This is a genomic window from Caballeronia hypogeia, from assembly GCF_001544875.2.
Lineage (GTDB): Bacteria > Pseudomonadota > Gammaproteobacteria > Burkholderiales > Burkholderiaceae > Caballeronia > Caballeronia hypogeia.
Window position 1 is genome coordinate 1 of record NZ_FCOA02000016.1, and the last position, 57,671, is coordinate 57,671.

General features: G+C 64.3%; 48 protein-coding genes and 1 tRNA gene (1 of these 49 running past the window's edge). 33 read left to right on the forward strand and 16 right to left on the reverse strand.

Features of this window, described 5'->3' with window-relative positions; translation table 11 throughout:
* Window positions 1-239: 239 nt before the first annotated feature.
* The 4 genes from AWB79_RS22050 to xylB all read left to right on the forward strand — a co-directional run bounded on the left by AWB79_RS22050 (window position 240) and on the right by xylB (window position 4,632).
* Window positions 240-884, forward strand: coding sequence for an SEN1982 family lipoprotein (locus AWB79_RS22050; protein ID WP_061169568.1), 645 nt, complete (start codon window positions 240-242; stop codon window positions 882-884).
* Between the two features lie 27 nt (window positions 885-911).
* On the forward strand, window positions 912-1,952 hold the full coding sequence (locus AWB79_RS22055) for a LacI family DNA-binding transcriptional regulator (RefSeq protein ID WP_061169569.1): 1,041 nt from the start codon (window positions 912-914) through the stop codon (window positions 1,950-1,952).
* Between the two features lie 117 nt (window positions 1,953-2,069).
* Window positions 2,070-3,854 (forward strand): IlvD/Edd family dehydratase, encoded by a 1,785-nt coding sequence (locus AWB79_RS22060; protein WP_061169570.1) that lies wholly within the window; start codon window positions 2,070-2,072, stop codon window positions 3,852-3,854.
* Window positions 3,855-3,864: 10 nt separating this feature from the next.
* Window positions 3,865-4,632 (forward strand): D-xylose 1-dehydrogenase, encoded by a 768-nt coding sequence (xylB, locus tag AWB79_RS22065; RefSeq protein ID WP_061169571.1) that lies wholly within the window; start codon window positions 3,865-3,867, stop codon window positions 4,630-4,632.
* 15 nt (window positions 4,633-4,647) lie between these two features.
* Here xylB and AWB79_RS22070 read toward each other — a convergent pair whose 3' ends face one another.
* Window positions 4,648-4,980: a hypothetical protein gene (locus AWB79_RS22070; RefSeq protein ID WP_061169572.1), complete on the reverse strand. Its 333-nt coding sequence runs from the start codon at window positions 4,978-4,980 to the stop codon at window positions 4,648-4,650.
* A gap of 292 nt (window positions 4,981-5,272) precedes the next feature.
* Between AWB79_RS22070 and AWB79_RS22075 the strand changes: the two genes are divergently transcribed.
* The 8 genes from AWB79_RS22075 to AWB79_RS22110 all read left to right on the forward strand — a co-directional run bounded on the left by AWB79_RS22075 (window position 5,273) and on the right by AWB79_RS22110 (window position 15,224).
* Complete coding sequence (locus AWB79_RS22075) at window positions 5,273-6,439, forward strand: MBL fold metallo-hydrolase (protein ID WP_061169696.1); 1,167 nt, start codon at window positions 5,273-5,275, stop codon at window positions 6,437-6,439.
* 161 nt (window positions 6,440-6,600) lie between these two features.
* Window positions 6,601-8,166, forward strand: a complete 1,566-nt coding sequence (locus tag AWB79_RS22080) for a methyl-accepting chemotaxis protein (protein WP_374728559.1) — start codon at window positions 6,601-6,603, stop codon at window positions 8,164-8,166.
* A gap of 12 nt (window positions 8,167-8,178) precedes the next feature.
* Complete coding sequence (locus tag AWB79_RS22085; RefSeq protein ID WP_061169574.1) at window positions 8,179-8,649, forward strand: chemotaxis protein CheW; 471 nt, start codon at window positions 8,179-8,181, stop codon at window positions 8,647-8,649.
* Window positions 8,646-9,980: a CheR family methyltransferase gene (locus tag AWB79_RS22090; RefSeq protein ID WP_061169575.1), complete on the forward strand. Its 1,335-nt coding sequence runs from the start codon at window positions 8,646-8,648 to the stop codon at window positions 9,978-9,980. Before AWB79_RS22085 ends, AWB79_RS22090 begins: the two co-directional genes overlap by 4 nt.
* The gene (locus tag AWB79_RS22095) at window positions 9,977-10,768 is read left to right on the forward strand and encodes a chemotaxis protein CheW (protein WP_061169576.1); all 792 of its coding nucleotides are present in this window, start codon (window positions 9,977-9,979) and stop codon (window positions 10,766-10,768) included. Before AWB79_RS22090 ends, AWB79_RS22095 begins: the two co-directional genes overlap by 4 nt.
* Window positions 10,765-13,062 (forward strand): hybrid sensor histidine kinase/response regulator, encoded by a 2,298-nt coding sequence (locus AWB79_RS22100; RefSeq protein ID WP_061169577.1) that lies wholly within the window; start codon window positions 10,765-10,767, stop codon window positions 13,060-13,062. The genes AWB79_RS22095 and AWB79_RS22100 overlap by 4 nt, the downstream gene beginning before the upstream one ends.
* Window positions 13,059-14,054 (forward strand): chemotaxis-specific protein-glutamate methyltransferase CheB, encoded by a 996-nt coding sequence (gene cheB, locus AWB79_RS22105; RefSeq protein ID WP_061169578.1) that lies wholly within the window; start codon window positions 13,059-13,061, stop codon window positions 14,052-14,054. The genes AWB79_RS22100 and cheB overlap by 4 nt, the downstream gene beginning before the upstream one ends.
* Window positions 14,055-14,105: 51 nt before the next feature.
* Complete coding sequence (locus AWB79_RS22110) at window positions 14,106-15,224, forward strand: diguanylate cyclase (protein ID WP_269767990.1); 1,119 nt, start codon at window positions 14,106-14,108, stop codon at window positions 15,222-15,224.
* Window positions 15,225-15,311: 87 nt separating this feature from the next.
* Here AWB79_RS22110 and AWB79_RS38000 read toward each other — a convergent pair whose 3' ends face one another.
* From AWB79_RS38000 to clcA, 5 genes are all read right to left on the reverse strand, one after another.
* Window positions 15,312-15,473 carry a DUF1328 family protein gene (locus AWB79_RS38000; RefSeq protein WP_008352793.1) on the reverse strand — a complete coding sequence of 54 codons (162 nt, stop codon included), beginning with the start codon at window positions 15,471-15,473 and terminating at the stop codon, window positions 15,312-15,314.
* 277 nt (window positions 15,474-15,750) lie between these two features.
* Window positions 15,751-15,921, reverse strand: coding sequence for a hypothetical protein (locus AWB79_RS39620; protein WP_157695824.1), 171 nt, complete (start codon window positions 15,919-15,921; stop codon window positions 15,751-15,753).
* Window positions 15,922-16,218: 297 nt separating this feature from the next.
* Window positions 16,219-16,833 carry a LysE family translocator gene (locus tag AWB79_RS22120; protein ID WP_061169580.1) on the reverse strand — a complete coding sequence of 205 codons (615 nt, stop codon included), beginning with the start codon at window positions 16,831-16,833 and terminating at the stop codon, window positions 16,219-16,221.
* A 139-nt stretch (window positions 16,834-16,972) separates the two neighbouring features.
* A complete protein-coding gene (locus tag AWB79_RS22125) occupies window positions 16,973-18,001 on the reverse strand; it encodes an aldo/keto reductase (RefSeq protein ID WP_061169581.1) in 1,029 nt (342 codons plus the stop codon).
* A gap of 114 nt (window positions 18,002-18,115) precedes the next feature.
* Window positions 18,116-19,453: a H(+)/Cl(-) exchange transporter ClcA gene (gene clcA, locus AWB79_RS22130; protein ID WP_061169582.1), complete on the reverse strand. Its 1,338-nt coding sequence runs from the start codon at window positions 19,451-19,453 to the stop codon at window positions 18,116-18,118.
* Window positions 19,454-19,568: 115 nt separating this feature from the next.
* Between clcA and AWB79_RS22135 the strand changes: the two genes are divergently transcribed.
* The 3 genes from AWB79_RS22135 to AWB79_RS22145 all read left to right on the forward strand — a co-directional run bounded on the left by AWB79_RS22135 (window position 19,569) and on the right by AWB79_RS22145 (window position 23,293).
* The gene (locus AWB79_RS22135; RefSeq protein WP_061169583.1) at window positions 19,569-21,857 is read left to right on the forward strand and encodes a VTT domain-containing protein; all 2,289 of its coding nucleotides are present in this window, start codon (window positions 19,569-19,571) and stop codon (window positions 21,855-21,857) included.
* Complete coding sequence (locus AWB79_RS22140) at window positions 21,854-22,606, forward strand: endonuclease/exonuclease/phosphatase family protein (RefSeq protein ID WP_061169584.1); 753 nt, start codon at window positions 21,854-21,856, stop codon at window positions 22,604-22,606. Before AWB79_RS22135 ends, AWB79_RS22140 begins: the two co-directional genes overlap by 4 nt.
* 225 nt (window positions 22,607-22,831) lie before the next feature.
* Complete coding sequence (locus tag AWB79_RS22145; RefSeq protein ID WP_061169585.1) at window positions 22,832-23,293, forward strand: HU family DNA-binding protein; 462 nt, start codon at window positions 22,832-22,834, stop codon at window positions 23,291-23,293.
* Between the two features lie 482 nt (window positions 23,294-23,775).
* Here the strand turns inward: AWB79_RS22145 and AWB79_RS39625 are convergent, their stop codons facing one another.
* Window positions 23,776-24,021, reverse strand: a complete 246-nt coding sequence (locus tag AWB79_RS39625; protein ID WP_157695825.1) for a hypothetical protein — start codon at window positions 24,019-24,021, stop codon at window positions 23,776-23,778.
* A gap of 55 nt (window positions 24,022-24,076) precedes the next feature.
* Between AWB79_RS39625 and AWB79_RS40130 the strand changes: the two genes are divergently transcribed.
* Window positions 24,077-24,487, forward strand: coding sequence for a homocysteine S-methyltransferase family protein (locus AWB79_RS40130; RefSeq protein WP_198399075.1), 411 nt, complete (start codon window positions 24,077-24,079; stop codon window positions 24,485-24,487).
* On the opposite strand, the gene AWB79_RS22150 is transcribed toward AWB79_RS40130, so the two are convergent.
* Window positions 24,441-26,075: a hypothetical protein gene (locus AWB79_RS22150; protein ID WP_061169586.1), complete on the reverse strand. Its 1,635-nt coding sequence runs from the start codon at window positions 26,073-26,075 to the stop codon at window positions 24,441-24,443. The two genes, AWB79_RS40130 and AWB79_RS22150, sit on opposite strands and share 47 nt — an antisense overlap.
* 1,088 nt (window positions 26,076-27,163) lie before the next feature.
* Between AWB79_RS22150 and AWB79_RS22155 the strand changes: the two genes are divergently transcribed.
* Entirely contained in the window at window positions 27,164-27,907 is a 744-nt protein-coding gene (locus tag AWB79_RS22155; RefSeq protein ID WP_061169587.1) for an SDR family oxidoreductase, read from the forward strand.
* Window positions 27,908-27,914: 7 nt separating this feature from the next.
* Here AWB79_RS22155 and AWB79_RS22160 read toward each other — a convergent pair whose 3' ends face one another.
* On the reverse strand, window positions 27,915-29,483 hold the full coding sequence (locus AWB79_RS22160; protein ID WP_061169588.1) for a 3'-5' exonuclease family protein: 1,569 nt from the start codon (window positions 29,481-29,483) through the stop codon (window positions 27,915-27,917).
* 138 nt (window positions 29,484-29,621) lie between these two features.
* Between AWB79_RS22160 and AWB79_RS22165 the strand changes: the two genes are divergently transcribed.
* From AWB79_RS22165 to AWB79_RS22180, 4 genes are all read left to right on the forward strand, one after another.
* Window positions 29,622-31,028, forward strand: coding sequence for a circularly permuted type 2 ATP-grasp protein (locus AWB79_RS22165; protein ID WP_061169698.1), 1,407 nt, complete (start codon window positions 29,622-29,624; stop codon window positions 31,026-31,028).
* 1 nt (window position 31,029) lies between these two features.
* Complete coding sequence (locus tag AWB79_RS22170; RefSeq protein ID WP_061169589.1) at window positions 31,030-31,983, forward strand: alpha-E domain-containing protein; 954 nt, start codon at window positions 31,030-31,032, stop codon at window positions 31,981-31,983.
* A gap of 14 nt (window positions 31,984-31,997) precedes the next feature.
* Entirely contained in the window at window positions 31,998-32,795 is a 798-nt protein-coding gene (locus AWB79_RS22175; RefSeq protein WP_061169590.1) for a transglutaminase family protein, read from the forward strand.
* A gap of 78 nt (window positions 32,796-32,873) precedes the next feature.
* On the forward strand, window positions 32,874-33,740 hold the full coding sequence (locus AWB79_RS22180; protein ID WP_061169591.1) for a proteasome-type protease: 867 nt from the start codon (window positions 32,874-32,876) through the stop codon (window positions 33,738-33,740).
* A gap of 6 nt (window positions 33,741-33,746) precedes the next feature.
* On the opposite strand, the gene AWB79_RS22185 is transcribed toward AWB79_RS22180, so the two are convergent.
* The 3 genes from AWB79_RS22185 to AWB79_RS22195 all read right to left on the reverse strand — a co-directional run bounded on the left by AWB79_RS22185 (window position 33,747) and on the right by AWB79_RS22195 (window position 37,772).
* On the reverse strand, window positions 33,747-34,724 hold the full coding sequence (locus AWB79_RS22185) for a glycerophosphodiester phosphodiesterase family protein (protein ID WP_061169592.1): 978 nt from the start codon (window positions 34,722-34,724) through the stop codon (window positions 33,747-33,749).
* A 208-nt stretch (window positions 34,725-34,932) separates the two neighbouring features.
* Complete coding sequence (locus AWB79_RS22190) at window positions 34,933-36,099, reverse strand: porin (protein ID WP_061169593.1); 1,167 nt, start codon at window positions 36,097-36,099, stop codon at window positions 34,933-34,935.
* Between the two features lie 329 nt (window positions 36,100-36,428).
* Window positions 36,429-37,772, reverse strand: a complete 1,344-nt coding sequence (locus AWB79_RS22195; RefSeq protein WP_061169594.1) for a YhjD/YihY/BrkB family envelope integrity protein — start codon at window positions 37,770-37,772, stop codon at window positions 36,429-36,431.
* 210 nt (window positions 37,773-37,982) lie between these two features.
* On the opposite strand from AWB79_RS22195, the gene fdnG reads away from it, so the two are divergent.
* The 9 genes from fdnG to AWB79_RS22245 all read left to right on the forward strand — a co-directional run bounded on the left by fdnG (window position 37,983) and on the right by AWB79_RS22245 (window position 49,957).
* Window positions 37,983-41,051, forward strand: coding sequence for a formate dehydrogenase-N subunit alpha (gene fdnG / locus AWB79_RS22205; protein ID WP_157695826.1), 3,069 nt, complete (start codon window positions 37,983-37,985; stop codon window positions 41,049-41,051).
* A gap of 9 nt (window positions 41,052-41,060) precedes the next feature.
* A complete protein-coding gene (gene fdxH, locus AWB79_RS22210) occupies window positions 41,061-42,005 on the forward strand; it encodes a formate dehydrogenase subunit beta (protein ID WP_061169597.1) in 945 nt (314 codons plus the stop codon).
* Entirely contained in the window at window positions 41,992-42,642 is a 651-nt protein-coding gene (locus AWB79_RS22215; RefSeq protein ID WP_061169598.1) for a formate dehydrogenase subunit gamma, read from the forward strand. Before fdxH ends, AWB79_RS22215 begins: the two co-directional genes overlap by 14 nt.
* A 109-nt stretch (window positions 42,643-42,751) precedes the next feature.
* Entirely contained in the window at window positions 42,752-43,726 is a 975-nt protein-coding gene (gene fdhE, locus AWB79_RS22220; protein ID WP_061169599.1) for a formate dehydrogenase accessory protein FdhE, read from the forward strand.
* Window positions 43,723-45,159, forward strand: coding sequence for an L-seryl-tRNA(Sec) selenium transferase (gene selA / locus AWB79_RS22225; RefSeq protein ID WP_061169600.1), 1,437 nt, complete (start codon window positions 43,723-43,725; stop codon window positions 45,157-45,159). The genes fdhE and selA overlap by 4 nt, the downstream gene beginning before the upstream one ends.
* On the forward strand, window positions 45,156-47,075 hold the full coding sequence (gene selB, locus AWB79_RS22230; RefSeq protein ID WP_061169601.1) for a selenocysteine-specific translation elongation factor: 1,920 nt from the start codon (window positions 45,156-45,158) through the stop codon (window positions 47,073-47,075). The genes selA and selB overlap by 4 nt, the downstream gene beginning before the upstream one ends.
* A 35-nt stretch (window positions 47,076-47,110) precedes the next feature.
* Window positions 47,111-49,114 (forward strand): bifunctional DedA family/phosphatase PAP2 family protein, encoded by a 2,004-nt coding sequence (locus AWB79_RS22235; protein WP_061169602.1) that lies wholly within the window; start codon window positions 47,111-47,113, stop codon window positions 49,112-49,114.
* Between the two features lie 31 nt (window positions 49,115-49,145).
* Window positions 49,146-49,769 (forward strand): DedA family protein, encoded by a 624-nt coding sequence (locus AWB79_RS22240; RefSeq protein WP_061169603.1) that lies wholly within the window; start codon window positions 49,146-49,148, stop codon window positions 49,767-49,769.
* A 92-nt stretch (window positions 49,770-49,861) separates the two neighbouring features.
* Window positions 49,862-49,957, forward strand: a tRNA-Sec gene (locus AWB79_RS22245).
* A 52-nt stretch (window positions 49,958-50,009) separates the two neighbouring features.
* Here the strand turns inward: AWB79_RS22245 and AWB79_RS22250 are convergent.
* Both AWB79_RS22250 and AWB79_RS22255 read right to left on the reverse strand, forming a co-directional pair.
* Window positions 50,010-51,167 carry a branched-chain amino acid ABC transporter substrate-binding protein gene (locus AWB79_RS22250; protein ID WP_061169604.1) on the reverse strand — a complete coding sequence of 386 codons (1,158 nt, stop codon included), beginning with the start codon at window positions 51,165-51,167 and terminating at the stop codon, window positions 50,010-50,012.
* A 64-nt stretch (window positions 51,168-51,231) separates the two neighbouring features.
* Window positions 51,232-51,966 (reverse strand): GntR family transcriptional regulator, encoded by a 735-nt coding sequence (locus tag AWB79_RS22255; RefSeq protein ID WP_232470966.1) that lies wholly within the window; start codon window positions 51,964-51,966, stop codon window positions 51,232-51,234.
* A 260-nt stretch (window positions 51,967-52,226) separates the two neighbouring features.
* On the opposite strand from AWB79_RS22255, the gene AWB79_RS22260 reads away from it, so the two are divergent.
* Window positions 52,227-52,970, forward strand: a complete 744-nt coding sequence (locus AWB79_RS22260) for a GntR family transcriptional regulator (RefSeq protein WP_061169606.1) — start codon at window positions 52,227-52,229, stop codon at window positions 52,968-52,970.
* A gap of 124 nt (window positions 52,971-53,094) precedes the next feature.
* Here the strand turns inward: AWB79_RS22260 and AWB79_RS22265 are convergent, their stop codons facing one another.
* Both AWB79_RS22265 and AWB79_RS22270 read right to left on the reverse strand, forming a co-directional pair.
* Window positions 53,095-53,382: a tautomerase family protein gene (locus AWB79_RS22265; RefSeq protein WP_157695827.1), complete on the reverse strand. Its 288-nt coding sequence runs from the start codon at window positions 53,380-53,382 to the stop codon at window positions 53,095-53,097.
* Window positions 53,334-54,119: an SDR family NAD(P)-dependent oxidoreductase gene (locus tag AWB79_RS22270; RefSeq protein ID WP_061169608.1), complete on the reverse strand. Its 786-nt coding sequence runs from the start codon at window positions 54,117-54,119 to the stop codon at window positions 53,334-53,336. Before AWB79_RS22270 ends, AWB79_RS22265 begins: the two co-directional genes overlap by 49 nt.
* 407 nt (window positions 54,120-54,526) lie before the next feature.
* Between AWB79_RS22270 and AWB79_RS22275 the strand changes: the two genes are divergently transcribed.
* Both AWB79_RS22275 and AWB79_RS22280 read left to right on the forward strand, forming a co-directional pair.
* The gene (locus AWB79_RS22275) at window positions 54,527-56,608 is read left to right on the forward strand and encodes a hydantoinase/oxoprolinase family protein (protein WP_061169609.1); all 2,082 of its coding nucleotides are present in this window, start codon (window positions 54,527-54,529) and stop codon (window positions 56,606-56,608) included.
* Between the two features lie 16 nt (window positions 56,609-56,624).
* Window positions 56,625-57,671, forward strand: the 5' portion of a protein-coding gene (locus AWB79_RS22280; protein ID WP_061169610.1) for a hydantoinase B/oxoprolinase family protein. Its footprint extends 672 nt past the window's final position; only the first 1,047 of its 1,719 coding nucleotides appear in the window; the start codon lies at window positions 56,625-56,627; its stop codon lies beyond the right edge, outside the window.

Here is a 57,671-nt window from a genome sequence, read left to right on the forward strand (position 1 = left end):
GACCGTGAAACGACTCCACGCCGATGATAGTGCGGATTCCCGTGTGAAAGTAGGTAATCGTCAGGCTCCTCATGCCGCAAACAAAAACCCCACCCCATAAAGGTGGGGTTTTTGCGTTCGGGCGCCGATTCTGGTCAACAGAGTTCGTTCCGACACCATCCCGCCTTCGAACGCGCAGTTTCTGTCGGTAGAATGGCATCGCAAGGTTGTACCCATGTTGCCGACTTCCCGGAGCGCATATGAGAACGAGCCTGTTGATTGCCGCCGTCAGCGCCGCGCTGCTTGTTGCAGCATGTGGCAAGAAGAACGACGCGAGCGAGTCCCATCTGGGCGACGCCATTTCCGCCGACATGAAGACCAGCCGCGGCCTTCTGTGCCTGAACCGCAGCGGACGCGGCCCGTACGCATTCCCATCGGTCTACAGCAACCGGGATCTCAACGAATACTCATCGTCGGTTTTGCGCGAGCAACTCGCGGCGCTCGAGAAGAGCGGGCTCATCGCGCGGGCGGCCACCACTCCGGCAAACGCCGGTGCGAAACAGAACGGCGTTGCGTATAGCCTGACGGGCGAGGGACAGAAGTACGCCGTCGAGACCGCACGCCCCGCCAACGATCCGAACGCGACCAGCGACCCGCACGCGTGGATGCTTTGTTATGCCCATGTCAAGCTGGACAAGGTCGTCGGCTGGACCGAGCCCGATCCCACCGCGCATCGTTCCGACGTCACCTACACCTACAAGCTCGACAAGGTCGCTCCGTGGGTCGACGACCGCGACATCAAGCGCGCATTCCCCGAAGTGACCGCCGCCGACCGCGAATCCGGCGAAACGAAGCTGCACATGATTCTGGAGCAGCGCGAGGACGGCTGGGTGCGGGTGGACTGAGGCCGCGACTCAATCGACTATCCACGCATGCCTGAGGCTCTCTTCGATCCATCCGCCGGCCCGCCGCGCATGTCCGATGTCGCGCGCCTCGCCGGCGTGTCGAAGATGACCGTGTCGCGCGTGCTCGCCGGTCACAGCGTGGCGCAGGCCACGCGCGAGCGCGTGCAAAAGGCGATCGACGAACTCGGCTATGTTGCCGATGCCGCGGCCGGCGCGCTATCGTCCGGGCGCTCGGAATTCGCCGCCGTGCTCGTGCCGTCGCTGGCCAGTTCCAACTTTTCGGATACGGTGCGGGGCCTTTCGGCATCGCTCGAACCGCACGGATTGCAGTTGCTGATCGGTGACACGGACTATCACCTCGATCGCGAGGAACGGCTCGTGCGCTCGATGCTGCGTCATCAGCCGCGCTGCATCGCGCTGACGGGATCGCGCCACACCGACGCCACACGCACGCTGCTGCGCCGCTCGGGCGTTCCCGTCGTGGAAATGTGGGATTCGCCCGCCGATCCGATCGATGCGGCCGTCGGCTTTTCGAATGTCAGCGCCGCGAAGGAGATGGTTCGCTATCTGGCCAGCAAGGGTTACGAGCGCATCGGCTTTCTGGGCGGCGCGAGCGAACTGGACCGTCGAGGGCTGGATCGACTGAAGGGATTTCGCGCGCAGTTGAAGGCGCTCGGTCTCGATGACGAGCGCATCATTCGCCTGGGCGACTCGCCGATCACGATGAGCCACGGCGGCCCCGCGATGGCCGCGCTGCTCGACACCTGGCCCGACACGCAGGCGGTGATGTGCGTGAGCGACATGTCCGCGTTCGGCGCGATAATGGAATGTCACCGGCGCGGCCTCAAGGTGCCGGACGATATCGCCGTCGCGGGCTTTGGCAATTTCGAGGTCGCCGCGTGCTGCACGCCATCGATCACGACGGTTTCCGTCGATGCATACGGCATCGGCCTGCGCACCGGCGCAACCTTGCTTGCGGCGCTGGAGGCGCGCGAGCAGGACATCGTCAACAGGGCGGGGAAACGCGTGCGCGTGGCCTATTCCGTGGTGCAGCGCGACAGCGCCTGAGCCGGAGCACACCGTCAAACGCGTGCTAACATTGACTGAAATGTTACCGGTAACGCAAATACAGACAATCAGCGTCGGCGACCATGCCGGACGACTGTGAATCACGGAGAGACACCCATGCCCCAACAGAATCCGAAACGCCTGCGCAGTCAGGAATGGTTCGATGACCCGTCGCACGCCGACATGACCGCACTCTACGTCGAGCGCTTCATGAACTATGGCCTGACGCGCGAAGAGCTGCAGTCGGGCCGTCCGATCATCGGCATCGCGCAGACGGGCAGCGATCTTGCGCCATGCAACCGGCATCACATCGAACTGGCCGCGCGCACGAAGGCGGGCATTCGGGACGCCGGCGGCATTCCGATGGAGTTTCCCGTGCATCCGCTCGCGGAGCAGAGCCGCCGCCCGACCGCCGCGCTCGACCGCAATCTCGCGTATCTCGGCCTGGTCGAAATCCTGCACGGTTTTCCGCTCGATGGCGTCGTGCTCACCACCGGCTGCGACAAGACCACGCCCGCCTGTCTGATGGCCGCGGCGACCGTCGACATGCCCGCCATCGTCCTATCGGGCGGACCGATGCTCGACGGCTGGTACGAAGGCAAGCGCGTCGGTTCGGGCACCGTGATCTGGCACGCGCGCAATCTGCTCGCGGCGGGCGAGATCGACTATGAAGGCTTCATGCGGCTGACGACCGCGTCGTCGCCGTCCATCGGCCATTGCAACACGATGGGCACCGCGCTTTCGATGAACAGCATCGCCGAAGCGCTCGGCATGTCGCTGCCGACTTGCGCGAGCATTCCCGCCGCGTATCGCGAGCGCGGACAGATGGCGTACGCCACGGGCAAGCGTATCGTCGACATGGTGCGGGAGGATCTGAAGCCCTCGAAAATCATGACGCGCGACGCGTTCATCAACGCGATCGTGGTGGCGTCGGCGCTCGGCGCTTCGACGAATTGCCCGCCGCATCTGATCGCGATCGCGCGGCACATGGGCATCGAACTGAGTCTCGACGACTGGCAGCGCTACGGCGAGCAAGTGCCGCTCATCGTGAACTGCATGCCCGCGGGCGAATATCTCGGTGAGAGTTTTCATCGCTCGGGCGGCGTGCCCGCCGTCATGCGGCAACTCGACGAAGCGGGTCTCATCCGGCGCGATTGCCTGACGGTGTCGGGTAAAAGCATCGGCGAGATCGCGAGCGAGGCGCCCAGCGCCGATCACGAAGTCATCCGCACGGCGCAGGACCCGCTCAAGCACGGCGCGGGCTTCATGGTGCTGTCGGGCAATTTCTTCGACAGCGCGATCATGAAGATGTCGGTCGTCGGCGATGCATTCAGAAAGACCTATCTCAGCGAGCCGGGCGCTGAGAACACTTTCGAAGCGCGCGCGATCGTCTTCGATGGTCCCGAGGACTATCACGCGCGCATCAACGATCCGTCGCTCGAGATCGACGAGCACTGCATCCTCGTGATTCGCGGCTGTGGCACGGTGGGTTATCCGGGCAGCGCGGAAGTGGTGAACATGGCGCCGCCTGCCGAGATGATCAAGCGCGGCATCGATTCATTGCCGTGCATGGGCGATGGCCGGCAAAGCGGTACGTCGGCGAGCCCGTCGATCCTCAACATGTCGCCGGAAGCGGCGGTGGGCGGCGGCCTCGCGCTATTGCGCACGAACGACCGCGTGCGTGTCGATCTGAATGCGCGCAGCGTGAACGTGCTGCTCGACGAAACCGAACTCGAAAGCCGTCGCGCGCATTCGGCGTTCGCCACGCCGGTCGCGCAGACGCCGTGGCAGGAGCTGTATCGGCAGACGGTCGGGCAGTTGTCGACGGGCGGATGCCTGGAGCCCGCCACGCTGTACCTGAAGGTGATCGACACGCGCGGCAATCCGCGTCATTCACACTGAGCGAGCGGCCATGTCCTACGCCATCTATCCGAGTCTTGCGGAGCAGCGTGTCGTCGTGACGGGCGGCGGCAGCGGCATCGGCGCGGCGATCGTCGAGGCGTTCGCGAAGCAGGGCGCGCGCGTGTATTTCATCGATGTCGCCGAAGCCGATTCGCGGCAACTCGAACAATCGCTCGCGGGCGAACGGCACGCGCCGAAGTTCCTGCGCTGCGATTTGCGCGACATCGCCGCCATCGAACAGACTTTCGCTGCGATCGCCGGCGAGGCCGGTTCCATCGACGTGCTCGTCAACAACGCCGCGAGCGACGACCGGCATCAGTGGGACGACGTGAGCGCCGCGTACTGGGACGAGCGCATGGCGGTCAACCTGCGGCATCAGTTCTTCTGCGCGCAGGCCGCGGCGAAGCATATGCGCGCGACACGGCACGGCGCGATCGTCAACATGGGTTCGATCTCATGGCATCTCGCGCTGCCGGATCTCACGCTCTACATGACGGCGAAGGCCGCGATCGAAGGCCTGACGCGCGGGCTCGCGCGCGAGCTCGGCGCGCACGGCATTCGCGTGAACACGGTGATTCCGGGCGCCGTGCGCACGCCGCGTCAGATGAAGCTGTGGCAATCGCCGGAAAGCGAGGGGCAACTGCTCGCGCAGCAATGCCTGCACGAGCGTATCGACCCTGAACACGTCGCGCGGATGGTGCTGTTCCTCGCCTCCGACGACGCCGCCCGCTGCACCGCGCGCGACTACTATGTCGATGCGGGCTGGTTCGGCACCTGACGCGAGCCAGCGCGTTCAGACCCGCGCGTCGCGCCGGCGCGACGATTTCGGCGTCGGCTTGATCGTCGGCACGGTGCCGCTTTCGATGTAGTGCTGCACGGTATCGGCGGCTTCGTGGTAGTCGCGCTCGTCGAGCCAATGCCAGACCGCGGCGAGAAACAGGCCGAGCCCGCCATGCCCGCAATGGGCAATGACATCGGCAATACCTTCGGCAAGCGCCTCGTCGCGGCCTTCGGGCCGAAATGCGCTCGCTACGTGCGACGCGGCGCGTGACACCAGCATCGCGTGCATCGTATGCAGTTGCGGATTGAACGTGTGTACCGCGAGTCTTGCCGGCGTGCTGCCCATTTGACGCCCCCGTCTCAGATTCCGGCGTGCTGCGCGCTGCGATACGGCATCGATGCCGAAATGCGAGCGCGCGCCGCGCCTTGGTTATTTCGAAAGCGCCGCAGGGGCGCCGGGGAGGGCCGATGCAAGAAGCGGGCCGGAGGCTGTGATTCACCTGCGGAATGGCCGTGTTCGCCTTGTGTGGCTTGGCATGACGCATGCGTGAGAACATCGGCCATAAAAGCGCGCAAAGACGCGAATCCCTGCATTTCGTACAATCGCTTGCCCGTTGCTGCATGCCTTCGATCAAAACATGCGCCTTTCATCTATTTTTTCCGTCGCCGTGATCGTGCGGCCCTTGCACGCCGCGTTATGGGCGCTCGCGGTCCTCGCGGGATGCACGTCGGGTACCCCGGCTCGCAGCGGGGAGCCGGCTTCCGCGCCCGAGGCGCAGCAGCCGCAGCCGCTTCATCACGCGAAGCGCACGGCATCGGGCTTCGAGAACAACTACGGCACGCTGCCGCGCGAATCGTTTCTGAAGTGGCGCTGGGAACGCTTCACGCAGGACTTGCCGAAACCGCCCGCGAACGGCTATGGCTTTCCGATGGCGCATCCCGACGTCACGTGGCTGAAGGCGAACCGCACCGTCGATACGCTCACGTGGGTCGGTCATGCCACCGCGCTGGTGCAGATCAACGGCGTGAATGTCCTCACCGATCCGCAGTTCTCCGAGCGCGCGTCGCCGTTCTCGTTCGTGGGCCCGAAGCGCAAGACGCCGCCGGGCCTCACGCTCGACGAATTGCCGCACATCGACATCGTGCTGATTTCGCACAATCACTACGATCATCTCGACCGCCCGAGCGTCGAAGCGCTCAATCGCCAGGCGGGCGGGCCGCCGCGTTTTCTCGTGCCGCTGGGCATCAAGGAGTGGATGAACGACATTGGCGTGACGAATGTGGAAGAGCTCGACTGGAGCGACGAGACTCACGCGAGCGGCCTCGATATCTGGTTCGTGCCGAGCCAGCACTGGTCCGCGCGCACGCCGTTCGACCGTTCGGAAACGCTGTGGGGCGGCTGGGTCGTGAAGACGCCCGCGGGCGCGGCGCGTCCGTACTCGTTCTGGTTCGCGGGCGACACCGGCTATTCGCGCGATTTCCGCGACATCGGCGCGCACTTCGGCGGCTTCGACCTCGCGCTCATTCCGGTCGGCGCCTACGACCCGCGCTGGTTCATGCACGCGCAGCACGTCGATCCGGAAGAGGCGGTGCGCATCTTCCAGGACGTGCACGCGAAAAGGGCGATCGGCATTCACTGGGGCAGCTTCGAGCTCACCGACGAACCGCTCGACGAGCCGCCGCGCCGTCTCGCCCAGGCCGTGCGCGACGCCGGCCTGCCGGCGGAATCCTTCACCGTGTTGAAACACGGTGAAATGATTGAACTCGCGACGCCGCCCTCAAGCGCGGCCACACTGCGCCGTTAACACGGTCTGGCAGCGCGGCTTTCGCGCGCGCAATTTCATCTGCATTCGAGACGCCCCGACACCGGGCGGGCTCGACTTCATCCTCTGATAGGGCTCAACGCGTGAAGCAACTGTCCATCCGGCATCGCATCCTGGCCAGCTTCGGCATCATTCTCACCCTGATGCTCGTCATGGCGGCCCTGTCATACACCCTGCTCGGCGGCATCGACCGCGAGGCGAAGAGCCTCGAGGACGATTCCATGGTCGGCTTCGCGCTCTCCAACGATATGCGCGCGGCGTGGTTCGAGAACTACACGATCACGCAGCGGCTCGTGTTCATCGACAGCGACGCGGAGCAGATGCGCCGCGACACGCAACGTCTGACCGAAACCCGCGCCACGCTCGACAAGCTGATGGACACCTACGTGCCCACCATCCTCGAAGACGAAGACCGCCGCCTCTACAACGATTTCAAGCGCCAGCGCGAACTCTATGCGCCGGCTCAGGATCAGGCGCTGCGTGAGCTCGCAAGCTCGAAGGACGCGGCCATCGCGACCTTCAACACGCGCCTGACGCCCGTCTGGGAAGCCGGGCAGAGCGCGGCGCGCGCGCTCGTCGACCACAACGAGACGTTCAACTCGAAGTCGGTGGAAAGCATTCGCGGCTCGGTGCAGAAGTCGGAGATCACGCTCGTCGTCATCATGCTCGCGGCGATCGCGGCGGCGGCCGTGCTCGGCTTCATGCTGATGAAGGCGCTGACCGTGCCGATGCTGCGTCTCGTCGACGTGGTCGACAAGATGCGCACCGGCGACCTCACGCAACGGCTGGCGCTCGCGCGCCGCGACGAATTCGGCACGCTGGAGGCAGGCTTCAACCGCATGACGGACGAACTCACCGGCCTCGTCAGCCAGGCGCAGAAATCGGCGGTGCAGGTGACGACGTCGGTCTCCGAGATCGCGGCCACCGCGCGCGAGCAGCAGGCCACCGCGAGCGAGACGGCGGCGACCACGACGGAAATCGGCGCGACGTCGCGGGAGATTTTCGCCACTGCGCGCGACCTCGTGCGCACGATGAACGAAGTGTCGGGCGTGGCCGAGCAATCGGCGTCGCTGGCCGGCACGGGCCAGGCGGGCCTGACGCGCATGGAAGAAACCATGCGCTCCGTCATGGAAGCGGCGGGCTCGGTGAACGGCAAGCTCGCGATCCTGAACGAGAAGGCGGGCAACATCAATCAGGTGGTCGCGACGATCACGAAGGTCGCGGATCAGACCAATCTGTTGTCGCTGAACGCGGCGATCGAAGCAGAAAAGGCCGGCGAGTACGGGCGCGGCTTCGCGGTCGTGGCGACCGAGATTCGCCGACTCGCGGATCAGACGGCGGTCGCCACTTTCGATATCGAGCAGATGGTGAAGGAGATCCAGTCGGCGGTCGCCGCGGGCGTGATGGGCATGGACAAGTTCTCCGAGGAAGTGCGCCGAGGCATGCTCGACGTGCAGCAGGTCGGCGGGCAGCTCTCGCAGATCATCCATCAGGTGCAGACGCTCGCGCCGCGCGTGTCGATGATCAACGAGGGCATGCAGACGCAGGCCACCGGCGCGGACCAGATTTCGCAGGCGCTCTCGCAATTGTCCGAGGCCGCGCAACAGACCGCCGAATCGCTGCGCCAGTCGACGCAGGCGATCGACGATCTCACGCACGTCGCCAACGGTCTGCGCACGGGCGTGTCGCGCTTCAAGGTGGCGGCTTAAGGGCGCGCCGAGATGCTCTTCGTCCAGTTCACGCTCGGCCCCGACCGTTACCTGCTCGACAGCGCGCAGATCGAGCGCATGCTGCCGCTCGCGCCGCTCAAGACGCTGCCGGGCGCGCCCGCATGGGTCGCGGGCGTGCTCGATCATGAAGGCGCGAGCGTGCCCGTGATCGATCTCGCGGGGCTCGCGCTCGCGCGGCCGTCGCAGGAAAGGCTCTCGACGCGGCTCGCGCTGGTCGCGTATCCGCGACGTGGCGACGATGGCGTGACAACGCATCATCGTCTTGGCCTGCTGCTCGAACAGGCGACGCGCACTGTCGCTTTCGATGCCGCCTCGTTCAGCGATGCGGGCATCGACACGCCGCACGCGCGCTATCTCGGTCCGCTCACCCGCGACGAAGCGGGCCTGCTGCAATGGGTGCGCATCGAGCATCTGCTGCCCGACGACGTGCAGGCGCTGCTCTTTGCCGGGAGCCGTGCATGAGCGCGCTGCCGCATTCCTTCGACGACGCGAGTCCCGGCGAGCCATTCGGCATCGGCCGCTTCATCGACCTGTTGCATCGCACGATCGGGCTCGATGCCGAGTCGATCGGCACGAATGCCGTGTCGCGCGCGGTGCGCGAGCGTTACAACCTGTGGCGCGAACGGCACGGCGGCACGCTCGACGATTACCACCGCGACCTCACGCAGGACCCGGCGCGCATGCAGGAGCTGATCGAAGCGGTAGTCGTGCCGGAAACCTGGTTTTTCCGCGATCCCGAAGCGTTCGGCGCACTCGCGCGGCTTGCGCGGGTGCGTCTGCACGAGCGGCCCGGAAAGCCCGTGCGCGTGCTGAGCGCGCCTTGCTCGACGGGCGAGGAAGCGTATTCCATCGCGATGTCGCTGATCGAGGCGGGCATCGCGCCCGAGCGCTTCACGATCGACGCGATCGACGTGAGCGAACGCGCGCTCTCGATAGCGCGGCGCGCGCACTACGGCCGCAACGCGTTTCGCGGGCGCTCGCTCGGCTATCGCGAGCGTCATTTCCGCGTAGCCGATGGCGGCTGGCAGCTCGATCCGGCGATCGCGCAGAGCGTGCGCTTCTCGCAGGCGAATCTGCTGCACCTCGACGCCCACGCATTCGAACGCTTCGATTTCGTCCTGTGCCGCAACGTGCTGATCTACTTCGATCGCGAAACGCAATGCGCGGTGTTGCGCGCGCTCGACGGATTGCTCGCGGAAGGCGGCACGCTGTTCGTGGGTCCGGCGGAGACCGGTCTTCTGATGCGCGAAGGCCTGTGTTCAGCGAACATTCCGCTCGCGTTCGCGTTTCATCGGCCGGAACGCGAGAGCGCGAATGTGTTCAGCGGCGCATGGCCGGGCGCGCCGGTCGTCACGCCTTCGCTGCCGGCGATGCCAGCGCTGAAGAGCGCGTTCGTGTTGCCGGCCTGGGCCAGCGCGCCGCTCGTTCGCACCGCGCCCGTCGCGGCGAAGCCGATTGAAACGATGCCCGCGAAACATGAGCAGACCGGCACGCTCGAACAAGCGCGCGAACTCGCCGACGCCGGCCAGCTAGACGCCGCCGCGAATGCCGCGCGCGCGTTTCTGAACGCGCATCCATCGAACGCGGATGCTTACTATCTGCTGGGCGTGATCGCCGATGCGCGCGGCGAGAAACAGGAATCGCGCGCCCACTACCGGCGCGCGCTCTATCTCGATCCCGCGCATCGCGAGGCGCTTGCGCATCTCGCCGCGTGCCTCACGCTCGACGGCGACGAAGGCGCCGCGCGCCTGCTGCTCGCGCGCGCCGGCCGCGCCACCGGGAGCACGCGATGAACGCCCGCACGCCCGCCACACTCGACGCCTTGCGCGAGACCGTTATCGACGATTGCTGGAATCGCATCGGCATGCGCGGCGATGCCTCGTGCCCGAAGCTCGAACGCCACGTGCATTGCCGCAATTGCCCGGTGCACGATCAGGCGGCCTCGCGCGTGCTCGACCGCGTGGAAGCGCGCACGTCGATCGAGCAGACGGGCGCGGCATTGGCCGGCGTCGCTCGCGGAGACGCTGAAACCGACACGCCCTCGTGCCTCGTGTTCCGCGTCGGCGGCGAATGGCTCGGGCTGCCGACCGCGGTCTGCACGCAGGTCGCGCAACTGCGTCCGGTGCATTCGCTGCCGCATCGGCGTAATCGCGCGGTGCTGGGCGTCGTGAACGTGCGCGGCCGTTTGCTCGTGTGCGCCTCGCTTGCGCGATTGTTCGGCATCGAGGACGGTGGCGCGAAAGCCGCATCGAACAGTCCGGGCAGTCCGGGCAGTCCGGGCAGTCCGAGCAGTCAGGCCATCGACGCGCGTGAGCTCAGTCGCCTGCTGGTGATTCAAAGCACGCAAGGGCAAGGCCGCGATCATCCGGGCAACGGCGACCACGAAGGCCCGATCGCATTTCCCGTCGATGCCGTGGACGGCGTGCATCGCTTCTCGCGCGCGCAACTGCAGCCCGTGCCCGCGACGCTCGCGCAACGTCTGTCGTCGCATGCGCATGCGGTCGCCGCGTTCAAGGACGCGACCGTCGGCCTCCTCGACGCCGAGCGTCTCATCGACAGCCTGAACCGGAGCCTCACATGACGAGCATCGATCCGGGACGGCTTTCGCTCCTCGAACTGTTTCAGGAAGAAGCGCGCGCTCAGGCGCAGATTCTGTCCGATGGCCTGATCGCGCTCGAACGCGCGCCGCGCGATCCGGTCACGCTGGAAGCGAGCATGCGCGCCGCGCATTCCCTGAAGGGCGCCGCGCGCGTGGTCGGCGTTCCGGTGGGCGTGACGCTCGCGCATGTAATGGAGGATTGCTTCGTCGCGGCGCAGGAGGGGCGCGTCGTGCTCGATGCCGGTCATATCGACATGCTGTTGCGTGGCGTCGATCTGATCGTGCAGATTGGCGAGGCGCGCGATATCGACGCGCAAACCACGCTCGAACGCGAAGTCGACGCCTTCGTCGATGCGCTCAATGGGCGTGTCGAAGGCAGGGAAGCGCCGCCGGCTGCGCCCACGCCCACGGCGTCGCCCGACGATGCGTTCGATCTCTCGCGGGAACTCACGCTGGCGGAGCCGCTCGTCGAAGAGCCGGTCGCGGTGGAACCCGCGCCCGCGCCGTCGCGCACGAACGACGCCCGCATGCTGCGCGTGCGCGCCGACACGCTCGACCGCCTGCTGAGCCATTCGGGCGAATCGCTGGTGGAATCGCGCTGGCTGAAGCCGTTCTCGCAATCGATGTTGCGCGTGAAGCGCATTCAGCACGACGCGAGCCGCGCGCTCGAACGCCTGGGCGAAACGCTGACCGAGGCGAACGCCGCGCCGCTCGATGCGCGCGCACACGCCGCGCTCGATGAGGTGCGCCGCCTGACGGCGGAAGCGCATCGTCAGTTGAGCGAGCGTCTCGCGGAACTGGAGAACTACGACCGCCGCTCGACGCATCTCGCGCAGCAGATCTACGACGAGGCGCTCGCATGCCGCATGCGACCCTTCGTCGACGCGACCGGCGGCTTCGCGCGCATGGTGCGTGATGTCGCGCGCGCGCTCGGCAAGGACGTGCGCCTTTCGATCGCGGGCGAGACGACCCAGGTGGACCGCGACATACTCGATATGCTCGATGCGCCGCTCGGTCATCTGTTGCGCAACGCGGTGGATCACGGCATCGAAGATGCGTCGCTGCGCCGCGCGCTGGGCAAGCCGGACACCGGCACGATCACGCTGGAAGCGCGCCATAGCGCGGGCTCCCTGTTCATCAGCGTGTCCGACGACGGCGCGGGCGTCGATCTCGGTGCGCTGCGCCGCGCGGTCGTGCGCAAGAATCTCGCGAGCGAGGAAACCGCGGCGCGCCTGACGGAAAGCGAGCTGCTCGAATTCCTCTTCCTGCCCGGCTTCTCGATGCGCGACGCCGTCACCGATGTCTCGGGCCGCGGCGTCGGTCTCGACGCGGTGCAGGATGTCGTGCGGCAGGTGCGCGGCAGCGTGCGCGTGACGCAGGAAGCGCACGCGGGCACGCGCTTCACCTTGCAGTTGCCGCTCACGCTTTCGGTGATCCGCAGCCTGATCGTCGAGGTGGCGGGCGAGCCTTATGGCTTGCCGCTCGCGCATGTCGTGCGCACGCTGGTGCTGCCCGCGAGCGCTATCGACACGCTCGAGGGCCAGCAGCATTTTTCCTTCGACGGCAAGCGCGTCGGGCTCGTCACCGCGCATCAGATATTGCAGAGTTCCGCGTTCGAACCGCTCAACGATACGCTCAACGTCGTCGTGATCGGGCAGGGCGCGGCGAGCTACGGCATCGTCGTGGACCGCTTCATGGGCGAGCGCATGCTCGTCGTGCAGCCGCTCGACAAGCGGCTCGGCAAGGTCCGCAACATCGCGGCGGGTGCGCTGATGGAAAACGGCGATCCGCTCCTGATCGCCGATCTCGACGACTGGCTGCGCTCGGTGGAGAAGCTCGTCGGCAGCGGCGAACTCGGGCGCGTGGGCGCGAGCGCCGCGCGCGCAAGCGTGGCGAGCGCGAAGCGCGTTCTGGTGGTCGACGATTCGCTCACGGTGCGCGAGCTCGAACGCAAGCTGCTCGCGTCGCGCGGCTACGACGTTTCGGTCGCGGTCGATGGAATGGACGGCTGGAACGCGGTGCGCAGCGCGGACTTCGATCTCGTCATCACGGACATCGACATGCCGCGTCTCGATGGCATCGAGCTGGTCACGCTCATCAAGCGCGATGCGCAACTCTCGAATCTGCCGGTGATGATCGTGTCGTACAAGGATCGCGCGGAAGACCGTCAGCGCGGTCTCGATGCGGGCGCGGACTATTACCTCGCGAAAGGCAGCTTCCACGATCAGGCGCTGCTCGATGCGGTGCGCGATCTCATCGGCGAGGCCAAGTCATGAAGATCGGCATCGTCAACGATGTGCCGCTCGCGGTCGAAGCGCTGCGGCGCGCGCTCGCGGCGCGGCCCGACTTCGAGATCGCCTGGGTGGCGCATGACGGCCAGCAGGCGATCGACTATTGCGCCGCGCACACGCCCGATGTCGTGCTGATGGATCTCGTCATGCCGAACGTCGACGGCGTGCAGGCGTCGCGGACCATCATGGCGCGCTCGCCGTGCGCGATTCTCGTCGTGACCGTGGATATCGGCGCGAACGCGTGGCGCGTGTACGAGGCGATGGGCGCGGGCGCGCTCGATGCCGTCGACACGCCCGCGCTCGCCGGCGCCGATGCGCGTCGCGGCGCGGCGGCGCTGATCGCGAAAATCGATCAGATCGGGGCGCGGCTCGCTTCTTCGAGCGTGACGGCAAGCGTCGCGGGCACATTCAAAAGCAGCGCGCGTCTGGTCGCGATCGGCGCGTCGGCGGGCGGACCGGCCGCGCTCGCGGCGCTGCTCGGCGCGTTGCCACGCGACTTCGCCGCGGCGACGGTCATCGTGCAGCACGTGGACCGCGCGTTCGCCGAAGGCATGGCGCAATGGCTGCATGCGCAATCTGCGCTTCCCGTGCGCGTGGCGCGCGAAGGCGACAAACCGGCGCCGGGCGAAGTGCTGCTCGCCGCGACCAACGATCACCTGCATTTCGTCGATGCCGCGCGCCTGGGCTACACCGCGCATCCCGAGCAACTGCCTTACCGGCCATCCGTCGATGTGTTCTTTCAGAGCGTGACCGAACACTGGACGGGGCGTGCGGTCGGCGTGCTGCTGACGGGCATGGGCCGCGACGGCGCCATCGGCCTGAAGGCGATGCGCGCGAAGGGCTATCACACGATCGCGCAGGACGAAGCGACGAGCGCGGTCTACGGCATGCCGAAGGCCGCGGCCGCGCTCAATGCTGCCGTGTCGATCCTGCCGCTGCCGCGCATCGCGGACGCGATCGTGAACGCCTTCGACTGATATCGCAACAAAAAGAACCAGCCAACAAGTACTCAATAAAAGGATACGTCCATGAAACTTCCTCATCCCGATCCGCTGGCCGAGCGCGCGAAACGGGCCGCGGCGGCAGCGGCGGCGAGCATCGAGCGCGCGGGCTCGCGGGCGATGGCGGACGAGCGCGCCGTGTCCGACTTGCTCGCGGCGGCTCTGAACGCGCCGCCCGCCGCCGAGTTGCCGGTGATGGTGCTGCTCGTGGACGACCAGGCGATCATCGCCGAGGCGCTGCGCCGCGCGCTCGCCGAGGAAGCGAACGTCGATCTGCATTACTGTGCCAATCCGGAAGACGCATTGCGCTGCGCGCAGGAAACGCGGCCCACCGTGATCTTGCAGGACCTCGTGATGCCCGGCGTCGACGGTCTGACGCTCGTGCGCCAGTACCGCGAGCATGCGGCCACGCGCGACATTCCGATCATCGTGCTCTCGACCAAGGAAGAGCCGCGCATCAAGAGCGCGGCTTTCGCGGCGGGCGCGAACGATTACCTCGTGAAGCTGCCGGACACGATCGAGCTGGTCGCGCGCGTGCGCTATCACTCGCGTTCGTATCAGAACCTGTTGCAGCGCGACGAGGCGTATCGCGCGCTGCGTCAGTCGCAGCAGAAACTGCTCGAAACGAACCTCGAACTGCAGCGCATGACGCATTCTGACGGACTCACGGGACTCTCGAACCGCCGCCGTCTCGACGATTATCTGAACGCCGAATGGCGGCGCGCGGTGCGCGATCGCGCGGCCATCGGCTTCCTGATGATCGATGTCGACAACTTCAAGTCGTACAACGATACGTATGGCCACGTCGCCGGCGACGACGTGCTGAAGCTGGTCGCGCATACCATCGAGTCGAGCCTCGGCAGTCCCACCGATCTCGCCGCGCGTTTCGGCGGCGAAGAGTTCGCCGTGGTGCTGCTGTCGTCGTCGGCGCCGGGGCTGCGTTTGCTGGGCGAGAAGATCCGCATCGCGGTGGAGGCGCTGAACGTGCCGCATACGGGCGCCCCGAGCGGGCGCGTGACGATCAGCATCGGCGGCGCGACGCAGGTTGCGATGCACGAGGAGGCGTCGAAGCAGCTCGTGGAAGCGGCGGATCTCGCGCTTTATCGGGCGAAGCGGGACGGAAAGAATCGCGTGATTATCACGTGATGCGTTGCATTATTCGACGCATGCGAAAAACGCGCGGCCTTCGACGAAGCCCGCGCGTTTTTTTCAATGCTCGCTGCATGAAAAGCGTCATCGCCTGAACACGCCCAGCAACAAGGTCGCGAGAAAGATCACGATGAAGATGAAGAACAGGATCTTGGCGATTTCCGCCGCGCCCGTTGCAATCCCCCCGAAGCCGAACACGGCCGCGATGATCGCGATGATGAAGAAGATGACAGCGTAACGGAGCATGTAGCCCTCCCACGTGGACCGGTTGATCGAATGATTCGCATGCGGACTGTGCGGACTATGAAACGCCGCCGCTTCGCTCATCGGGTTTGCGCCGCGTATGCCGACACGTCTGGCCAGCGCGTCGCGCAGCACGCAAGCTCAAAGCAACGGCTGTGCCCGGAAACGCATGCGCCCTGTTCAGAATGCAAGAACCGGGATGCGAAAACGCCGCAAACCCGAAGGCATTGCGGCGTCGCGGATCGCGCCTGCATCAGCGCGATGGGCCCGGCTGTCGAGGCTAACGGCCTAGTGTGCGATCGGAGTCGGAATCATCGTCGATGTCATCTTCGTCATCGACGTTGTTTAGCGCATCCGGCAGGTTGTTTTGCAGCTCATCGCGTTCGATCTGATCGGCTAGGTCGAGGGATTTGCGCGTGGCGGGACCGGACGGGCGATTGGCTCCAGACATGGCGTACTCCTTGAACAGATTTCAAAGCCGCACCGAGAATTCGGCGCGAACCAACGGACTAGCAAGGCTTGTACGCGCCGGGCAATGTCGCCGCCTTAAAGGATCGCTTAAGGATCAGGCGAAGCCTCCGGGCGGGCGTGACCAGCAGACATGAGCTACGAGTGAGAAGCGCCGCCCCAATCTTGCAAGCGGGACGGCAGATTTTGCGTGCCGGCGCGTAAGGACCAGTATGCACCGGTCCAGACGCGCGGCAAAGGGGTTGCATGCGGTTCGTCGACGCATCCGCCGAGCGCGACTTCACGCGAAAAAATGGGCGACGATCGGATACAGCGAGAGCACCAGCAGCACCGCCATCGTGATGTTGAACAGACGCAGCCAGCGCGGATTCGCGAGGAAGCGCCGCAGCGACATGCCGAACGCCGCCCACATCGTGATGCACGGCAAGCCGATCACCACGAGCACGAGCGCCATCAGCGCCGCGTTCAGCGAAAGGCTCGCGTGCAGATGGATGGTGGTCGCGGCGGTGAGCACCATCATCCACGCTTTGGGATTGATCCACTGGAACGCGATGGCTTCGTGAAAGCGCATCGGACGGCCCTGGCCGTCGCGCATCTGCACCGACGAAGACGTGCCGATCTTCCACGCCAGATACAGCAGATAGGCAACGCTCGCCGCCTCCAGCACGGTATAAAGCCACGGCAGGCGCTCGAATGCCTGCGCGAGCCCGAGACCCACCGCGAGCATCAGGATCGCCATGCCGGCGCTGATTCCGAGCACGTGCGGCACTGTGCGCTTCAGGCCGAAGTTGACGCCCGAGGCGAGCAGCATCGTGTTGTTGGGACCGGGCGTGATGGTCGTCACCAGCGCGAACAGCGCGGCGGCGGGCAGGGCGTTCAGGAGTTCGTTGGGCATGGCGCGCTTCGTTAGAGGAATGACTCGATGAGCGCCAAGTGTACGGAAGCTTTCCGGTACAGTACCGGTACAAATTGACAGAGGGTTTCCGGTACGGTGTCCGGCGCGGCGACGGGCGCCGCCGCGTCTTTCGATGAAATCAGACAGGAAATGGATTGCGTTCCGCGAACCCTTGCTGATGCCAGTACGGATAAGCCGGCCGCACGGTGCTCGCTTCATCGAGCTTTCTGACCTGCTCGGGCGTGAGGTTCCACCCGACCGCGCCGAGGTTCTGCCGCAGTTGCTCCTCGTTGCGCGCGCCGATCAGCACCGTCGCCACCGTCGGGCGCTGCAGCAGCCAGTTGAGTGCGACCTGCGGCACCGTCTTGCCGGTTTCCGCGGCGATCGCGTCGAGCGCGTCCACCACGCGATACAGATACTCGTCCGGCACCGGCGGCCCCATGTCGGCGGTCTTGTGCAGACGGCTCGTCTCGGGCAGCGGCTGGCCGCGCCGCATCTTTCCGGTGAGACGTCCCCAGCCGAGCGGACTCCATACGACCGCGCCCACGCCCTGATCGAGCCCGAGCGGCATCAGCTCCCACTCGTAATCGCGGCCGATCAGCGAGTAGTAGGTCTGATTCGCGACGTAACGCGGATAGCCGTATCGATCCGCCACATCGAGCGATTTCTGCAGATGCCAGCCGGAAAAATTCGACACACCCGTATAGCGGATCTTGCCCGCGCGCACCAGATCGTCGAGCGTCGAAAGTGTCTCTTCGACGGGCGTTTTCGCATCGAAGCCATGCAGCTGGAACAGGTCGATGTAATCGGTCTGCAAGCGTTCCAGCGCAGCATTCACCGCGCGGATGAGATGAAAGCGCGACGAGCCCACCGAGTTCGGATCGTCCGGGTCGAAGCGGAAGGTGGCCTTCGTCGAGATGATGACCTTGTCGCGCCGGCCCTTGATGGCTTCGCCCAGTATCGATTCCGACGAGCCGAGCGAGTAGAGGTCGGCGCTGTCGAACATGGTGACGCCGGCTTCGAGGCAGATGTCGACGAGCCTGCGCGCCTCGCTCACATCGGTTTCGCCCCAGGCCTGAAAGAATTCGCCCTTGCCGCCGAAGGTGCCGGTGCCGAAGCTCAGAACGGGAACCCTGAAGCCCGAAGCACCGAGATGTCGATATTCCATTGCATGTCCTCGTGGATGAAGTCGAAGATGCGCCGTGAATGCCTAAGCAACACGGCGCGACGAACGTCCGTCGACGAGACTACCGCAAGGTTCTGCCGCATGCTGGAGCAGGCGTCAGCGTTTCGCCGCCGCCGCGCGCGCGCCGAGCGAATCGTAGATCGGCGGGATGCGCAGGAGCATCGGCACGATCATCGCGGTGAAGCAGGCGGTGAGCATGGGCAGCAGCAGCGTGAAGCTCGCCGTCATCTCGGTGACGAGCACGATGCCCGTGACCGGCGCGCGCACGACCGCGACGAACAACGCGGCCATGCCGACCACCGCGAACGTGGCGGTGTCGCCGGTCGCGGGCGCGATGCCGGGGAACCAGTCGAGGCACACGCGGCCGAACACGAAGCCGGTCTGCGCGCCGAGCGCGAGCAGCGGCGCGAACAGGCCGCCGGGCGTGCCGGCCGCATAAGACAGCGGGCCGAGCACGAAGCGCACGGCGAACATCGCACTGACGCCTGCCATCGCGCCGCGGCCCAGAAGCACCTGCTCGGTGAGCACGTCGCCGCCGCCGGCGAGATCCGGCGCGAACCACGCGAGCAGGCCGACGAGCGCGCCGATGAGCGACGCGCGCGCCGTCACGCGTGCGACGGAAGTACGACGCGCGAGCCTATCCGTGATATCGAGCGTCCAGAGAATCGCCCGGCTATAGGCCGCGCCGATCAGGCCGAGCAACAGGCCCAACGCGATATGCACGCCCGACATCGCAAAGCCGGGAAAGGGCTGCGCGGGCACGTGGAAGTCGGGCAGATCGCCGTGCAGCAGCCGCGCCATTGCGATCGCGCTCGCCGATGCGCCCAGCGCCGCGACGGTCGTGCGCATGTCGAAGCGGCGCATCAGCTCCTCGAGCACGAACACGGCGCCCGCGATCGGCGCGTTGAAGGCGGTGGCGAGTCCCGCGCCCGCGCCCGCCGCCAGCAGCACGCGGCAATCGATGGCATTGCGTCTGAAGAACCGGCCGATGGCATGCGCGATCGATGCGCCCATCTGCACCGTCGGCCCTTCGCGGCCGAGCGCGAGCCCCGCGCCGATGGCGAACACGCCGCCCGCGAACTTGATCGGAATGAGCACGAGCGGAGCGGGCGGCAAGCGTCCGTGCAGCACCGCTTCGACATGGGGAATGCCGCTGCCGCTCGCCATGGGCGCGAAGCGCGCGACGAGCCACGCGGCGAGCCCGGTGGCCGCGGCAGCCGCGAGCACCACGAGCACGATGGACAGCGCATGTCCGGCATGCGCCCACGCGACGAACGCGAAGCGCATCGCCTCGGCGCGTTCGAGCGCGAAGCGGAACGTCACGCCGATCGCGCCGGTGACGGCTCCCACGATGACCGAAGCGAGGGCGAGCGGAACGATCCCGGCGCGCTCATTGTCCTGAGTGGCGGCCTGCGTGACTTCGTTATCGTTCATCGCGGATGACGCTCCAAAGCCGGCACGTGCCATGAAGCGTAACATCGCGCGGTCCGGCTGGCATGGTGCTTGCAAAACGAAAGTCATTTAGCCGACGGGTGTTGTCGAGAAGCACATGATCCACGCAAACGAGGACGAGCCGTTCTTTCAGCCCGGACGCAACTGCGCCAGCGTGCGTCACGCGCAGCGCTTCAGTCTGCTCATCGATGGCGCGGATTATTTCCGCGTGTTGCGCGAGGCGATCACGCGCGCGCAGCGCACGGTGTTCATTCTCGGCTGGGATATCGACAGCCGCATGAAGCTCACCCCCGAAGGCGCGAACGACGACTATCCCGAGGCGCTCGGCGAATTCCTGCATGCGGTCGCGAACGACAGGCGGCGTCTGCGCATCTATATCCTTGCGTGGGACTTCGCGATGCTCTACGCATTCGAGCGCGAGTGGCTCCCGGTCTACAGGATGGGCTGGCGCACCAACCGGCGCATCGCGTTCCAGATGGACGGCAGGCACCCGCTGGGCGGCTCGCAGCATCAGAAGCTGGTCGTGATCGATGATCGTCTCGCGTTCGTCGGCGGTCTCGATCTGACGCGCTCGCGCTGGGACACGACCGCGCACGCACCGGACGAGCCGCTGCGCCGCGACGCCAACGGCGCGCCCTATCAGCCGTTCCACGATGTCCACACGATGTTCGATGGCGAAGCCGCGCGCGAAATCGGCGTGCTCGCCCGCGAGCGCTGGTCGCGGGCATGCGGCAAGCGGCTCGCGATCCGCGCGCATCGCGCAGCGCTGGAACATGATCCGTGGCCGCCTTCGCGCCGCGTCGATCTCGAAGATGTCAAAATCGCCATCTCGCTGACAGAACCCGCGTATCTGAATCGCGAGCCCGTGCAGCAGATTCGCACGCAGTATCTCGACGCAATCGCGCGGGCGCGGCGCAGCATCTATATCGAGAACCAGTACTTCACTTCGGGAACGGTGGGCGCCGCGCTCGCCGATTCGCTCGCGCGCGGCGACGGCCCGGATCTCGCCATCGTCGTGCCGCGCAACCAGAGCGGCTGGCTGCAGGAAGTGACCATGGGCGTGCTGCGCGCGCGCCTGCACAGGTTGCTCAAACAAGCCGATACGCACGGCCGATATCGTCTGCTGTGCCCGAGCGTGCCGAAACTCGGCGACGAGATCGTCAACGTGCACAGCAAGCTGATGATCGTCGACGACGAACTGCTGATGGTCGGCTCCGCCAACCTGAACAATCGTTCGATGGTGCTCGACAGCGAGTGCAACGTGTCCATCGACGCAGGCGCCGATGCGCGCATCCGCCGCGCGATCGCGACGATGCGCGACACGCTGCTCGCCGAACATCTGGGCTGCGAGATCGCGGACGTCGTGCGCGAACGGCAGGCGCGTGGCGGCATGAACGCCGCGATTCAGGCGCTGTTGCGCGAGCGCGACGAGCATCGCACGCTGGTGACGCTCGATCCGCAAGTGTCGACCGAACTCGATCAGTTGATTCCGCCCGAAGCGTTGATCGATCCAGAAACACCCATCGCAGCCGATGAACTCGTCGATCAGTTCGTGCCCGTGCAGAAGACGCGGCCGCTCATCGGCCGCTTCGCGCTGCTCGGCGCGCTCGCGCTGATGGTGGTGCTGATCGCCGGGCTGTGGCACTGGACGCCGCTTGGCGATTACGTGAACCTGAAGTCGCTGACGAACGCAACGCGCCGTATCGATGCATGGCCGCTCGCACCGCTCTGGGTCGTACTCGCCTATATCGTGGCGGCGGTCGTCGCGGTGCCGATCACGCTCCTGATCGCGAGCGCGGGTGTCGTCTTCGGCGCGCTGCAGGGTGGCGCGTATGCCTTCATCGGCACGATGATCGCGGCGGCCATTTCCTATTCGCTCGGCAACTGGCTCGGCCGCGACGCCGTGCGCAAGCTCGTGGGCGCGCGCGTCAACCGCTTGTCCGAGCGCGTCGCGAAGCGCGGCATCGTCGCCGTCGTCGTGCTGCGGCTCCTGCCGGTGGCGCCGTTTTCGATCGTCAATCTCGTCGCGGGAGCTTCGCATATCCGCATGCGCGACTTCATGCTCGGCACGATGCTCGGCATGGGACCCGGCATTGTGCTGACAGTGGCGTTCGCGCATCAGCTCATTGCTTCGCTGCATCGTCCGACGGTCGGCTCGTTCGCGGTGCTGATCGCAATCGGCGCGGCGCTGATCGGCGTGTCCTTGCTGTTGCAGCGCTTTCTGGGCCGCGCCGATCAGCATGCCGCGCACGAAGGCGCGCCCAGCGACGCCGACAAGCCGCGCGCCAGCGATGAAGCGAAGCGCGCGAGCGAGCTTCGTGGCAACGGCGCGATGCAGCGCGATGCAGCGACGAAAAGCGAGCGCCCCGACGAGGTCAGCTCATGACGCCGGCGTCCGATACCGTCATCGAACGCGGAGGCATGAGCGCAGCCCGCGCGCGCGAGCTGCGCATCGCGACGTACAACCTGCATGGCGCGGTGGGCATAGATGGGAGATTCGCGCCCGAGCGCATTGGTGAGGTGCTCGCGGAAATCGACGCCGATATTTTCGCGCTGCAGGAAGTGCCGCTCGGCGGCCGCGGCTCGCATGACGTGCTCGACGTTCTGCATCGCATGACGAAGCTGCACGCGGTGGCGGGCCCGACGCTCGACACACCCGAGCGCCGCTATGGCAACGCCGTGCTCACGCGCTATCCGGTGCGCGCGGTGCGCACGCTCGATCTGTCGTTCCGCAGCCGCGAGCCGCGCGGCGCGCTCGATGCCGACATCGACTGCGGCGGCGAACTGTGGCGCGTGGTCGCGACGCATCTCGGTCTCGCGTCGAGCGAAAGGCGCGCGCAAGTGGAGCAGGTGCTGCAAAGCTTCGATACGCCGGCGCTGCCCGTGATCCTGCTCGGCGATCTCAACGAGTGGTTCGTCCATGGCCGCACCTTGCGGCGGCTCGTCACGCGGTTTCATCGCGCAAGCGCGTTGCGCACCTTTCCGACACGCTGTCCGCTGTTCGCGCTCGATCGCATCTGGGTGCATCCGGGCGAGCGTCTGATGCGCGTCGATGTGCATCGCACGCGGCTCTCGCGCATCGCGTCCGACCACTATCCGTTGATCGCGCATATCGCGCATCGTTCGATCGATTGAACGTTTACACCTTGCCTGAAGTGCTAAAACGCATCGAAGAACATCGCCGATGATGCCCGCATGGTCCATGTGTCAGCGCGACACCACGAAAAACCCCTATAAAAACGATATAAAAGCGTAAAAGACTCGCACGAACTCGCCTGGCGTATGTAGAATCCGGCGTGATACGAACGCATCGGTGCGGACGTATTCGAATATCACTGACCAAAAACAGGTAGGAGAAACATGTCGACTTCCGCTAAAACCGCTGCCAAGAAAGCTCCGGCCAAGAAGGCCACGGCAAAGACCGCCGCACCCGCACCGGCGAAGAAAGCAGCAGCACCCAAGGTTGCCGCGAAGAAAGTAGCCGCGAAGAAGACCACGGGCGCTCCGTCGCCGATCAAGGACACGTTCACGAAGGCATCGCTCGCCACGCATCTGGCAGAGCGCGCAGCCGTCGACGTGAAGGCAGTGAAGGCCGTGATGGTCGCGCTGGAAGACACCATCCTGGGCTCGATCCACAAGAAGGGCGCCGGCGAGTTCACGCTGTCGGGCCTGCTGAAAATCTCGGCGCAAGCCGTGCCGGCGAAGAAAAAGCGCTTCGGCAAGGACCCGTTCACGGGTCAGGAGCGCTGGTTCCCGGCCAAGCCGGCAAGCGTGCGCATCAAGGCGCGCGCGCTGAAGAAGCTGAAGGACGCAGCGGCTTAAGGTTCGCTCGCAACATTGAAGGCTTCGGTTTCCATGAAGAAATCGAAGTCTGATTGAAAGAGGCCAGTTTCCCTTCGTTGGGAAGCTGGCCTCTTTTGCATTGCGGTTTCTCGCTTCCGACTACTTCCCTTCGTTGTATTGCGCGAAGATCCGCGAAAAGGAAGAACAAGAAAATTCGCGATAGATATCCCGGAGGGAACGCTGGTCTCAACGTTGTTGCGTTCGGTCAAAACAAATATCGTGCGGATACTGTTTCGCTCGATATAAGTAAGCCACCGTTGTTTCGGTCGAACAGGGATCAGTGCGGCCAATGATTTCATAGCTGCGTCGCGTGGACTTCGCAGCGAATGCAGGCTTCGACTGAAACAAGTGGCAATGCCTCGACGAAATCCGTGCCACCGATGCCCCTCGAAGTTGGACGAAACCGTGCCTGGTGTAAGGTTCATTTCCGCCAATGGGTGCGTTTATTCGGCTAATGGGAGTCATTCGGTCGCCTTGTTTCGACCATACGAGGTCGACTCTCCGAGGCTCAGCCAGGATGTGCATCCGCGGCCTTCGCAACACGTCAGATGCCTTGTGTAGACGCCGTTGCAGAAATGGCGAATCTCAACATCAGCAGCAACGAGAACGAAGAGGAACGGCTGATGCAGTTCGTCGCAGTGCTTGACTGCCAGTTTCAGGCTGCCCACGTCGACGGGCATATCGAGCTTGCGCACGCGCCCGTGCATCGGTTCGCATAGCTCCTCTCCTGCGGCCGCCAGCGCCTCTGCCTCGGCGTTCCTGATGGGGGTGATCGTCCCTTTCGTGCGGGAAATGGCGGTTGGTTACAAAAAGAGGCCGAAGATCAACGGTTTGCGATCGGGTGAAACCGTGCTGGGCAGTGGGGGCGCGTGGCTCCACCGCATTCACGGCATCTGCGCGAACGCTTCACGGCGCAGCCACGCGGAACTCGACGACGGCAACGCAGAGGAGTTCGGCGCCCAGTATCGTGCGCCGAATGCGTTATTGCCGCGCATGAACGTGGTGGCTGGATGCTGTGCCGCGGATCACCGTCACGTGGGCGCCATTGGTAATCCATTGAAGGGCGCAAGAGGATCGGAGCCGAGAAAAGCGCTGCCGATCCGGCGCTACACCCGCGCCATTCACGTCATCGACAAGTGCGCCGCTCGTACAGCGACCATGCTCCCGAATTGATCACCAAGGCCACGTCGCATTCGTCATTGGCAAAAAAATTCGCCGGCAGGGGGCCTTCCTTATGAACGAAGAAATACCGATACATGCGGCCGTGATCCATCTTCCAGTCGAAGGCTTGTGGTGATTCTTCGAGCCTCGACGGTTGCAGGGCAAACTGCTCGGGCCTGAAGCGGACGATCGGCGCAACGAACACTGCGAAGTTCAAATCCACGAAGCCGTGTTTCTCCGCCTGATACCACACGGCCTGATGCATGTACGCTCCAGGGGTCCGGTAAGCGTCGCTCCCTCGGTCGAACACGAGATTGAGTGCGCGCTGACCCGGCTCCGTCTTCGCGAGCAACTGATCCAGCGCGGCGTTTTCCGCGACGAACCGGTGCAGACGCACAGCCTGATCCGCAAGAAAGATCCAGCAACCCGCGATGATTGCGAACTGCAAGACCGGACCGCGCAGGCTTCGGAGCAACGGGGTGGATGCTGCCGTGGACGCCGCGTGGGACGGCTTCGGGACGGCGAACATTAGCGCGTATGCGGGCAGCAGAAACAAGGCGAAGCGCTGATACAGAAAGACCGTCCCGACCGCAGTGCTTGGTGCAAGCAGCCAGACGATCGCCACGACGAGAAACGGCACCACGGCAGCCCGGTCGGGATTGATCCTGTCGCGCCAGAGCCATGGTACGGCGGCCATCAGCGCGACCACCGGCAGGAACATCGCGCTCTCCTTCGTCGGCCCCCAGACGAGCACGGGTAACGAAAACACACGCTTCCAATTGGTCCAGCCCCAATCGAAGTCGTCGTGCGCCGTGATCACCTCGCCGGCGAGCGAACTGCTCGTGTGGCTCCAGATCGCATAGGCGATGCATAGCAGACCGAGCGGCACGAAGGGCGCGAGCGCGCGCATCTTTGACGCAAGCGAGCGCTGCTTGACCAGCACGAAGCCGACTCCGACCGCGCACGCGAACAGAAACACAAGGGCATGACTGAAAAACATCACTGTTCCCGCAAGGAAGACGCCGACGCCTAGCCTGACAGAAGGCGTCGTGGCGAAGCGATGCGCGAGCCACATGAACAGCATGCCCACGGGAGCTGCGACCAGAAAAGTGAACAGGCCCCATGCAAACGAGACGCCGAAAAAGCCCGGGACGAAGAGCACGTCGAGCCTCGGGTCGCCGTTGAGGTGTCTGCGAAAGCCGACGCACGACGCCACGAAGCCGAGGTAAGAAAGCATCATCAAGAGCTTGACCGCGGCGGCGACGGGCATCACATAGGCGAGCGGCAGCGCGAGTGCATAACCAATCAAGTACGGCGTGAACAGATTGATGTGGACGATGTTCTTCCACGGCGAAGCATGGTCGAGCAGGTCACGCAGCAACGCGACTTGCCCGACGTGCTGCGCGAAGTCACCCAGCGGCGGCCGCGGAGCAATCCAGAACAGCACTGCGCCGTATAGCACCGTTACGATGAAGAGCGCACGCGGCAACCATGCGATGAGAGAACCGCCGCGCGAAAACGACGGCGTGGCGGATGACGCGACAGTTTCCGCGCGCGCCGGACCGGAGGGCGGCGTCGAGCCTTCGACGGGCATGTTCATGACGTTCGCTCAGTGATGAAGCGTGGACGATGCGTGGCCCTGGCGCGTTTTCGACATCGACGCCCGGCCGGGAATTGGCGGCCTCGTGGAACGACGCGCGCACATGGCTCCTATGCCGGAGCGGGGCAAGCCGAATGCAGGAACAATGTAGTCGTGCAAGTCACCGTCGAAAACCGGTAGACGGGACCACGTCGTTGCGATGACGCTCTCTTCCTTGCAGTACGGCACGACGAGATTCAACGCCGTCATCACGCACCCCCGATGTCGAAGATACATCGATCAACGGTGAGCCGTTGAACGAGATGTGACACGGTTTTGTTTTCTTTCCCTTCCTTCAGGAAAGGTCGATTTCAACGGCTTCTTCTTTCGTAAAGACCGGCACGCGGGGTGCGGGCGGACACATGGTGCAACGCACATACTACGCGTAGTGCAAAAACAAATTCAAGAAACTTCGCAGCTTCAGCCTGGCGCGACACTGGCCTCCGACGGCGAACTTCTAAAAAGCGTACGTCTGATGAATCTCGACCATCGGAGCATCCGTTCGCGTATTTTCCGTTTGCCTAAGCGAGTCCGCGTCAATGTATCTCATGGGAAGCCTTTTCGCCCTTATGGAAAAAACCTCTGGAATGCCCACGTTTTGTTGATTAGGATACCGTCCCGCACCGCACACTTTCGGTTGCCGGATTCGCCATATAAGTGAACGCCCACTCGCTTTTCGAGTTATACCCGATTCGCTCTATCGTCCCCACTGTCAACATCCATGCGTTCGGAAAGAAGAGCTGGAGCGACAGCTATCAAATCCACATCCTGCTTTATTGCCTCTTAATGTTATGGGCACTAGCGGCAATTACCGATTGTCGACGTGATAGCGCGGCACCTGCACGATGGGACCTAAGCCTTCAGTTCGACGACTTCGATTCGTTCATTCACCGTGAATTCGAGCGGCGACACGCGGCCCGTGGCCCTCGATACATCTACTCGGGATTGTTGAAGCGACTGGGGCGAAGATACCAAGCCACGCACGTTGATCGCGAAAACGGAATGATTCATCATGCCTCCCATCGCGCACTAACTTTCGGGAGCACATCATGAATCAGACGGACAAACAACGCGTGGCCATCGTCACGGGCGCATCGCGCGGCATCGGAGCGGAGATCGCGCGGCGGCTTGCGCGGGAAGGCTTCGCCTTGGCGGTGAATTACGCGTCGAGCGCGAAGGAAGCGGATGCGCTCGTCGCCGAGTTGCGCGAAACCGGTGGCGCGGCCATTTCGGTAAAGGCGGACGTCGCCAGCGCGGACGACGTGCGCCGCATGTTCGAAACCGTCGAAGCGCAACTCGGACCGGTCTATGCACTCGTCAACAACGCGGGCGTGATGAAGACCACGCCGCTCGCCGATACGAGCGACGCGCTCTACGACCAGACCTTCGACATCAACGTGCGCGGCACCTTCAACACGCTGCGCGAAGCGGCCTCGCGCATGAAGAACGGCGGACGCATCGTCAATTTTTCGAGCACGGCGCTCGCGCTCAATCTGCCCGGCTATGCGATCTACAACGCGACCAAGGCGGCGGTCGAATCCTTCACGCATGTGTTCGCGAAGGAATTGCGTGGACGCGGCATCACGGTGAACGCGGTTGCGCCCGGGCCGGTCGCGACCTCGCTGTTCCTCGAAGGCAAGACAGACGAGCAGACCGCCACGTTCTCGAAGATGCCGCCGCTCGAAAGACTCGGCCAGCCCGACGATATCGCGGCGGTCGTCGCGTTTCTCGTCAGTGCCGATGCGGGCTGGGTCAACGGACAAGTGTTGCGCGCAAACGGCGGCATCGCCTGAGCGTCTTTCAGAACGTCAGCGCGAATTGATCGGCGGTGATGGGGCGGCGCTTCTGCGCGTGCCTCGTCGCCTGCGTGACGATCGCGCGCGCCGGCGCATCCTGCGCGACGAGATGAAACGCGGGGCGCGCATCGCACGCGATCCATGTCAGCCGCGCCGATGCGAGGCGCTTCGCGATCACGCCATACACGTCGGGATCGAAGGGACGCAGATCGGGGGCATCGGCGAGCAGGGCGGCGATATCGTCGCGCGTCGCGCACGTGCCGATGTAACACCATCGATCGATCACATGCCATGCTTTGCGGCCCGTGGCTTCATCGCGTTCGCTGACGGCAATTGGCCCTTCATGCGGCCAGCGCACGAGCCTCGCGTCTTCCAGCGCGGCCAGCGCGCGCGCCGCATGATCCGCGAATGTTTCGGCGCCCGCGCACGATCCGAGGCAGCGTTTCACCTGGAAACCGAAGCAGCCGCGACCGCGTGAAAGCGGCGCTTTTTCAAGGCCGAGGGTCGCGTGACAGAGATTGTGTTCGTCGGCGAGATGCCGCATGAACGCGTGCGCCTTGGCGCGCGTCGCGAACACGCCGAACAGATGTTCCTCGCGCGACAAATCGCGCCTGCTCGCCTTCAGAAGCACCGGGGCATGCGCGCCCGGGAGCCACTGCCATGCGCACGCGGCGGACGCGCCCTTGAGCATCCGGTTGTGCGTCGGCTTCAGTTCCTTCACGAGCCTCGCTTCGAGCAACAGCGCGCCGAGTTCTCCGACCGTCTCGCGGATTTCGATACGACGGATGGCCTGCGAGATCGACAGATCCTTGGCAAGCCGGTGATCGCCCGAAAAATGCGCCGCGACGCGCTGCTTCAGGTTGATGCTCTTGCCCACATACAGCGGCACGTCGTCGTCGCCGTGAAAGAGATAGACGCCGGGCGTGGACGGCAATGCATCGAGCGCGCCTTCGGGCAAGGCCGCGGGCAGGCTCGCGCGTTTCACGAGCGCCTTGATCGCGGCATCGACGAGATCCTGCGAATAGAGTGCGTGAATCTTCTGCCAGAACTGCCAGAGCAGATCGGCGTCGGCGAGTGCGCGATGGCGTGCTTCGGGCGCGAGATCGAATCGTGCGATGAGCGCGTCGAGCCCATGCCGCTCGACCGATGGAAACAGCGCGCGCGACAGCCGCACCGTGCACAGCGTATCCGCGCGAAACGCGATGCCCGCGCGACGGAATTCGTTCTTGAGAAAGCCGTAATCGAAACGCGCATTGTGCGCGACAAAGAGCTTGCCGTGCAGGCGCTCGGCGAGCGCGGGCGCGAGCGCTGCGAAAGTCGGATGGCCGCGCAGCATTGCGTCTTCTATGCCCGTCAGGCGCGAGATGAACGGCGGCACCGGCACGCCCGGATCGACGAGCACGCTCCAGCGCTCGATGCCTGCCGTGCTCGCCTCGACCACGCCGATCTCCGTGATGCGGTCTTCGGTTGCATCGGTTCCGGTGGTTTCCAGATCGACGAAAACGATCGGACGCGCGAGACCGGCGAGCAGGGCGTCAGCGAGGGAATCGGCTTCTTCGAAGGCTTCGGACATGACGGAACGCGGAACGTAAGGGGAAAGTCTAGCGCGAAAACTTCGCGCACCATGAATGCGCATGAAAAAAGTGGCGCACGTTGCGCACTTTCGTCCGATACTGCAATGAAACGCGCCGCAAAAACAAGGACGCACATGATGCAGATCTACGATGAAATGCGTCAGGACGACACCGTGCGCAGCCATTACGCACGGTTTTCCCGCTGGCTTTCGCTGCAGAGCCCCGAGACGATCGCGCGCAAGCGCGCCGAGGCGGACGTGCTGTTCAGGCGCGTGGGGATCACTTTCGCGGTGAACGGCGACTTGTCCGGCACCGAGCGCCTGATCCCGTTCGACATGATTCCGCGCATCATTCCGGGCGACGAATGGCGCGTGCTGGAAGCCGGTTTGCGGCAGCGCGTGCAGGCGCTCAATCTCTTTCTGCACGATATCTATCACGACGGCGACATCGTGCTCGCCGGGCGCATTCCCGCCGCGCAGGTCTACACCAACGCGCAGTATCGGCCGGAAATGCAGGGCGTGGACGTGCCGCTGGATATCTACGCGCACATCGCGGGCATCGACGTGGTGCGCGCGGGCGAGGCAGGCGTATTCTACGTGCTGGAAGACAATCTGCGCGTGCCATCGGGCGTGTCGTACATGCTGGAGAACCGCAAGATGATGATGCGGCTCTTTCCCGAACTGTTCGTGCAGAATCGCGTCGCGCCCGTCGCGCATTATCCCGACCTGCTGCTGGAAACGCTGCGCTCGATCGCGCCCGAAGGCGTCGACGATCCCGCGGTCGTCGTGCTGACGCCGGGCATGTACAACTCCGCATACTTCGAACACACGTTTCTCGCGCAGCAGATGGGCGTGGAGCTGGTCGAAGGCAAGGACCTGTTCGTCGACGACAACTACGTGTTCATGCGCACCACGCACGGGCCGCGCCGCGTCGATGTGATCTATCGCCGCGTCGACGACGATTTTCTCGATCCACTCGCGTTTCGCGCGGATTCGGCGCTCGGCGTGTCCGGCCTTCTGACGTCGTATCGCGCGGGCCGTGTGACGCTCGCGAACGCAATGGGAACCGGCATCGCCGACGACAAATCGATCTACCCGTTCGTGCCCGACATGATCGAGTTCTATCTCGGCGAGAAGCCGATATTGAACAACGTGCCGACGTATCAGTGCCGCAAGCCCGACGATCTCGCCTACACGCTCGCGCATCTGCCGGAGCTCGTCGTGAAGGAAGTGCACGGCGCGGGCGGTTATGGAATGCTCGTCGGACCCGCATCGACGCACGATGAAATCGAAGCGTTCCGCGCGCGGCTCGCGGCGAAGCCCGAAGGCTATATCGCCCAGCCGACGCTCGCATTGTCCGCGTGCCCGACCTTCGTCGAAGCGGGCATCGCGCCGCGTCACATCGACTTGCGGCCGTTCGTGCTGTCGGGCCGCGAAGTGTCGATGTGCGCGGGCGGTCTCACGCGCGTCGCGTTGCGCGAAGGCTCGCTCGTCGTGAATTCGTCGCAGGGCGGCGGCACGAAAGATACCTGGATGGTCGAATGACATGCTGAGCCGAACCGCCGATCACCTGTTCTGGATGGCGCGCTACATGGAGCGCGCGGAGAACACCGCGCGCATGCTCGACATCAACCTCGAAGGCGCGCTCCTGCCGCAGACGCCCGAGCAGGAAGCGCGCGCGCAACGCTCGGTGCTGAAGATCTCCGAGCTGGAAGCCATGTTCGACGAGCGTCACCCCGGCTCGCTTGCGCGCGAGGACATGCTGCACTTCATGGTCGCGGATGCACGCAATCCATCGAGCATACTTTCCTGTCTTCAGGCGACGCGCGAGAACGCACGCGCGGTGCGCGGCACGCTCACGACCGAGGGCTGGGAAACCATCAACTTCACGTGGCTCGAATTCAATCAGCGGCTCGCGAACATGGAGCTCGAAACGGGCCCGGACGCGCTCTTCGAATGGGTGAAGTACCGCTCCAATCTGTGCCGCGGCGTGATGCAGGGCACCGCGCTGCGCGACGACGCGTTCTTCTTCATGAAGCTCGGCGCCTATCTGGAGCGCGCGGACAACACGGCGCGCATTCTCGACGTGCGCTTTGCCGATGCGACACCCAACTCGCGCGAGGCCGCGCGTCAGCTCGAAGACTTCTATTACTGGACGTCGATACTCAGTTCGGTTTCGGCGCTGGAGATCTATCGCAAGGTGTATCGCGATGTCGTGACGCCGGCGCGCGTCGTCGAATTGCTGATTCTCAACGAGCAGATGCCGCGTTCGCTGATTGCATCGCTCGACGGCGTCTGCGAGACGCTCGCGAAGCTGCGCACGGATGCGTCGAAGGAATGCGAGCGCTTCGCGGGCAAGCTGCGCGCCGACGTGCTGTATGCCGACATACGCCAGATTCTGGAGACGGGCGTGCATGCGTGGCTGACGCAGTTTCTCAAGCGCGTCGACGAACTCGGCTTGCGCGTGATGCATACCTTTCTCATGTTGCCGATCGCCTGAAGATCGCCTGAACCATGCTGCTCACCATTCACCACGATATCCGCTACCGCTACGCCGCGCCGGTCACGTATTCGATTCAGCAGTTTCGCGTGACGCCGGCGAGCGGCGCGTCGCAGATCGTGCGGCACTGGCATGTCGAAGCGCCGGGCAAGCTCGACGCCACGCGCGATGCTTACGGCAATGCGCTGCACACGCTCGTGCTGACGAAGCCGCACAACGAGATACATGTGAGCGTGAGCGGCGAAGTCGAGACCGAGGCGCTCGCCGATGGCCGCCTCTACGATGAAGCCGGTCCGATCCCGCTCGAACATTTCACCTGCGCGACCGCGCTGACCACGCCCGATGAAGCGATCCGCGATCTCGCGCAACGGGTGCCCGCGCTGGATACGTCCGCGTCCCTGATCGCGCTGGCGGAGCAGATCGCGCAGCGCGTGCGCTACGTGCAGGAGCCCGCGCAGGCGGCGGGCACGGCGGCGCAGGCGCTCGCGCGCGGGGTCGGCGACGCGCGGGATCACGCGCATCTGCTGCTCGCGTGCTGCCGCGCGCACGGCATACCGGCACGCTGCGTGAGCGGCTATGTGGATGCGAACGCTCAAGATGCCGTAACGATGCACGCATGGGCCGATGTCTGGATCGAACACGGCTGGATATCGGTGGATGCGACGCAGGCCGCATTCGCGGGCGAGCGCCATTGCCGGGTGGCCGTCGCGCGCGATGGCGAGGCGGCGGCGCCGGTGCGCGGCTCGCGCGTGGGCGGAAAGGAAGAAACGCTCACGGTGCGCGTCGCGTTCGAATCGCGCATCGACCAATGACTCGCCGGTGAAAGGAAGGATGCGACGCCCGGTCGCGCTCAGTACAATGGCGGTTTGTTTGTTTCAGGAAGTATCGACATGACTTATTGCGTGGGCATGTGCGTGGACGAGGGACTGGTGTTCCTGTCGGACACGCGCACCAACGCCGGCGTGGACCACGTGAGCGCCGCGCGCAAGATGATCGTTTTCGAGCAGCCGGGCGAGCGCGTGATCGTGCTGCTGGCCGCCGGCAATCTCGCGCTGACGCAGGCGGTCACTCAATTGCTCGCGGAGCCGTCCGATCCGAACGCGCCCACGCTCTACAGCGCCGCGACGATGGCGGAAGCGGCGCGCATCGTCGGCGATGCGGTGCGCGAGGTGCATCGGCGCGATGCGCTGTCGCTCGCGGAATTCAGCGTCGACTTCAATTGCAGCTTCATTCTCGGCGGCCAGATCTGCGGCCAGCCGCCGCGCCTGTTCATGGTGTATGCGGCGGGCAATTTCATCGAATCGACGCGTGTGTCGCCGTATTTTCAGATCGGCGAATCGAAGTACGGCAAGCCGATCATCGATCGCGTGATCACCCCGGCGTCGCCGCTCGACGAAGCCGCCAAGTGCGCGCTGATTTCCATGGATTCCACGCTGCGCTCGAACCTCTCGGTCGGCTTACCGCTCGATCTGCTCGTGTACGAGAAGGACTCGCTGCGCGTCACGCGCTTCGCCACGCTCGACAACAACAGCGCGTATTACCAGATGATCAACAAAACCTGGGGCGAGCGTCTGCGGCAATTGTTCGGCGAGATTCCGAACCCGTCATGGACCGATCTCGCCGATGTGCCGGTGCGTCCGCGCGACACGCGCAGTTCGGTGCCGCGGCTCGTGATCGGCGATCTGCCTTGTCCGGATGCGCCTGCGCAGACGCTCGCGGAAGACATGACGCCAAAGGGCAACGCGCCGCAACAGTAAGCGGTTTCAGGGGCATTGCAGCGGCAGCGCGATACCCGATCTGATCGCGTGCAGCTTGCGGGGCGAATCGGCGAGCACGGCGTCGATGCCGAGACAGGCGGCGGCGCGATAGTCCTCCGCGCGGTCGATGCCGATCGCGACGATTGGCGTCTTGCCGTTCGTGCGGAAACATTTCACGGCCTCGGGCGTCCAGAGCGTCGCGCTCACCGCCGAGCGCGCCTCGCCGAGCGTGAAGGTTTCGACCAGCTCCATCTTTCTCGCGTATTCGAACGCGGTCCAGGTGCCGGACGGCGGCGGCGCTTCGCATGTTCGTGCAAGCGCGACGGCGGCGAGCCGGTCACGCGTCGCGTCGCGCGATTCGAAAAGCCGCGCCTGTGGCCACGCCGCGAAAGCCTTTTGATACGCGGCATCGGTCGAATAGATCAGGACGCGCGACCATGCGTTTTCTTCGCTCAGCACGCGCGCGACGGCGTCCGCCTGCGGTTCGGCGGGCAGCGCTTTCATGTCGAGCATGACGGGGACCGTGGCGGGAATGGCGCGCAGCGCTTCCACGAGCGTCGGAATCCGCACCGGCTGGTCGCGATAGGGATAACGCCTCGCGCCGCTCGCGTCCGTTTCGGCGAAGTTCCAGCCCGCGTTCAGGCGCGCGAGCGCGGCGGCGTCGGTATCGGTAATGGCGCCTTTGCCATCGGTGTTTGCCGCGAGATCGGCGGGGCGATAGAGCACCGGCACGCCATCGCGTGTGAGCTGCACGGTGAGCCAGATCGCATCGGCGTGACTGCGCAGCGCCGCATCGATGGCGAGCAGCGTGTTCTCGGGATAATCGGCGGCGCCGCCGCGATGCGCAACGATCATTGGGAGGACGGACGAATCCCGCGCCTGCGCGGACGAAATCGCGCCCGGCCCGCAACCCTGCATGGCAAGACAAACCCCAAGCGACGCGGCCACGGCGAACGGACGAAGGAAGCGTGTGCGAAGCGACATCATGAAAATCTCCCGAACAGTGAGCGCCGCGTCATTCTGCGGGCGTCGTTCGGGCGATTCGCGCGCGTCCGGTTGATATCCACAATTTGTTGCGTCGAACGAGCAACGTACGGACGAAAAAAAACAGCCACCGGCAAAACCGATGGCTGTTCGAGGGTGCTGCTGTCTTTCCGGCGCGGCACTCGCGTGCCGCGACAGTCGGTTGTTCTTAGAACTTGTGGCGCAGACCGATGATCACCAGTTCCTGGTGATTGCGGCCGCTGTCGAAGCCGAAGTCGGCGATCGAAGCCGTCGCGTCGACCTTCGACTGCGTGCCGTCCGCGTTGGTTACGCGCTGCGAGCCGCTTGCGTGCTGGTACGCGCCGACAGCGTAGACATCGGTACGCTTCGACAGCGAGTAGTCGGCGCCCAGGCTGACCTGGTGATAGTTCGCCGAGGTGTCGCCCGCGCCGTGCGTGTACGTGTAGCCCAGGCCGAGCAGCGTAGCCGGCGTCAGCTGGAAGTTCACGTAGGTGTTGGCCACCTGGAACTTCTCTTGTTCGCCGTACGACGAGAAGCCGTCCGGCTTGTACTGCGCGAAGCTGTACGATGCGCCGGCCGTGAACGGACCGAACACGTACTGGCCTGCGGCGCGTGCGATGCCGACCGAGTGAGCCGTCGAGTAGCCGGAGTTGATGATCGTGTTGAACAGCGAGTCCGAAGACGGGCTGTTCCAGCCAGTCGCGCGGTTAGCCGACGGGTTGTTCGTGTACAAGTAGCTGGCAGCGACCGAGAACGGGCCGTTCGCGTACGTTGCTGCGCCGCCCCAGGTCTGGCCCTGGCCGGTCGTGCCCGCCAGATTGCTGAAGCCGTAGATGCCTTCGAACTGGAAGCCCGAGAACACCGGCGACACGTACTTGACGGAGTTGTTCACGCGCAGGCTGTTGTCGTAGTTGTCGACGTCGCCCGGCGTAGCGAATGCGGCGCCCCAGTAGTTGTCGCCCGTGAGGCCCTGAACCATGTCGACCGACGGGTCATACTGACGACCCAACGTGACCGTACCCCACTGGTTGCCGCTCAGACCGACGAACGCCTGACGACCGAATTCGCGGCCGCCTTGATTCAGCTTGCCAGTGCCCGGATCAAAACCGTTTTCCAACTGGAAAATCGCCTTCAGGCCGCCGCCCAGGTCTTCCTGACCCTTCAAGCCCCAACGCGGGCCGGAGAGCGTGCCGTTGATCATGCCGACCAGGTGATCGCCGTTTGCATTGGCGTGGCTGACATAGCCGATACCGGTATCGATCACGCCGTAGAGCGTGACGCTGTTTTGTGCCTGTGCCGCGCCTGCTGCGCCGAGAAGCGCCAGCGAGAGGGACGTCAGTGCGATTCGTTTCATCGAATTCTCCACGCGAATGATTAAAATCGTTGTTGCCGGCGCAGAGAATAACGCAACGCTTCGTAACTTTAGAAACGAAAAAATATTGACTGTCTCGAAAAACACACACTTCAGTGTGACGCCCGCCAGTCAAGGTTTAGCGGTGATTCTTCGAACGAATTTTGGGAGACAGAGGCGGTTGCGGAAAGTTCCGCACTCGATTCAAGAATTTGAATCGGTTTAATTCTTCGACGTTCGATTACCCTCGATTCAAATAACAAACTGCTTAAGTCGCGCGCGACTTTTCGGATAAACCGGATAGCCGTACAAATCGCGCGCCGATTCGGCTTTCACGATTCCGCGTCGTCGTGTCGCGTGGAATCGCGGCGCGAGAGGAGCGCCACCGCCATGCCCGCGCTTGCGGCGACGAGCACCGCGCGCCACGGATGCCGCCGCACCGCCGCGTTGGCATGCGAGGCCTTGCGGCTCGCGCCGATCATCGCGTGGGCGGTGGCGCGCGTCGCGGTCGATTCGGCACGCGCGATCTTGCGCGACAACTCCAGCGCCCGCGCCACCGCCGAAACCTTCTTGCGGGCCTGTTCCGTCAACTGCTGCGCGTGTTGCGTGCGCGCGCCGATCGCGCGTCGTGCGCTCGCCGTCGCCGGAGCATCCGCGCGGGCGCTCGCGGGCGTGACCGGCGCGATTGTCGAAGCGGCCGCAGCCGCCGCCACCGGCGCGGCGGTGCGCGTCGACGCCGCGAGCAGCGAGCCGATCTTCGCGCGGCTGCCCGGCGGCACGCGGCCGTTGCTCTGCTGGCCCCACGCGCCGCGCGGATCGTGCAAGCGTGCGCGCGCCGCCGAGAATTCCGCGCCGAGCAGGAGCACGGCGGCGGAGAAATACAGCCACATGAGCAGCACGGCGAGCGAGCCCGCCGCGCCGAACGCGCTCGCGGTGCCCGCGTGCGTGAGATACAGCGCGAAGAGTTTCTTGCCTGCGGAGAAGAGCACGGCGGCAACGAGACCGCCGACGAGCGCATCGCGCCACTGCACGGGCGCGTCGGGCAGGAACTTGAGCAACGCGCCGAACGCGACGGTCAGCACCGCGAGCCCGGCGACGAGCTGCACCACATCGCCGATGATCACGAACGGCGAGTTCGCCCACAGCCACATGCCGACCGCCTGGATCGCGGTGTCGAGCACGAGCGAGACGATCAGCAGAAAGGCTACGCCGAGCACGAGACCGAACGAGACGAGCCGCACGCGCACCACGGTCATGATGCTGGAGCGCGCGTCGCCGGACATCGGCCAGACGATGTTGAGGGCCGTGTTCAGCGATGAAAACGTCGCCGATGCGCCGGCCGCCAGCAGCACGAACGAAATGATCGCGGCAAGTCCCGTCCCGCCGCTGCGATGAGCGTTCTCGACAATGCTCTGCACGCCCGCCGCAGCCTGGTCGCCGATGAGCCCGTTCACCTGATGAAAGAGCTGCCCGCGCGCGGCTTCCGGCCCGAAGACCCAGCCCGCGACCGCGATCACCATGACGAGCGTGGGCGCGAGCGAGAACGCGGAGTAGAAGGCGATGCTCGCGGCCATAGCGGCGCAGCGGTTTTCCGAGAACTGCTTCAGCGCGCCGAGCGCCCACGAAGCGTCTTTCTTGACGGCTGCTTCGATTTTCCGGGTGGAGACGGAACTCATGACGACCTCTCGGTTCGATGGATATTGCTTGGCGTCTGTCGAGCACGTTCCATTCCAGAACTGCCGCGTTCAGGCGCGCGACTTGCTGCGTTCACGCGGTTGCGGAAGATATCGCGCTGATTGGTGCAAATACCGTGTCAACCTGTCTGCAACCCGTAATCGAGCACCATATACTTTAGAAACCCACTTTACGACGCGCCGAGGGCAACCATGCTCCAAATGTCACGGCGACAGTTCCTCAAGGTCTCCGCGAGCACGCTCGCCGGTTCGAGCCTGGTGGCAATGGGCTTCTCTCCGGCTCCCGCGCTTGCCGAGGTCCGACAATACAAACTGTCGCGCACCACGGAAACGCGCAATACCTGCCCGTACTGTTCAGTCGGGTGCGGCATCCTCATGTACGGCCTGGGCGACAACGCCAAAAACGCCCGGGCGAGCATCATCCATATCGAAGGCGACCCGGATCATCCGGTCAATCGCGGCACGCTCTGCCCGAAAGGCGCCTCGCTCATCGACTTCATTCATAGTCCGAGCCGGCTCACGTTTCCAGAGCATCGCGCGCCGGGGTCGAGCGAGTGGAAGCGCATCTCGTGGGAAGAGGCGCTCGATCGCATCGCCGTGCTGATGAAGGAAGACCGCGACGCGAACTTCGTCGAGACCACGACCGACGGCAAGAAGGTCAACCGATGGCTGACCACGGGCTTTCTCGCGGCGTCGGCGGGCAGCAACGAGGTCGGCTATCTGACGCACAAGACCGTGCGCAGCATGGGGATGCTCGCATTCGACAATCAGGCGCGTGTCTGACATGGCCCGACGGTGGCAGGTCTTGCCCCGACGTTTGGCCGTGGAGCGATGACGAACCATTGGGTCGACATCAAGAACACGGACCTGATTCTGGTGATGGGCGGCAACGCAGCCGAGGCGCACCCGTGCGGCTTCAAGTGGGTGACCGAGGCGAAGGCGCATCGGCGCGCGCGGCTCATCGTCGTGGATCCGCGCTTCACGCGCACGGCATCGGTCGCGGACTTCTACGCGCCGATCCGCACCGGCACGGACATCGCGTTCCTGGGCGGCGTCATCAACTATCTGCTCACGAACGACAAGATCCAGCACGAGTACGTGAAGAATTACACGGACATGTCGTTCATCGTGCGCGAGGACTTCGCGTTCAAGGACGGCTTGTTCTCCGGCTACGACGCGGAACATCGCAAGTACGACAAGACGAGCTGGGACTACGAGCGCGGCGACGACGGCTATGTGAAGACCGATCCGACCTTGCAGGATCCGCGCTGCGTCTACAACCTGCTCAAGCAGCACTACGCCACCTACACGCCGGAAATGGTGACGAAGATCTGCGGCACGCCGACCGACAAGTTCCTCAAGGTCTGCGAGATGCTCGCGACGACGGCCGTGCCGAATCGCGCGGGCACGATCCTCTATGCGCTCGGCTGGACGCATCACTCGGTCGGCGCGCAGATGATCCGCACGGGCGCGATGGTGCAGCTTCTGCTAGGCAACATCGGCATTGCGGGCGGCGGCATGAACGCGCTGCGCGGACACTCGAACATTCAGGGCTTGACCGATCTCGGCCTGATGTCGAATCTCTTGACCGGCTACATGACCCTGCCGATGGAAGGCGAGCAGGACTACGACGAGTACATCAAGAAGCGCGCGTCGCAGCCGCTGCGGCCGAATCAGTTGAGCTACTGGAAGAACTATCGCGCGTTCTTCGTGAGCTTCATGAAGTCATGGTGGGGCGATAACGCGACAGCCGATAACAACTTCGGCTACGACATGCTGCCGAAGCTCGACAAGTCATACGACATGCTGCAGGTATTCGAGCTGATGGCCGCGGGCAAGATGAACGGCTACATCTGCCAGGGCTTCAATCCGCTCGCGGCGGCGCCAAACAAGGCGAAGATCGGCCTGGGTCTGTCGAAGCTGAAGTGGCTCGTCATCATGGATCCGCTCGCGACCGAGACATCGGAGTTCTGGAAGAATCACGGCGAGTTCAATGACGTCGATTCATCGAAGATCCAGACGGAAGTGTTCCGTTTGCCGACCACCTGTTTCGCGGAGGAACGCGGCTCGCTCGTGAGTTCGTCGCGCGTGCTGCAATGGCACTGGCAAGGCGCGCAGCCGCCCGGCGAAGCGCGCAGCGATCTGGAAATCATGTCGGGTTTGTGGCTGCGCATGCGGAAGGCGTACCAGGAGAAGGGCGGCAAGTATCCCGATCCGATCCTCAAGATGACATGGCCGTATTCCGATCCGGAAAGCCCGACGCCCGAAGAGCTGGCGATGGAGTACAACGGCCGCGCGCTCGCCGATGTCACCGATCCGGCGGATTCGACCAAGGTGCTCGCCAAACGCGGCGAACAGCTCGCGAGCTTTGCGCAACTGCGCGACGACGGCTCGACCGCGAGCGGCTGCTGGATCTTCTGCGGCTCGTGGACGCAAGCGGGCAACCAGATGGGCCGGCGCGACAACTCGGACCCGACGGGCATCGGCCAGACGCTCGGCTGGGCCTGGGCGTGGCCGGCGAATCGTCGCGTGCTGTACAACCGCGCATCGTGCGATGTGAACGGCAAGCCATTCGATCCGTCGAGAAAACTCGTCGCGTGGAATGGCCGCGCGTGGACCGGCGCGGACATTCCGGACTTCAAGGTGGACGAGCCGCCCGACAAGGGCATGAGCCCGTTCATCATGAATCCGGAAGGCGTGGCGCGCTTTTTCGCGCGCGACGGCATGAACGAAGGGCCGTTCCCCTCGCACTACGAGCCGTTCGAAACGCCGCTCGGCTACAACCCCTTCTTCCCGGACAACAAGGCGGTCACGAGCAATCCGGCCGCGCGCGTGTTCCCCGATGACCGCGCGGCGTTCGGCACCGCCGACAAGTTCCCGAACACGGCGACGACGTATCGCCTGACCGAGCACTTCCACTACTGGACCAAGCACGCGCGCCTGAACGCGATCGTGCAGCCGCAGCAGTTCGTGGAGATCGGCGAGGAACATGCGAAGGAAGTGGGCGTGGTCGCCGGGGATCGCGTGAAGGTGTCGAGCAATCGCGGGCATATCGTCGCGGTGGCGCTGGTCACCAAACGCATCAAGCCATTGACCGTGGAGGGCAAGAAGGTGCACACCGTCGGCCTGCCGCTGCACTGGGGCTTCAAGGGCCTCACGAAGCCGGGCTATCTCGTCAACACACTCACGCCTTCCGTGGGCGACGGAAACTCGCAGACACCCGAGTTCAAGTCGTTCCTCGTGAAGGTCGAGAAGGCATAGGGGGACGAGATGGCTCTGCAATCGCTCGATATCAAGCGTCTCTCGGCGACGACCGTGCCGGAGACGCAGGTGCGCGAGCCGGTGACGGGCACGGTGGCGAAGCTCATCGACGTGTCGAAGTGCATCGGCTGCAAGGCGTGCCAGACGGCGTGCATGGAATGGAACGATCTGCGCGACGATATCGGTTACACGACCGGCGTCTATGACAATCCGCGCGACCTGACGGAACATTCGTGGACGGTGATGCGCTTCACCGAATACGAGAATCCGAAGGGCGACCTCGAATGGCTGATCCGCAAGGATGGCTGCATGCATTGCGAGGACCCCGGCTGTCTGAAGGCGTGTCCGTCGCCGGGCGCGATCGTGCAGTACACGAACGGCATCGTGGATTTTCACGAGGAGAACTGCATCGGCTGCGGCTATTGCATCACGGGCTGCCCGTTCAACATCCCGCGGCTCTCGAAGGAAGACAACCGGGTCTATAAATGCACGCTCTGCTCGGATCGCGTCGCGGTCGGGCAGGAGCCCGCGTGCGTGAAGACCTGCCCGACCGGCGCGATCATGTTCGGCACCAAGGTGGACATGCATCAGCAGGCGGCCGAGCGCGTCGAGGATCTGAAGGAGCGTGGCTTCGCGAACGCGGGTCTGTACGATCCGCCGGGCGTGGGCGGCACGCATGTCATGTACGTGCTGCACCATGCGGATCAGCCGGAGTTGTATCACGGTCTCGCGAAGGACCCGCACATCAGTCCGCTCGTGTCGATCTGGAAGGGCGTGACGAAGCCGCTCGCGATGGCGGGCATTGCGCTCGCGGCGCTCGCGGGTTTCTTCCATTACACGCGCGTCGGACCGAACGAAGTCAGCGAGGATGACGAACTGGAAGCGCACCGCGAGGCGGAAGAAGTGCGGCGGCGTCGCGAGGGCGGACAGGAGCGTACAGATGAAACACGATAGCGAACTACGTGATGTGAAGGGGCATCGGCTGATCGTGCGCTACACGCCGAACGAGCGCACGAATCACTGGATCACCGCGATCACCTTCGTGCTGCTTGCGCTGTCCGGGCTCGCGATGTTTCATCCGTCGATGTCGTGGCTGTATGCGATTTTCGGCGGCGGGCAGTGGACGCGCATTCTGCATCCGTTCGTCGGCTGCGTGATGTTCCTCTCGTTCCTGATTCTCGCGTTGCGATTCTGGCATCACAACTATCTGGACAAGAACGACGTCCAGTGGATGAAGCAGATGAACGACGTGCTCACCAATCGCGAGGACCGGCTGCCCGAGATCGGCAAGTACAACGCGGGGCAGAAGATCCTGTTCTTCGTGATGGTGCTGAGTCTCGTGCTGCTGTTATTGAGTGGCATCGTGATCTGGCGCGCGTACTTCGCGTTCTATTTTCCGATCACCGTGATTCGCTTCGCGGCCGTCGTGCATGCGGCGACAGCGTTCGTGCTGATCGTGTCGATAATCGTGCATATATATGCGGCTCTGTGGGTCAAGGGCTCGATCGGCGCAATGACGCGTGGCACGGTTACGTATGGATGGGCGCGCAAGCACCATCCGCGGTGGTTCAGGGAGACTATCGGGAAGTAAAGAGCCATTCACCGGTTGGGCCAATACGAGCGGGGTGCGGTCCATTACGTGTCGAATTTAGCTGATATGCTTGATCGACCGCCGTGCCCACCCCGCGAGGAAACCTTCCGTGGTCCAACGCATAGTCGAAGCCGCGCGCATCGAATCCCTCGATCCATCGGCGATTCCGCGTCTGCGCATGCCCGAGCGCGCCACCGTGTTCGCCGCGCGCGCCGCGCGTCTGTTGCAACTCGCCGACGCCAACAATCCCATCTCCGGTTATCTGCGCCTGATGGCCGCGCTCGCCGACGCGCAGCAGCGCCTGCTCGCGAGCTTCAACGCACCGATGCCATCGCGCGAAACGATCGAGCTCAACCAGCGCCATTCGATGCCGATCGTCCCCGCGCTCACCGACACACGCGGCCCCGCCTGGCGCGACGCGCTCTTCATGCTGCTCGACAGCATCGAAGCGGCGGGCGCCCTTACGCCGGCGCTCGCGCAACTCGTCGCTCGCCTGCGCGCGATGGACTCAGCCGCACTCGACGCCCAGGCCGACGCGATCCTCGCTCTGCGCTTCGCCGAAGTCGATCCAGCCGCAGCGCCTTTCATCGCCGCCGCGTTGCAGGTCGTGTGGACCGATCTCGCGAGCCGCATCGACATGAAGGACGTGCCGTATCTCGATGCGCCCGGCGTGTGTCCGGTGTGCGGCTCGGTGCCGGTCGCGAGCATCGTGCGGGTGGGCGGCGCATATGAAGGCTATCGCTACGCGCAATGCGGCCTGTGCGCGACGGAGCTGCACGTCGTGCGCGCGAAGTGCACGAACTGCGATTCGACCAAGGGCATCGCCTATCACGCGATGGGCTCGACCGACGCCAGCGACGAAGACAAGAGCGAGCTCGCGCGCCGCGCGCCGCTCAAGGCGGAGTCGTGCGACGAATGCGGCACGTATCGCAAGATCGGCTATCAGGAGCGTGCCTACGATTTCGAGCCCTACGCCGACGACCTCGCAAGCCTCACGCTCGATCTCCTGGTGAGCGATGCGGGCTATCGGCGCGCGGCGCCGCATCCGTGGCTGTGGCCCGAACTGACGGAAGACGACCAATGAGCGACGTCACCGGAAAGGACGGCGGCGAGCTGCGCGCGCTGATGGCCCGCGTGCCGTCGGTCGAGCGCGTACTGGCGTCGCAGGCTTTCGAGGCGATCATCGCGGAATACGGGCGCACGCATACGCTCAGCGCATTGCGCGCGACGCTCGACACATGGCGCACGGATGCGCAAGCGGGACGCGCATCGGTCGATGGATTGGCCGACGCCGCGCTTGCCCACGCGGTCGACGCCACGCTGGCGAAGCGCATGCGGAGCCATGTGCGCAGCGTCTTCAATCTGACCGGCACCGTGCTGCATACGAATCTCGGTCGCGCGCTGCTGCCGGACGAAGCGGTGCGGGCGGTGGCTGAAATCCTCACGCGCCCGGCGAACCTCGAATTCGATCTCGATACCGGCGCACGCGGCGACCGCGACGACCTCATCAACGGCCTGATCTGCGAGCTGACCGGCGCCGAAGCCGCGACCGCCGTGAACAACAACGCGGCGGCGGTGCTGCTCACGCTGTCGGCGCTGGCATCGAGAAAGGAAGTGATCGTGTCGCGCGGCGAACTGGTCGAGATCGGCGGCGCGTTCCGCATTCCCGACATCATGAGCCGCGCCGGCGCGAAGCTGCGCGAAGTCGGCACGACCAATCGCACGCATCTGAAAGATTACGACGAAGCGATCAACCCGAAGACCGCGCTCTTGATGAAGGTCCATTGCAGCAACTACGCGATGAGCGGCTTCACGAAGGAAGTGACGCTCGCGGAACTCGCGCCGCTCGCGAAGGCGCGCGGCTTGCCCGTTGCGGTGGATCTCGGCAGCGGCACGCTGGTCGACCTCGCACAATGGGGATTGCCGCGCGAAGCGACCGTGCGCGAGACGGTGGCGGCGGGCGCGGATGTCGTCACCTTCAGCGGCGACAAGCTGCTGGGCGGACCGCAGGCGGGCCTGATCGTCGGACGCCGCGAGTTCATCGCGAAGATCAAGAAGCATCCGCTGAAGCGCGCGTTGCGCGTCGGCAAGCTGACGCTAGCCGCGCTCGAAGCGGTGCTGCGCCTTTATCGCACGCCGGAAACCTTGCGTGAACGCCTGACCACGCTGCGTCTGCTCACGCGTCCCGCCGATGCGATGCGCGTCGCCGCCGAGCGCATCCGGCCCGCGCTGCAATGCATGACCGGGGATGAATTCGCGATCAGCGCCGAGCCGATGTTCAGCCAGATCGGCAGCGGCGCGTTGCCCGTCGATGTGTTGCCGAGCTATGGCCTCGTCGTGCGTCTCGCGAGCGGCAAGCGCGCGGGCGGGCATCCGAATCGCATCGAGAAGCGGCTGCGCGAGTTGCCGCGCCCGGTGCTCGGGCGCATCGCGGATGGCGCGCTGTGGCTCGATCTGCGTTGCCTCGAAGAAGCGGACGAAGCCGCGTTCATCGCGCAACTGGAAGCACGCGCATGATCGTCGGCACGGCGGGGCACATCGATCACGGCAAGACCACGCTGGTGCGCGCGCTCTCGGGCGTCGATACCGACCGGCTGAAGGAAGAGAAGGCGCGCGGCATTTCCATCGAGCTCGGCTATGCCTATGTGCCGTTGCAGGACGGCGGCGTGCTCGGCTTCATCGACGTGCCGGGTCACGAGAAGCTCGTGCACACGATGGCGGCGGGCGCGTGCGGCATCGACTTCGCCTTGCTCGTGATCGCCGCCGACGATGGCGTGATGCCGCAAACCCGCGAGCATCTCGCGATCCTCGAACTGCTCGGCGTGGCGCGCGGCGCGGTGGCGGTGACCAAATGCGATCGCGTGGATGAATCGCGCGTGCGCGAGGTGCATGCGCAAGTCGAGGCGCTGCTCGCGCACAGCCCGTTGCGCGGCGCGGCGCTGTTCGACACCGACGCGACGAAAGCAAACGATGCAGGCGTCGCCGCGCTCGATGCGCATCTGCGTAACGCCGCCACACACGGGCAAGCGCGTCGCGACGACGGCTTCTTCCGGCTCGCCGTCGATCGCGTATTCACGCTAGCGGGACAGGGCACGATCGCGACGGGCACGGTGTTCGCGGGCCGCGTGAACGCGGGCGACACGCTCGCGCTCGCGCCGCGCGCGCCGGGAAGCGAGCCGGTGCGCGTGCGCAGCATTCATGCGCAGAACCGCGCGGCGCAGACCGGCCACGCGGGCGAGCGTTGCGCGCTCAACCTCTCGGGCATCGAGCGCGATGCGCTTTCGCGTGGGGACTGGCTGGTCGATGCGCGGCTCGCGCGCGCGTCCGAACGGCTCGATGTCGAACTGATCCTCGCAGGCGATGCGCAATTGACGCTCACGCACTGGGCGCCGCTGCACGTGCATCTCGGCACGACGCATCGCGTCGCGCATGTCGCGCTGCTCGGAGCGGACACGCTCGCCGCCGGGCAAGCCGCGCGCGTGCAGCTCGTGTTCGATCAACCTGTCGGCGCGCTGCCGGGCGACCGCTTCATCGTGCGCAATGCGCAGGCGAGCCGCACCATCGGCGGCGGCCGCGTGCTGGATCCATTCGCGCCGGCCCGCAAGCGTCGCACGCCGCAACGCCGCGCGTGGCTCGATGCGCTCGCCGCGATGCTCGACACCGGCCGCGTCGATGCGCTGTTCGAGCAAGCGCCGTATGGCTTGCCGCGCTCGCTGATCGAACATCTGTGCGGCATGCCGGCGGCATCGATCGCATTGCCCGGCGATCTCCGCATCGTGCCCTCGCAAGAGGACGCATTGCTGATCGCCGCGACGCACTGGCGCGCGCTGCACACGCGTCTGCTCGACGCCCTCGCCGCATTCCACGAACACTTCCCCGATGAACAAGGTCCCGATGCCGCGCGTCTGCGCCGCATGGCTGCGCCGCTCGCGCCCGACACGCTGTGGCGCGCGCTCGTCGACGATGCGGTGACGCAGGGTGCAATTGCGAAAAGCGGGCCATGGCTGCATTTGCCGTCGCATGCGGTGACGCTCAACGAACGCGAGGAAACGCTCGCGCGCGCGGTGCTCGCATCGATCGAAAACGGCCGCTTCGATCCGCCGTGGGTGCGCGATCTCGCGAGCGCCCATGGCGTCGCCGAGGACGACATGCGCAGGCTTCTCAGAAAGCTCGCGCGGCGCGGCGACGTGTATCAGGTCGTGCGCGACCTGTTCTACTGCCGCGCGTCGATCGGCGCGCTGGCGCGGCTCGTGGCGGATGAGGCGCAGGCACATGGCGGCGTGCTCGGCGCGGCCGCTTTCCGCGACGCGAGCGCGCTGGGCCGCAAACGGGCGATACAGATTTTGGAGTTCTTCGACCGCGTTGGGTACACTCGATTCCACCGCGAACATCACCTGTTGCGACCCGATAGCCGCTGGCACGAGTCCGTCTGACGATTGCGCGCCGCGCCCGGTCGCGGTCGATCACGATGGAGCATTCCTACTTCAAGCTGCTGCATCTTCTGTCGGGCCACCCCGAGTGGGCGCTCGCGGTCGTGCTGCTCGCGTCGTTTCTCGAATCGGTCGCGTTCATCGGCACCTTCGTGCCGGGCAGCACGGCGATGTTCATCGCCGGCGCGCTGGTCGGCGCGGGCGCGCTGAACCTCGGCTGGGTATTCGTCTGCGCGATCGCGGGCGCCATTGCCGGCGATGCGGCCAGCTTCTGGTTCGGCCAGCGCTACGCGGACCGCATCGCGCAGATGTGGCCGTTCCGCGCGCATCCCGGCGCGCTTGCCGCAGGCAAGAAGTATTTCGAAGCGCACGGCGCGAAGAGCGTGGTGCTCGCGCGTTTCGTGGCGCCGATGCGCGCCGTCGTGCCGGTCGTGGCGGGCGTCGCCGGCATGACGCCCGCGCGCTTTCTCTTCGTCAACATCCTGAGCGCGCTCGTGTGGGCGCCCACGCACATCCTGCCGGGCGTCGTGTTCGGCGCGTCGATCGAGCTGGCGGGCGCGGTGTCGATCCGGCTCGTCGTGATCCTGATTCTCGTCACCGCGATCGCCTGGGTGGTGTTCAACCTCGCGCGCGTCGTCGTCGAGCACGCGATGCGCTGGACCATCGCGTCGAGGGACGCCCTGCTCGCGTGGGCGCAACGAAGCGATGGGCTGCCCGCGCGGCTCGTCTCGCGCGCGCTCGATCCGGCCAATCCGGCGACCGGGCTCATCGTCGTGATCTCGATCCTGTTGCTCGCCTCGACCGTGGTGTTCTTCTCGGTGCTCGCGAATGTGGCGCGCGGCGCGTCCATCGTGCAGGTCGATGTCTCCATCTATCGCCTGCTGCAATCGTTCCAGTCGAGCTGGACCGACTCGATCTTCGACGCCGCCGCGACGCTCGGCAGCACGGAGACGCTGCTCGCGCTCGGCGCGATGGTCATCATCTGGATGAGCTTCGAGCGGCGCTGGCGCACCGTCGCGTACTGGGTCGTGGCGGTCGTGTTCTCGCAAATGCTCGTCGCGGCGATCCGCTTCACGGCGCACGAGCCGATCCTCGTGTCCTTCGCGCCCACGGAGCACAGCTTCCCGAGCAGCCATGTCGCGGCGACCGTCGTCATCTATGGCTTTCTCGCGTTCCTGCTGCTTCGGCGCGTCGGCGTGCTGACGGGGGTGATCATCGCGACGGCGACCTCGGCGATCGTCACCGCGGTGGGCGTCGCGGGACTCTACTTCGGACGCTTCACGATTTCGGACGCGCTCGGCAGCACCGCCCTCGCGGCCGTGTGGGTGTTCCTGATCGCGCTGACGGCGGTATGGCGCAACCCGACCAGGCCCAAACCGCGCCCGCTCATGGCGCTCGTGACCCTGCTCGTGATCTGCGGCAGCGTCGCGGTACAACTGAGCGACGATACCGAAGCGCACAGCGCGCCCCCCGCGACCGTTGTCATCACGCCGATACAGTGGACCGATAGCGTGTGGCGCACGTTTTCCTGTTATCGCGCGAGCATGGAGGGCGACCGGCGTGAGCCGATCACCGTGCAATGGGTCGCGACGCCCGCGCAGATCCGCGCGCAACTGCTTTCGCGCGGCTGGACCGAGGTGTCGCATGTGAGTCTGAAGAGCGTGATGTCGGTGGTGATACCGAACGCGCCCGCCATCGCGTTGCCGGCCTTGCCACGCCTCAATAACGGCGAGCCTTCGACGCTCATTTTCGCGCGCGCGCTGATGGGACCGGACGAGCGCGATGTGCTGCGCTTCTGGCCGACGCGTTATCAGGTGCGCGCGCCCAACGGTGCGCCGCCCGCGCCGATCTGGCTGGGCTCGGTCGTGCATGAGCGCCTGCGGCGGCCGTCGTGGCCGTTCAACGTGCTCCGGCCGGATCGGCGCGTCGATCCGATGGCTTTCGATCATGACAAGGATTCGCCGTGGCGCGGCATCGAAATTGCGAGCAGCGCCGGGTGTGGAGGCGTGCCGGTGATGCTCGTCGAGTCGAGGTCGCAATGAAGCATCGAAAGCAACGATCACGAGGTGCCGCTTGATCCAGATTCCGCCGTCGGCGATTCAGCAATGGGGCGCCGCCGCCGTGTTCGCGAATGTGCTGCTCACGCGTCTGGGCGTGCCGCTTCCGTCCGCGCCGCTGCTCGTGTTCGCGGGCTCGGCGGTGGCGGGCGGGCGGCTGTCGTTTTCGCACGTGCTGCTCGCGGCGGTGTGCGGAGCGCTGCTCGGCGACAGCGTATGGTTCTCGGCGGGACGCATCTATGGGCGCAGGCTCGTCGCGGCGCTCGCCCGCCGGTCGTATGCGCTCGATACCGGCGTGCGCACCGCCGGCGAACTGTTCGAGCGGCACGGCGCGCCGATCGTGGCGATATCGAAGTTCGTCCCGGGTCTCGGACTCGTCACGCCGCCGCTGATGGGCACGACGCGCATCGCCGTGTTCGCGTTCTTCTTCTGGGACACGGCGGGAATCGTCGCGTGGGCGGCGTTCTGGCTGCTGGGCGGCGCGCTGTTCGAACACCAGTTGCACCTCGTGGTGCTGGCGCTCCAATCGCATGGCGCGACGGTGCTGGATCTGCTCGTGGCGGCGGCCTTGCTGTATTGCGTTTTTCGCCTGATGCGCAGACGGCCGCCGCGCGCACGAATCAACGACGATGACCGCTGATGCGCGATGACGCGACGCGTGTGGTTTATGCAGCGCCGCTATAATCGGACGCCCGCGTGGGTTCTGCCCGGGTTTTCGGGCGTGTATGCGAAGGAAGGCATCCGTATCCGGTGGTGCGGCCGGGCTTCAAACCCGGTTGGGGATGTCAGACATTCCCAGGTCGGTTCGACTCCGGCTGCCTTCCGCCAAATGTGTATCGCAGTAGAGAAGCGAAGAGGAGGAGCACCTAGCAACGGCCGTTCACTTCGCCGTGGTCTTCTCGACGGCCAGAGCCACCCATTTCCCGCCCTGTTCTTCGTAGAGCGTCGCCGAGGCATTCTTGAGATCGCCGGTTTGAGTAAAGGCAATCGTCCCGGTAACTCCGTCGAAGGCATTCGTTCGCAAAGCCTTGATATATTTCTTTGGGTCCGTGGAGTCGGACGCTTTCATCGCATTGATCATGGCCCACGCGGCGTCGTAGGCGAGCGGAGCGAACTGGACGATCCCGACGCCAAACCGGGCCTTCAGCTTGGCGTCGAGTTCGGCCGCGCGAGGCATCCGGTCACGCGGAAGCCCGTACTCCCAACTGAGCATTCCTTTTGCGCCTTGTCCCGCAAGTTGCAGGAAATGCTCGTTCGTGAATCCACCTTCTCCCATGAACCTGGCTCTTATCCCAAGCTGGCGGATCTGTTTCGCCAGGCCGGCCGCTTGAATGTCCTGACCGACATAGAAGATCAAGTCGGGATTCAGACCTTTGATCGTCGTAAGCAGCGCTCTGAAGTCGATGGAGTTTGCCGTCGTGTATTGCCACGACACGAGCTGCGCGCCGCGCTTCTGGATAGCCTTGACGTACTCCGTGACAAGATTCGTACCGTAGTCGGTGCTGTCGTCGATAACGGCAATTCGCTTCGCCTTTAACTGCTCTACCGAGTAGTTCGCTGCAAGCAACGCCATCTGATCGTCGTTGCTGATCGTCCTGAAGGTGGTTTCGAATCCTTGCGCGGTGTACGACGGGGAACTTGACGTCGGCGAAATTTGCGGAATACCTGCCCTTCGGTACACCGAGGATGCCGCTACCGAGCATCCGGAGTTGTAGTGACCGATGACTCCGCTTACATTTTCGTCGACGAAGCGTTGAGCGACCAGCACCGCTGTTTTGGGGTCGGCGGCATCGTCCTGACCGTCGATTTCGAATGCGATCTTCGCGCCGCCAATGATGAGCCCTTGCGCGTTGGCTTCCTCGAAGGCGAGGCGGGCAGCATTCTCCTCATCCTTTCCGTTCGACGCCGAGAATCCGGTCAGAGGTGCGGCGATCCCGATCTTGACTGACTTGATCTCTTCGGACTGTACGGTCCTCGTTACGCTTACGCAAGCGAACAGAACGTAAGAAAGCGCTACCAGCAATTTACGACGAGACATCAACCCTCCAGAAATGTTGTTCCAGCACTGGAATGGCTGGATTCGAAGATCGGCTGTCCTTCAATCAAGCCAGTTTGCCGCGGCGCGCTTTCAAATTCTTGAGGCGCCCCGTGGGGCCGAGCGGGTTCAAACCGATTTCCGGACTGTCGAGACTCAACAGATGAGCAGTGAGCTTCTTTCCTTCCGTCATGTTGTGCGCTTCGGATAACCTGCCGGCTTCTTCGACGTCTTCCCCGAGAATGGCGACACTGATCGGCCGATGTTGTTCGATGATCGCTTCACTGGTTTCGGCCAGTGAATCGCTGGAACGGATGTAGATCCTGATTTGCCGCTCGATCACCTCATATTGATCCTTCAGGCGCCCATGCTCGGAGAGTTCGATGATGGTCTTGTGAAATGCAAAGTCTGCTTCTGCCATGACGCGCTTGTTCGACGATGCGCAGCTACGTTCAAGGGCCGCAAAACAGGTGCGAATCCGCTGACGCTTGCGGTCATTGAGCGTGGAGGCCACGAGTTGAGCGGCGAGGCGCTCGAGGCTCGATCTCAGCGTGTAGAGCTCCCATACGTCCTTCGGCGTCAATGTGATGACGGTCCATCCCGTGTACGGGACGAGAGTCGTGAGTCCTTCCTTCGCCAGCTGATGAAGCGCGGCACGAACGGTCGCGCGCGAAAGATCCATTTCCTCGGAAAGCTGGATCTCGGTGATTCGCGCGCCAGCCGGCAAATCTCCGTTGATGATCGATTCGCGAAGGATGTCGACGGCTTGAGATCCCATCGACTGCTTGACAACCTTGGGCACGTTTAGAACTGAGGACATAAGGCTCTCGATTCATCAAAATAAATGCGATGACTTCATCGGTCGCGACGCAGCCTTTCATTGAAGCCACCCTGCGATTCGAAGGTATCAATCATTGTAGCCAATCGACAATGAGGAATGCCACAGCCGGAACCCGTGCTGGCCCGCTCGACGCGTGCAGAAAGAGGAGTACAATTGTCGGCATTACGTCGACAAGGGTGCGAACAATTGTGCCTCTTCGACAGACATGAAGGAAGGGCAAAATGGCAAAAGAGACGGCAGGGGATGCTCACGCTCCCAAAGAGACGGGCACGGCGCGTGTATACGTGACGTTGCGCAACGAAATCCTGACGATGAAACTTGCGCCAGGAACCCATCTCGACGAGCTCGGCGTCGCGGAGCGTTTCGGCGTGTCGAGATCGCCTGTGCGCGAAGCGCTCGTGCGCTTGTCCGCGGAAGGTCTCGTCACGATCTTGCCCAACCGTGGCAACGTGGTCACGCCCATGGACTTCGGACGTGTGCCCGAATTTCTGGATGCGCTGGATTTGCTGCAGCGCGTGACTACTCGTCTTGCCGCTTTGCACCGGACCGATGAGGATCTTCGAAAGATCCAGCTTGCGGCGAAAACTTACGAAAAGGCCGCAGCGCTCAGCATCAAGAAACACAATAGTCTGGATGTGATCGAAACGAACTACGAATTTCACATGGCCGTTGCCAAGGCCGGGCGGAACGTTTATTTCGCGGATTTGTATCGGCGGCTTCTGGAAGAAGGACGACGAATGCTCAATCTCCACTTCCAATTTCAGACGATGGCAAATATCAGTTCCGAGCAAATGGCGAGCGATCATACCGAGATGGTGGCCGCGATCGAAGCGGGCGATGCAGATTGGGCCGAGGCTGCTGCGCACCAGCACGCGGTTCAGTTCAAAGGTCGCTTCATGCAGTTTCTCGACAGGAATCTGACTGCCGAGATGCCGGTCGTCTACCCGGCAAGCAAGTCGGCTTGAGCCACGTCGTGCCTCACGGCGGCCGACTCGGCCCTCGTACAAACACGAACCGGCCACAAAAATAAAGCTTCGAGGCCGGTATCGTTCTACTGCGCTCCAGTCCTCATCGGATGAGGTGCGTCTCTCAGGTCTGTTCTGCGCGCGCAGCCGAATTTGCCGAAACCAGACGGCCTCCGACCGCCCAGCTCGCGTGCGCGACTTCGTCGAAAACGATCTGCACGTCGGCCGCCGTGCATCGGGCGATGCGCGCGGTTTCGCGCGTGAGCGCATCGGCGAGTTCAGACTTTTGCTCGAGCGTTCTGCCTGCGAGCATTTGTACGTGGATGATGGGCATTGTGGTTCCTTCAGCGAATTCCAAACGGTTTAATCGGGCTGCGATGCGAAGGCGAGATAAGCGGTGGAGGCAAGCCATCCACAATCGATGGGTAAAGTCACGCCCGTAATCGCGGCTGCTTCGCTCGAACAGAGGAAGAACACTGCGTCGGCGACTTCGGACGGCTTGACGAAACGGCGCAATGCCGAACGCTCGATCACCAACGCCGGATCACGTTGTCCACTGTCGATGCGTGCCTGCATGGCCTGAGTCAAGGTGTAACCCGGCGCAACTGCGTTGACTCGTACGCCGCGCGGTCCCCACTCGGCCGCCATCGTCTCGGTCAGTGCTTTCAGCCCGGACTTGCCGACCGTATAAGCCACTTGCGCCGAAGAGCGAAACGTCGTCATCGAACAAAGATTGATCACCGATCCGTGACCTGCTTCACACATCGCGGCGCCGAACGCACGCGATGCGATCAGAGTCCCACGAACGTTGATCTGGAAGAGCCGATCGAACTCCGCAAGATCCATATCCAGAACGCGCACGGCGTTCTGAAGGATGCCCCCAGCGTTGATGAGGCCAACCGGCGCGCCGGATTCCTCGATCACCTGCGACGCGAACCTCGCGACTGACTCCTCGCTCGCCAGGTCGACGTGATGGAACTGGGCGTCATGACCTGCATCGCGCAACTCGCTGGCTACGCGATTGCCGCCGTCCGAGTTCACGTCAGCCAGAACCACGCGATATCCGGCATGCGCAAAGCGACGCGCGCAGGCCTCGCCAATCCCGCTGGCGCCGCCGGTTACGACGATGACTTCCTGATTTTTCCCCATACTCACCTCACGAAACGCCGAAGAAGGCTAAAAAATTTGTCTGAAAACAGTCGACCTAATGCCGACAATACTTGCATCGCCGAATTCGGCTGTCAAGAAATTACGCTGCCATGCACATATGCATGTTTACCCCGATGCATCGCCTAAAGTACCGTCCAGTATGGCTTCCAGCGACTCACTCCAGCTCGGAATTATTTTTCACGTTGACATTGTCGTCTTTTGATCGACAATGCGAGTCATGGATGTGATGCGTTCATTGGGGCGATAAGTTTGTAGAGGCTGTGTCGACTGACATGATCTCTAATTGTCGCCAATCATCAATTCCATGTGAGCCGGTCACCGCTGGATCTAAATGTTCAGACGGTATCTGGCATGCACCTTCAACTTGGAAACGATCGGGAATCGATATGGCAAGCGCGAGAATTGGGGTCGACATCGGCGGCACTTTCACGGACCTTGTGTTGCTCGACGACAAGGGCTATGTGACTTTCACCAAAGTCTCTTCGACGCCTGCGGCGCCGGAGGAGGCGGTTCTGACGGGCGTGCAGCGCATTCTCGAGCAGGCCGGCATGAAGACGTCCGATGTCACCGAGGTGCTGCACGGCACGACAGTCGGTTCGAACACGATGCTGCAGAAGGTTGGCGCGAAGTGCGGCCTCATCACGACGAAGGGTTTCAGGGACGTGCTGGAGATCGGTCGCGTGCGCACGCCGACCATGTTCGATCTTTCATGGGACAAGCCGGTGCCGCTCGTCGAACGCCGCTATCGCCTGGAGATCGATGAGCGTGTCCTCGCTTGCGGCGACGTGCTGCGCCCGACGCCTGTCGATCAGGTGATCGAGGCGGGCAAGTTCTTTCAGAGCGAAGGTGTCGAGTCTGTCGCGATCTGCTTCATCAATTCATACAAGAACGGCGCAAATGAGAAAGCGGCGCTGGAAGCATTTCAGCAAGCGTTCCCTGACATCAGCGTGACTGCATCAATCTCGGTGCTGCCCGAACTGCGCGAGTATGAGCGCACGTCGACGACGGTCGTGAACGCCTACGTGCTGCCGGCGTTGCGGACATATCTTCAGCGTCTGGAATCGGGTCTCAAGCGTATCGGCGTCAATTCTCCGCTTCTGGTCAGCAACTCGAATGGCGGGTTGTCGAGCGCTCGCATCGCACAGGACACGCCGGTCTTCTTCATCTCCTCTGGCCGGTCGGCGGGCGTGGTCGGCGCGGGACGTCTGGGCGACGCCATCAACGAGCAGGAACTCGTGGTCTTCGACATGGGCGGCACGACCGCGTCGGCCTCGCTGATTCACGAAGGGCAGCTCGCGCGCACCAACGAATACGAATTCCGGGCGGGCATCTCGACGCCCAGCCGCTTCATCAAGGCGGGCGGCTACATGATGCGCGTGCCGACGATCGACGTGGCCGAAGTCGGCAGCGGCGCGGGATCGATCGCATGGATCGATGCAGGCGGCCTTCTCAACGTCGGCCCCGTCTCGGCCGGCGCGTTTCCCGGACCGGTGTGCTACGGCATCGGCGGTGAAAAGCCGACGGTAACCGATGCCAACGCAATCCTTGGTTTTCTGCCGCAGAAGCTCGCAGGCGGAACGATGGAACTCAACATCCAGGCAGCGCGTGACGCGGTCGATACGCTGCTCGCGACGCCGCTGGGCATCGGCGTGGAGGAGGCGGCAGTCGGCATTCGCGAGGTCGTCAACGTCAACATGGCGCGGACCATCAAGGCCGTGACGGTCGAGCGCGGTGTCGATCCTCGCGATTTCGCGCTGGTCGCGTTCGGCGGATCGGGCCCGGTGCACGCGTGCGATCTGGCTCGCGCGCTCGACATGAAGCGTGTCGTGTTCCCGGCAGCGCCGGGCGTCTTTACCGCGATGGGCATGCTGGCCGGCGCGGTGGAACGCTACTTCGTGCGCCCGTCGCTGAGCCTGCTCGATACGCTCGATATCGACGCGCTCGCGGGCGTCGTCGCCGAGATGCGCGAGGACGCACGCAAGGCTCTCGCGGAAGAAGGCTATTCAGCGGATCGCATCGAGTACGTCTTCGATCTCGACATGCGGTTCAAGGGACAGGACTACGAGATTCCCGTACGCATTCCCGAGGCGCGTGGCGACAGCGCACGTGAAGCATTGCGCCAAGGCTTCCGTGATGCTTACGCAGCCATCTACGGCTACGCGTCGAACGATGCCATCGAATGCGCGAATGTTCGGCTGCTCGCGCGCGGCGTGGCCACGAGCACGCTCGACTTCAACGACATCCGCAGTTCGAAATCCACGAGTGGCGGGCAGGCCGCAAGCACGCGCCGGGTCTACTTCGACCGCAAGACCGGGTGGATCGACACACCGATCGTTCCGCGCTCGACACTGGACAAGCCGATTACGGGGCCTGTGATTCTTGAAAGCTCCGACACCACGATTGTGATCCCGCCGGGCTGGCGCGTGAGCACCGACAAGGTAGGCAGCGTGATTGCCTCGCTCGACTGATTTCACAGGAGTAACCATGACCCAACGTAACGTTGACCCGATCACTTTCGCGGTCGTCAAAAACGCGCTCGACACCATCGTCGACGACATGGCCTTCGCCGTCATGCGAACCGCCCGCTCGCCGATTATTCGTGATGTGCTCGACTATTCAGTGACCATGTGCGATGCGAAGGGACGCATTCTCGCGCAAGCGAAGACGGTCGCATTGCACCTTGGCGCGGTGCCCGACGCCGTGGACGTGATCATCAGCAAGTACGCGGCGAGCGTCGAACCCGGCGATGTCATCATCCTGAACGATCCGTATGAAGGCGGCATGCATCTGCCGGACATCTTCATGTTCAAGCCGATCTTTCATGAGAAGCGGCTGCAGGGATTCTCCGTCGTGATTGCGCACCATTGCGACGTGGGTGGACGCGTTCCCGGTTCCAACGCTGCGGATTCGACCGAGATTTTCCAGGAAGGACTGCGCATTCCGCCGACGAAGCTCTATGCGCGCGGCGAACCGAACGAGACGCTCATCAACATCATCAAGAAGAACGTGCGGCTTCCGGATCTCGTGCTCGGCGATCTCGACGCGCAGCTCGCCACCTGCAACATCGGCGAACGTGAGTTGCTGCGCATGATCGACCGTTATGGCGAAGAGAACCTCCAAGGCTACTTCGACGAACTGCTCGACTACGGTGAAAGACTCACGCGTCAGGCGATTGAAGCATGGCCGGACGGCGTGTATCACTTCACGGACTACATCGACAACGACGGCTTCTCCGAGGACGCGATTCCCATCAAGTGCGCGATCACGGTGGCGGGATCGAAGGTCAGCGTCGATTTCGCGGGCTCGTCGCCGCAAGTGCGCGGCGCGATCAACTCGACGCTCTCGTTCGTGAAGTCAGCGACCTACCTCAGCGTGCGCTGCGCGCTGGACGCCGACGTGCCCAATAACGCGGGCGTTTATCGCTGCATCGACATTACCGCGCCGGAAGGCTCGATTCTCAATCCGCGCATGCCGGCGCCGGTCGCCGCGCGCGCACTGACGGGTTATCGCGTGGTCGACTGCGTGCTCGGC

Bases quoted from the DNA above. Each gene is read 5' to 3' on its own strand.
- AWB79_RS38000 (WP_008352793.1), bottom strand. From the start codon at position 15,473: ATGCTCCGTTACGCTGTCATCTTCTTCATCATCGCGATCATCGCGGCC.
- AWB79_RS22180 (WP_061169591.1), top strand. From the start codon at position 32,874: ATGACTTATTGCGTGGGCATGTGCGTGGACGAGGGACTGGTGTTCCTG.
- AWB79_RS22265 (WP_157695827.1), bottom strand. From the start codon at position 53,382: ATGGCTTGCCTCCACCGCTTATCTCGCCTTCGCATCGCAGCCCGATTA.
- selB (WP_061169601.1), top strand. From the start codon at position 45,156: ATGATCGTCGGCACGGCGGGGCACATCGATCACGGCAAGACCACGCTG.
- AWB79_RS22110 (WP_269767990.1), top strand. From the start codon at position 14,106: ATGAAACTTCCTCATCCCGATCCGCTGGCCGAGCGCGCGAAACGGGCC.
- cheB (WP_061169578.1), top strand. From the start codon at position 13,059: ATGAAGATCGGCATCGTCAACGATGTGCCGCTCGCGGTCGAAGCGCTG.
- AWB79_RS22080 (WP_374728559.1), top strand. From the start codon at position 6,601: ATGCTCGTCATGGCGGCCCTGTCATACACCCTGCTCGGCGGCATCGAC.
- AWB79_RS22195 (WP_061169594.1), bottom strand. From the start codon at position 37,772: ATGAGTTCCGTCTCCACCCGGAAAATCGAAGCAGCCGTCAAGAAAGAC.
- AWB79_RS22095 (WP_061169576.1), top strand. From the start codon at position 9,977: ATGAACGCCCGCACGCCCGCCACACTCGACGCCTTGCGCGAGACCGTT.
- AWB79_RS22145 (WP_061169585.1), top strand. From the start codon at position 22,832: ATGTCGACTTCCGCTAAAACCGCTGCCAAGAAAGCTCCGGCCAAGAAG.
- AWB79_RS22185 (WP_061169592.1), bottom strand. From the start codon at position 34,724: ATGTCGCTTCGCACACGCTTCCTTCGTCCGTTCGCCGTGGCCGCGTCG.
- AWB79_RS22190 (WP_061169593.1), bottom strand. From the start codon at position 36,099: ATGAAACGAATCGCACTGACGTCCCTCTCGCTGGCGCTTCTCGGCGCA.
- AWB79_RS22160 (WP_061169588.1), bottom strand. From the start codon at position 29,483: ATGTCCGAAGCCTTCGAAGAAGCCGATTCCCTCGCTGACGCCCTGCTC.
- clcA (WP_061169582.1), bottom strand. From the start codon at position 19,453: ATGAACGATAACGAAGTCACGCAGGCCGCCACTCAGGACAATGAGCGC.
- xylB (WP_061169571.1), top strand. From the start codon at position 3,865: ATGTCCTACGCCATCTATCCGAGTCTTGCGGAGCAGCGTGTCGTCGTG.
- AWB79_RS22135 (WP_061169583.1), top strand. From the start codon at position 19,569: ATGATCCACGCAAACGAGGACGAGCCGTTCTTTCAGCCCGGACGCAAC.
- AWB79_RS22235 (WP_061169602.1), top strand. From the start codon at position 47,111: ATGGAGCATTCCTACTTCAAGCTGCTGCATCTTCTGTCGGGCCACCCC.
- AWB79_RS22270 (WP_061169608.1), bottom strand. From the start codon at position 54,119: ATGGGGAAAAATCAGGAAGTCATCGTCGTAACCGGCGGCGCCAGCGGG.
- AWB79_RS39620 (WP_157695824.1), bottom strand. From the start codon at position 15,921: ATGTCTGGAGCCAATCGCCCGTCCGGTCCCGCCACGCGCAAATCCCTC.
- AWB79_RS22075 (WP_061169696.1), top strand. From the start codon at position 5,273: ATGCGCCTTTCATCTATTTTTTCCGTCGCCGTGATCGTGCGGCCCTTG.
- AWB79_RS22055 (WP_061169569.1), top strand. From the start codon at position 912: ATGCCTGAGGCTCTCTTCGATCCATCCGCCGGCCCGCCGCGCATGTCC.
- AWB79_RS22165 (WP_061169698.1), top strand. From the start codon at position 29,622: ATGCAGATCTACGATGAAATGCGTCAGGACGACACCGTGCGCAGCCAT.
- AWB79_RS22275 (WP_061169609.1), top strand. From the start codon at position 54,527: ATGGCAAGCGCGAGAATTGGGGTCGACATCGGCGGCACTTTCACGGAC.
- AWB79_RS22170 (WP_061169589.1), top strand. From the start codon at position 31,030: ATGCTGAGCCGAACCGCCGATCACCTGTTCTGGATGGCGCGCTACATG.
- AWB79_RS22085 (WP_061169574.1), top strand. From the start codon at position 8,179: ATGCTCTTCGTCCAGTTCACGCTCGGCCCCGACCGTTACCTGCTCGAC.
- AWB79_RS22090 (WP_061169575.1), top strand. From the start codon at position 8,646: ATGAGCGCGCTGCCGCATTCCTTCGACGACGCGAGTCCCGGCGAGCCA.
- AWB79_RS22050 (WP_061169568.1), top strand. From the start codon at position 240: ATGAGAACGAGCCTGTTGATTGCCGCCGTCAGCGCCGCGCTGCTTGTT.
- AWB79_RS40130 (WP_198399075.1), top strand. From the start codon at position 24,077: ATGGGGGTGATCGTCCCTTTCGTGCGGGAAATGGCGGTTGGTTACAAA.
- AWB79_RS22125 (WP_061169581.1), bottom strand. From the start codon at position 18,001: ATGGAATATCGACATCTCGGTGCTTCGGGCTTCAGGGTTCCCGTTCTG.
- AWB79_RS22100 (WP_061169577.1), top strand. From the start codon at position 10,765: ATGACGAGCATCGATCCGGGACGGCTTTCGCTCCTCGAACTGTTTCAG.
- AWB79_RS22155 (WP_061169587.1), top strand. From the start codon at position 27,164: ATGAATCAGACGGACAAACAACGCGTGGCCATCGTCACGGGCGCATCG.
- selA (WP_061169600.1), top strand. From the start codon at position 43,723: ATGAGCGACGTCACCGGAAAGGACGGCGGCGAGCTGCGCGCGCTGATG.
- AWB79_RS22120 (WP_061169580.1), bottom strand. From the start codon at position 16,833: ATGCCCAACGAACTCCTGAACGCCCTGCCCGCCGCCGCGCTGTTCGCG.
- AWB79_RS22250 (WP_061169604.1), bottom strand. From the start codon at position 51,167: ATGTCTCGTCGTAAATTGCTGGTAGCGCTTTCTTACGTTCTGTTCGCT.
- AWB79_RS22150 (WP_061169586.1), bottom strand. From the start codon at position 26,075: ATGAACATGCCCGTCGAAGGCTCGACGCCGCCCTCCGGTCCGGCGCGC.
- AWB79_RS22060 (WP_061169570.1), top strand. From the start codon at position 2,070: ATGCCCCAACAGAATCCGAAACGCCTGCGCAGTCAGGAATGGTTCGAT.
- AWB79_RS22070 (WP_061169572.1), bottom strand. From the start codon at position 4,980: ATGGGCAGCACGCCGGCAAGACTCGCGGTACACACGTTCAATCCGCAA.
- AWB79_RS22215 (WP_061169598.1), top strand. From the start codon at position 41,992: ATGAAACACGATAGCGAACTACGTGATGTGAAGGGGCATCGGCTGATC.
- AWB79_RS22260 (WP_061169606.1), top strand. From the start codon at position 52,227: ATGGCAAAAGAGACGGCAGGGGATGCTCACGCTCCCAAAGAGACGGGC.
- AWB79_RS22140 (WP_061169584.1), top strand. From the start codon at position 21,854: ATGACGCCGGCGTCCGATACCGTCATCGAACGCGGAGGCATGAGCGCA.
- AWB79_RS39625 (WP_157695825.1), bottom strand. From the start codon at position 24,021: ATGCACGGGCGCGTGCGCAAGCTCGATATGCCCGTCGACGTGGGCAGC.
- AWB79_RS22175 (WP_061169590.1), top strand. From the start codon at position 31,998: ATGCTGCTCACCATTCACCACGATATCCGCTACCGCTACGCCGCGCCG.
- fdxH (WP_061169597.1), top strand. From the start codon at position 41,061: ATGGCTCTGCAATCGCTCGATATCAAGCGTCTCTCGGCGACGACCGTG.